The following is a 57,671-nucleotide window of genomic DNA, read 5'->3' on the forward strand; positions in this document are numbered from 1 at the left end:
TTAATTTTAAATTGGCGTAATATTTTATTTTCAGAGTTCATCAGTTACATAAAATCCATAAATTAATGTATTTATATTAACCATAACCATCAATTAATCTACTTTATAAAAGAGACGTTCATCGCATTAACCTCAGAAAATGTATACAAAAAAAAACCTACTCTTGTTTTGTTCGAGAGTACCATCACGTTTTTATTTTCTGCTCAAGCATACACTTCTCAACTACTCCTTATATCAACGGCATCAGAAGGATTCTTTATGTCGCAGGTTTCTCTTAATGGCGATTGGACACTAACCTCGCCTACGCACTCTCAACTCTCTATTCCAATGTCTATTCCTGGAGATAATTATCACGCTTTATTGAGTGCAAATCTCATTGCTGACCCTTATCAAGAAACCAATGAAGAACAGGTTCAATGGGTAAGAGAATGCGACTGGCATTTATCTCGTACTTTCTCTCTTTCATCATCAGAACTCAATGCTTCTTCACTACTCTTAAACCTAAGCCGTCTCGATACACTCGCTGATGTGTTTCTTAATGGCGAATTAGTATTACGCAGTACAAATATGTTCCAACAGCATCGTATTGATATCAAACCTTTTACGGTACTTGGTGAGAACCATATTGAAGTGCATTTTGCGCGTGTAAATGAAGAAGGCAAACAACGAGCAGGCACACTGCCAATGCCTATTCCATGGGCGGTGGGGAACAACCAAATTCCTCATATGAATCTTATCCGTAAAACGCAATGTCACTCAGGTTGGGATTGGGGAATTTGTTTATTGGTCTCTGGTATTTACGATCCTGTTTATATTGAAGTGATTGACCAAATTACGCTACTGTTCGTTCATACTGAGCAAATTTGGCACCAAGGCGCTGTTGATGTCAGTACTGTAATCCATCACGATCCGATAAGTGATCATGAACTCACAGTGACATTCGGTGATCAAATACAAATGACCACCACTTGTGGCTCTGGGATCACTGTCGTTAATTTCCACATTGAAGACCCAGATCTTTGGTGGCCAGCAGGGTATGGTGAGCAACCGTTATATCCTTTGCATGTTGATCTTAATAATCAATCAATCTCTAAAAAGATAGGGCTTCGCCAACTTACCTTAAACAATAAAGACGATGCCATTGGGTCTGCAATGGAGTTTGTGATTAATGGCTTCCCTATTAATTCAAAAGGGGCTAATTGGGTCCCTATGGATGCCATGCCAAGCTTAGAATCAGAAGCTCGTTACCGTGAATTGTTAAGCAGTGCAAAAGACGCGAATATGAATATGATCCGCGTTTGGGGCGGTGGTCAATACGAATCAGATACCTTCTATGATATTTGTGATGAACTCGGTCTGATGGTATGGCAAGACATGATGTTTGCATGTTCACTTTACCCTTCAACGGATGCGTTCTTAAAAGAAGTAGAACCTGAGATCCGCCAACAAATAAACCGACTGAAAGACCATGCATCAATTGTGCTTTGGTGCGGTGACAATGAAGTGATTGGCGCTATTGGTTGGTATGATGAATCAAAGAATAACAAAACAACCTACACCGTTAATTATGACCGTCTAAACCGTAATATCGCCCGATGGATTGCAGAAGAAGATCCTAGCCGACGTTTTTGGACTAGCTCTCCTTGTAATGGTGATATGGATTTTGGTGACGCATGGCACAATGATAACCGCGGTGATATGCACTTCTGGGATGTGTGGCATTCAGGTAAGTCATTCAGTGCTTACTTAGATATCAAACCACGTTTTTGCTCTGAATTTGGCTTTCAGTCATGGCCTTCTTTTGCTGAAGTGAAGCGCTTTGTTCCTGAACAGGATTGGAACGTCACCTCCCCAACATTTGAAGCGCACCAAAAAAATGGACGTGGGAACAGTATCATCACCGAAATGTTTACTCGTTACTTCCGCTTCCCATCCAACTTTGAGCAAATGTTATATTTAAGCCAAGTGCAGCAATCTGTTGCGATTAAAACTGGCTGTGAATATTGGCGAGCGATAAGCCCTATTTGTCGAGGTATGTTGTATTGGCAGTTAAATGACAACTGGCCAGTAAGCTCTTGGTCTAGCATTGAATACAGTGGTCGCTGGAAACAACTTCACTACCATGCTAAACGTTTCTTCGCCCCAACTTATGTACCCTTTGAGGAAACAGCCACTGAGCTGCTTATTCGAGCCGTCAATGATTGCCGAGTTGAACGTCATATTGATGGTATGGTCTATTGGATGGATTTTAATGGTGACGTGTTAGGGCAATGGCCTGTCAATTATTCAATTGAACCTGATGGTAACGATGTCATTTGGTCTTTAAGAAAAGAAAAATTTGAAGCAAGTACAAACAACAGTTTCTTCTTTGTGAATATCACGGTAAATGGCGAACAAATACAAAACACGTGGTTTTCGACACAAAAAATGAAACAACTGACTATCAAAAAAGCCACAATAGCAGTAAACCAAGAGGGAGATAAACTTACCCTCAGCTCTGATGTTCCGGCTTTCTTTGTTCATTTGGAGCATGATGGTAACGGGCATTTCAGTGATTCCAGTATGACGTTATTACCGGAAAAACCTATTACCATCGATTATTTAGGCGATGATATTGATACGTTAATTAACTCTTTACGTGTTTACGATTTATCTAATAGCTATTAGGGTTTCTTTCTACATGGAGGTACATTTCCGTACCTCCAATTTTAATCGAAAATAACGCCTAATCCTTCCTATCAACAACTTGTTAATGCAAACATATCTCTTGAAGTGTATCGGTGGCAACCCTCGGCATCACTATTGCTAAGTGCTAAATCAAGCATACTTTGAGCGACAATTTCTCCATGAATCGGCTTATAATTTAATAAAAAGCCTTTCATTAATGGATTAAATAACCTCATTACTCCTTGCAAGAGCTTTTCGTCCGAGCGTGTTTTCGCTCTGGTTCCTGACAACGGACCTGGCTGCATAAACGTAACGTTTTTAAAACCAATCGCGGCTATTTTTCCTTCCATTTCCCCTTTACATTTTAAATAATGCGACAGCGCAGAGGTTGATGCCCCAACACAAGAAACGACATAAATACACTCAACGCCAATATCATGCATAGATTGGGCAACATCCACCACTAATGAGACATCAATGGCTTTAAGTGCTTCTTTACTGCCTGCTTTTTTTATCGTGGTTCCTAACGTAATAAAACCAATGCGAGGGACACTCTCTTTAATAGCGTCTTTATCAATAATTAATTCAGGACTTACTATTTGGACAAGCTTAGAACTTGCCTCTTCTAACGACCGACGAGTTAAGCTATAGACGTGTTGAATATCATCATTTTTTAAAGCGTGGTTTAATAAATGATGACCAATCAGGCCTGTAGAGCCTGCAATAATTATAGATATTTGATCAGACATAATAGACTTCTTATTTTTTATTACTGATACTTCAGCTTAATAGCTAACGCATGAACTGTCTTGTTTTTTCATTAAAAAAGCCAGTGATACTCTCACTGGCTTTTCGTTTTATAAGACTGTTTTAAACTGAACTAGATAGCCCAACCGCCGACATAAAATACAATCAAAGCAATCGTGATTAAAACAATACCGACATTCAGTTGTTTAAATTCACCAGCAAAAATACGTCCTACAACTAGCGTGGTAAAGCCAATCATAATACCCGTTACGATGTTTGCAGATAAGATAATAAATACCGCACAAACAAGGCCTGATAACGCATCTACTGAGTCATCAAAATCCAATTTAGACACGTTGCTTAGCATTAATAGACCAACGTACATTAATGCAGGAGCCGTCGCATAAACTGGCACTAAGTAACTTACTGGAGATAAGAAAATCATGACGAGAAATAGAACACCAACAACGGTTGCTGTTAAGCCCGTTTTACCACCAGCAGCTGTACCTGCTGCTGATTCGATGTAAACCGCTGCCGGAGCACCACCCACTAAACCCGCAACTATTGAACTTGCTGAATCCGCGGTTAATGCTTTGCCGCCGTTAATGATTTTTCCATCTTCATCTAATAAATTAGCTTGGCCTGCTAAAGCACGAATTGTACCTGTTGCATCAAATACCGCCGTCATGACGAGTGCAATAACAACAGGAAGAATCGCAGGTGTTAATGCGCCCATGATATCCATAGAGCCAATCAATGAACCACCATCGGCCGTTTCTAGGCTAGGCAAAGCAAAGAAGCCATTGTAAGTCACGCTTGGATCGAAGAGTAAACCAATGATTGAAATAGCGACAATCACCAATAGAATACCGCCCGGAACACGTTTTTTCTCTAAACCAAAAATAGCAGCAAGACCAAGTACCGACATCATTACTGAGAACGACGTGATATCACCTAACATAATAGGTAAACCTGCATGCGCGTTTTTAACAATAAGACCAGTACCATCTGCGGCAATCAATAAAAGAAACAGACCAATACCAATCCCTGTACCATGAGCAATACCTGCTGGTAAGTTATTTAAAATCCACTGACGAATGCCGGTGACGGTAATTAGCGTAAACAATACTCCCATAATGAAAACGGCACCAAGAGCCACCGGAATACTAACACCTTGCCCTAATACCAAGCTAAAAGCAGTAAAGGCAGTTAACGATATAGCACAACCAATCGCCATTGGTAAATTAACCCACAACCCCATCAGTAATGAACCAAAAGCAGCAACTAAACACGTTGCAACAAAAACGGCCCCCGTATCAAACCCTGCGGCACCTAACATGCTTGGAACAACAATAACTGAATAAACCATCGCTAAAAACGTCGTAAGACCTGCGATCATTTCAGTTTTAACGGTGCTTCCGCGTTCTGAAATTTTAAAGAAGCCATCAAGCTTTTTATCCATGTTAGATTGTGGTGCCGAATTCTGTACATTGCCCTGAGACATGGAACATTCCTTAAATAAGTCACATAAAAGTGTGGTTAATTTTCTGCGCGCATTTTTGCACACATTGAGAGAAATATAAATAAGCAATCGTTACCGTCACTGTGTTAACTAAGTGATATTGCGCTTATTGGAGATGTATTATCACAATATTGAATTAAAAACCCAACATATACGCCAAGCTGGTGCAATACTTGCTTATATTTAAATGGTGAACGTTTATATTAATGAGAATAATCAAACATGACATCTAAAGCACATACGAGCAATAAGGAGATTCTGTTTCCTAAAGAATACAACTTGTTATCTATTACTACGCCTTCAGGCCATATTTCCTATGCCAGTAAAGAATTTTGTGAGGTCGCTGGTTTTACATTAAATGAGCTCGTTAATAAACCTCATAACATTGTTCGTCATCCCGATATGCCTTCTGACGCATTTAAAGATATGTGGGCTCATCTTAAAGAAAAAAAATCATGGATGGGGTTAGTTAAAAACCGCGGTAAAGATGGCAACTATTATTGGGTTGACGCTTTTGCTTCACCTATTTTAAAAAATGGTGCGATTCAAGAGTATCAATCGGTTCGATTATGCCCTTCTCGCGAGCACGTTAAAAATGCAGAAAAAGTGTATACCACATTAAAATCAGGTAATACACCATTAAAAATGAAACTGCCAAGAACGCGTTTATGGCAACGTTATGCGTTAACTCTTATTCCTAACTTTGCAATTTCTGCGGCAATAACTCAAGCATCACCATTACTGGGACTTGCTTCTTTCGCGGGGATCTCTCTCATAAGTGCCTATTCGTTAACACGTCGATTAGAAGCCCTAACAACTAAAGCCAGAGAAGTGTTCGATAACCCATTGATGGGATTAGTCTATACCAACCACATTGATGATATTTCAGAGATCGAACTGGCGTTAAAAATGCGTCAATCAGAAATCAATGCTGTTATTGGTCGTATTCAAGATTCCAATAAGGAAATTGAAGCATTAGCACAATCGTCAACAAGTAACTGCCAAGACACCGTAAACAACATTACGATTCAAAGTAAAGAAACGACTCAAGTTGCGAATGCAATTCAAGAAATGACGGCCTCTGTCAATGATATTTCAAGCAGTGTTCAAGCAACAGCGAGTGCAACAGAGCATGCACACCAAATCGCTTCTGAAGGCATGTTAGCTGTGACTGACACGGTAAAATCAATTGAAATGCTAGTTTCACAGTTAGCAAATGCTTCCGATGTAATTGGTACGCTACAAGAACACGGTAATACCATTGGTTCTGTATTAACGGTCATTCAATCTATTGCTGAACAAACAAACTTATTAGCATTAAATGCCGCGATTGAAGCCGCTCGTGCCGGTGAGCAAGGACGAGGTTTTGCTGTTGTGGCAGATGAAGTGAGAACATTAGCTCAAAGAAGCCAAGACTCAACCAAAGAAATTCAAGAAATTATTTTGCATATTCAATCAAGTACGCAAGAAGCAGTACAAACGATGGATCAAGGTAAGGATCTTTCTGAAGTGTGTGTCGATAATGCAAAAATATCAGGAAATAAGCTGCAAGAATCATTAGATAAAGTGAATGGTATTTCAGAACAAAACACAAATATATCAGTTGCAATAGAGCAGATGGTGAAAGTGGCAAATGAAATGAACACCAACATTCAATTAATCAATAATGTAAGTTTAGAAACAACAAATATTGCGAATGGCACAATGGAAGAGTGCCAAACACTCTCAGCGACTATTCACTCTCAAGGGTCTTTAGTGTCTCAATTCAGAACATTAAGTTAATCAACTCAATTATTAAGCCCAATCTAATAGATGATTGGGCTTTTTATATCAACCCCGCTACACCTCTTCAATTTATGTCATAATCCCACAGTATGGGCTTCGCCTTAAAGTCTTATTTAAAAGGAAATAAAATGACTGCTACTACTTACCTTAATGATTTAAACCAACGTTATCTCTCAATTCATCGCACCAAAGAAAACTTCTTTTGGGATACCTATATGGGGTTAAGTGATGATCATCAAGGCTCTACCGAAGCAGAAACCACATGGACAAAATTTTTAAGTAATGCAGAACAAATATCTGCCATCAGAGAGCAGCTTGCTCACGCAGAAAGCATTGCTGATGAACAAGAAAAAAAACAAACCATTATTGGCTTACAAGGCTGGTTAGCCACATTTGAATCTCATGCGATTGAATCAGAGCAAGCTCAACAGTTAAAAACAGAGCTGATCAAATTTGAAGCGGGTTTGTTTGAGAAAAAACAGAACCACACCATGACGTATGTAAACGAAGAAGGTGAAACGATTGAAGGCTCTCTTCCTGTATTAGCTTCTATTGTTCGCACCAGTGCTAATGCCGCAACACGTCAATCAGCACACCACGCGTTTCTTGGCTTAGAGCAATGGCTACTGCAAAATGGCTTTATTGAATTAATAAAATTGCGTAATAAATTTGCACGATCTCAAGGGTTTAACACTTTCTTTGATTACTCGGTAACAAAAAAAGAAAAAATGACGGCAGACCAACTGTTTACTATTTTAGATGACTTTGAAAAACGCACACGCGATTGTCATCAAAGCAGTTTAGACCAATTGGCGGCAGACAAAGGCAGTGAGTCACTGCTCGCGCACAACTTTGTGTTCTCGTTTGCTGGCGATGTGATGCGTGATTTAGACCCTTACGTACCGTTCTCAAAATCACTACGTCGCTGGGTTGAATCGTTTGGTCGTTTGAATATTGAATTCTCAGGCGCAGAATTAACATTGGATTTACTCGATCGTAAAGGCAAATACCCGAATGGTTTTTGTCACGGCCCGATTCCATCGTTTTACGATCAAAACCAATGGATTGCAGCCAAAGTAAACTTCACTAGCAACGCAAAACCAGACCAAATCGGCAGTGGTTACGATGGTATGAATACCTTATTCCATGAAGGGGGGCACGCCGCGCATTTCTCTAACGTAAAAATGAACGCTCCATGTTTCTCACAAGAATTTGCGCCGACCTCAATGGCCTACGCTGAAACACAATCAATGTTTTGTGATAGCTTATTATCCGATGCTGATTGGTTAAAACAATACGCGTTAGATACCGATGGAAATCCGGTGCCTGATGAGATCATCAAAGCGATGATCGACAGCAAACAACCGTTTAAAGCGTATCAAGAACGTAGTATTTTAGTAGTACCGTATTTTGAACGTGCGTTATATCAGCTAAGCGATGCTGAATTAACCCCTGAAAACATCACCGAGTTAGCTCGTGCTTCTGAGAAAAAGATCCTTGGCTTAGAATGCAGCCCTCGCCCATTAATGGCGATCCCACATTTAGTGTCTGATGAAGCTTCGTGTGCTTATCATGGTTATTTATTGGCACACATGGCGGTGTATCAAACTCGTGCCTATTTCACTGAAAAGTTTGGTTTCTTAGCGGATAACCCTAAAATCGGACCTTTGCTAGCCAAGCACTATTGGAATGCAGGCAACAGCGTAAATCACAATGATTCTATTGTTGCCCTTACTGGTGAAGGCTTTAATGCTAAATACTTAGCGGATGAATGTAATCTATCAGTAGAAGATGCTTGGAAAGCAGAACAACAAAAAATCACAGCCATGAGTACACGAACTCAAGCTGACATTTTTCCATTACACGCCAATATAACGGTGATTGATGGGTTTAACACTCTGGCAAGTAACGCTGAATCAAACGCAAAAATGTGTGACGAATTTGAAGCGTACATCATGGAAACGTACGGTCGTTAAAATAAATGAAATCCGTTTATCACAAAAATATGATAAACGGATTTTTATAATTACTCGCGAGTGCTTTATAGATCTAATATATCTATTGGCATGTAAAAGCCCCCATAAAAGTAGTATTCAATTTACATCCATCATAACCAGTTCATTGTGAACCATTTTTATATTGACAGTTTATAAAAAAAGCGTACTTTGCATGAAACATAATTATTTGAACTGCATCGCAAATAAATAGAGCTTACACTGGTTGTACTTACATAAAATGCACAATTAAGCAACCAAATACCTACTTTGTTAGCGCTTATTTCACTTCCCTTAAAAACTTTTATCCGTACACTCTAAAGTTCTTATGTGGTTAACCTTTTGTAACGAAAAAAATGTCTCGAAATCATACATCTGGATTCACATTAGTTGAGCTAATTACCGTTATTATTTTGATCTCAATTATTTCTCTCAGTGCAAGCAGTTATTTCTCAGGAATTAGCAGCGTTTCTGCACGCACATTACAAACTGAGCTGCTTCACTCTTTACGCTTAACTCAGATCAGAGCAATGAATCGTAATGGCCTTTGTAATCGCTGGTTAATCGATAAACATAGAGCAGAACAAGTCAGCCTTGCTCAAAAGGCGAGCGATTGTTCATCAATATTTCCTAATATGCAAACAAGTGATCGCTATTTGGAAAACCAAGACAGCAGCTATGTCGCTATTTTATCTAATCAAAACGCGTCTTTTTCTTTAATTGCTAACTCCACATTGATTCACCTTACTACTCCTTCTCCATTCGATTTTGATACGCTGGGTCGTGTCGCTCAATGTAAAACAACCGGATGTGAAATTACCATTTTGGGTGAATCTCAAGCAAAAGTATGCATTGAAAAAGAGGGATATATTCATGCCTGTTAAATCTAATTCTGGTTTCAGTTTAATTTCCATTGTGATGTCGATCATCCTGATCAGCTTTGCTTTATTAATGGTCACGACAACCATGATCCCAACATCTCAATATAGTGCTGAGCTCATCTACTCGACAAAAGCCGCAGAATTAGGCTCAGCGGTCATGGATGAAGTGATTGGACGACAGTTTGATCAAAATAGCGGCCCTAATGGTGGCGTTCCTGAATGTAACAGCCCCGCAGGAGAACTTTGTACTATCCCTGAAAATCTAGGGCCGGATACCGATCTTGCTAACGGCATCGATGAAACAAATCGTACCGAATATAATGACGTTGATGACTTTAATGGGTTATCTGGTTCTGTAAAAGACGTATTAGGTGGTGATCTAGCTGGCATCTACCCTAATTTCTCAATTTCAATTACTGTTTTTTACGACAAAAAAGCAGTGACTCAAAGTAATGGTAAATCAGTGACTGAAATGATGGGAGTCGAAAGCAACGTCAACACTAATGCAAAACGCATCGTTGTGACAATCGTAGACCCAAGTGGGCAAAATTACGTTTTCTCGGCAGTACGAGGGAATTTCTAGTGTCGTATTCATCAAAGCAGCAAGGGTTTACCTTAATTGAAATGATTATATCTATTGTATTATTGGCGATAGTGGGCATTTCTATTAGTGCTATTATTCAACACAGCATGACTCTCTACACAGATACAACAACACGTGAAGAGTTACTGCTTCAAGGTCGCTTTGTAACAAACCGTATGCACAAAGAGATCAATGATGCAGTACCAAACAGTGTGCAAGTCAACTCAGCAACACATTGCATTGAGTGGCTACCGATCACCAATACTGCACTTTATGAAGATCTCCCTCTTGCACCTGAGCAAGCCAATACCATGAGAGTACTACCAGAGCATAGTTTTATTCAATCTGAGCGGGTTGTTATTATGCCAATTAACGCGCAAGATTTACTAAATGATATTCCTACAAGTGGCTTATCTCGCGTTGCGGAAGTAAAAGGAAATATTAATTTTACTCCTGGAGATTCAGCGACCATGATTAATCTGAAATTTACTCAGCAGATAAGCTTTACTGCCAATTCTCCTGCCCATCGCTTATTCGCTTATCAAACTCCTGTCGCGTACTGCTTGGAAGGGTCTCAATTGTATCGCTACTCAAACTACCCTTTATCTCGCAGTGAGCTTTCTCCTGTTGAATTAAGTATTGGGACTAAAGATTTAATGACCGACAACCTCAAGAGTGTGAAATTTGATGTTGATCAAGCCTCATTAGTTCGTAATGGCTTGGTGAAACTGCAATTTGTCTTTACCGATAATAATGAAGATGTGAGGTTGGATCATGATGTCCTTATCACCAATACGCCATAAACAACAAGGGTCATCGCTGATCCTCACTATTTTTATTATCGTTGTGATTGGGTTTCTGGCCCTTATGATGACCAAAAACCAACAAAAAGTAAGTACTCACATCGTGACATCTGTTATGGGGACTCGAACTAATATGGCGGCACAATCTGCAGTACAAATGGACATTAGTGAATTCTATATGAACCAATCAGGCAGTTGTTATAGTCCACCGACCTATACTTCAGACTATATTTTTGGTGGCGAAGGATTATCGCAATGCCGAGCTACCGTTGAATGCAAAACCGTGGGTAAAATGGACTCTGGAATTATGGTTCGTCAACTTATCAGCACCGCACAATGCCAATTTGGTGCCACAACATTACAACGTATTATTAAAGTAGGTATTCGTAATGAAAACTAATTTATCTCCTATTTCTCTTGTTTTTTTTCTTCTGTCTATCTCAGCTCAAGCTTTTGCGGCTTTTCCTACCATTAATGTTAATGCTATCTTCCCTGCGGTTGCACAAGGGCATTCACAACGAGTAGGACAATGCTCATATACTCAATTAGCTATATACAATAATGCAAAAATCAAAGGCACCCAAGGCGCCAGTTTGAATTATTGCTCCGTCGTTAGCGAATATGAATTACCAGAAGACAGTTGTGATAACGGCAATGGCAGTTATCACCAATGTACAATCACAACAAAAAACACACAGGCTTTATCATTACCAACGTTTGAGTTAGGTCAATCAAAAAAAGACTATGAATGTAGCTCTGGTAGCCTAACACTAAATCCGAGAAAATATAGAAACATCACGGTTAGAGGGACTTGTAAAGCGAACATTCCTGAGCATAGTGGTACCACTTTTATACATCACCTTACGTTAAATGATACAACAATAACGTTAAACCCTGGCGATTATTGGATAGAAACATTAAGCATGTTTGGCTCTGCAAAAATTAATGCCATCGGCAATGTTCGCCTATTCATCAACAATGATGTTAGCTTGAGCAATGATATATCCATCAATAAAGGGGCAGATAACACCCTATTTTTCATTGGCTATCAAAATATTACATTAAACGATAACGCATCTATAAACGGTTATGTATACGCTAATAATAATCTCGTATTAAACAAGCAATCTCATATTAACGGCAGCGTTTCTAGCCGAGATTTATTCATGGAAGCCACCAGTTACATCAATCAATTAGCATTGACTCCACCGACACCTCCACCTACACCTCTTAATCCGGTTTTATCTTTACGCTTAGATGAAACGTCATGGAATGGCACAAGAGGTGAAGTAAAAGACAGTTCAGGTAATGGCTTTGATGGTACCGCTAAAAATAACCTTAACCCAAACAAAGATAATCCAGCCCTACCTATTAATAGGGTAAAAATGGGAACTTGTGGCTACGGTAATTTTAATAAATCACAGCAACAATATATTGAGATCCCAAATAACAACCAATTATCTAATGAAAATGCAATCACAGTCAGTGCATGGGTCAATCCTGATTCATACCCTTCTTATGGCGAGCTTAATACCATTGTATCTAAAAATGGTAACTATGAATTTCACTTAAACTCACAAGGTCAAGTGCTGTGGTATTGGGAACTAAAAGGCAGCCAGTACCCAATGACACTAACAACCACTCAAAAAATACCGAAGGGGACATGGTCGCACATTACGATTCGCTATGATGCTCGTAATCGCAAAAAAGCCACAATATTTATTAATGGTATTGAAGTTCAATCTTATATAGATTCAAACTCGTCAACAAAGAAACTAAATACAAACAACCTGCCTTTACAAATAGGTAATGATTATAACTTATCACTCACTTTTAATGGCTTAATTGATGAGGTAAATGTATTTAAACAAGCCCTATCAGACAGTCAAATTAAGCAATTATATGAACAACGTCACCCTTGTCCTGATGTTGTCCAACCAACCTGTTATGAAGATGATTTTGATACTACAAATTTAAACAACAGTTGGGTAACAAGTAAAAGTAATGGTAACTTTACACCTAAAATTGTTCATGGTCGCTTGCAATTAACTCAAGCACAAAAAACACAATCAACCGCCTCATCTTATCAATATTTATTCCCAGCTCTTGGTAACAAGGTTGAAGTAGAATTTGATTATATGGCGTATGGGGGTAATGGTGCAGATGGTCTCGCGGTTGTATTTTCTGATGCAAAAATAACGCCTCAAGCTGGGGCGTTTGGTGGACCTTTAGGTTATGGCTTTAAATTAAAAAATAGCCATGAAAATCAGAAGCCTGGTTTTAAAGGAGGATGGCTTGGCATTGGTTTGGATGAATTTGGTAATTATTCTAAACAAGGAGGAAGTCAAAATATACCGAGTGGTGACTTAACCCCACAATCAGTTGTTCTTCGCGGCTCTGGTCAACAATACAGTGGTTATAACTATATTTATGGCAAGAAAGTTCAAAATATTGATAATAATGATGGTTACTACTACACCCATCGTTACCGTATTACGATTGATTCAATAAATCAAAATAAAGTAAATGTCATGGTTGAGCGAAGTGTGGTTCGCAGGGGAGATGCGCCTCATTTTAGCCGAATTATTGGTCCTATTGATGTTCTGAGTCATCAATATAATCAAGATGATATTCCTGAAAACTTCATTATGTCCTTAACAGGATCAACGGGTGCTTCATATAACATCCATGAAATTGATAATTTCAAAATGTGTGCTTTGTATTCAAACCCCGTTGGTGAGCAAATTGACCACTTTGAATTTGATCATTCTGAACAAGGATCGACTTGTGATGCTTCTAATATAACATTGCGAGCGTGTGCGAATGCCTCTTGTTCGACTCTATTTACCGATGAAATTAACCTAACTCTAGACTCTAGTAATTTAGGGGCCGATGGTTATTGGTCAAACGGCAATCATATTACCATGAAAAATGGCATTGCAAATTTATCGATAGCAAAACCCACACAAGGTAATGTTATGTTGGATGTTAATAGCTCATCCCCATCAACTAAACCATTCAGTAAAACGTTGTGTAGTATTAATGGTGGTTTATTAAGTGATAGTTATTGCACACTTAACTTTAAATCTGAAGGGTTAACGGTTGTTGTGCCTGATAAACAGGCAAATAAACCTGTTGCTGCAACCATAAAAGGATGCGGAAACACTTTTACTGGCACAAAAAACATTCAGCTATGGTCTGATTATATTATGCCTAAACAAGGTAATTTAATTGGTTCTCCTACACTTTATGGTTTGGTCAGTAATTCATGGAAAGATGTTGGAAAACAAGAAAAAACAGCTACCACATTTGCACTTAATTTTGTAAATAACGAGGCTGAAATCACCTTAAATTATGCTGATGCTGGCCAGTTACAACTGAATGCTAAGTACATAAATGGATATAATCAAAGCATTAAAGGTAGCGACCAATTCGTCAATTTCCCTGTAGGTTTAACAGCATCCGTTACTGACAAAAATAACTCGAAATCCAATACTCTTTGTCTATCAAAAGACACCCGATGTTCTGTTTTTGCTCAGGCGGGTGAACCTTTTAATTTAAAGGTTCAGGCTCGCGCTTGGGAAAAAGATAATGACACGAATTTAATGGATAACCCAATAACACCCAATTATGCTCAAGATAACTTGATTATCGAGCACCAATTAATCGCCCCATCTCAAACTATTGGTGGTAATTTAGGGTATCTACTGAACAACACTTACAACCATATATCCAACACAAATAGCACAAATATCGTTAATCAAAGTATTAGTGAAGTTGGGGTGTTTTCTATATTAGTTACCCCTCCTTTTGATTATCTAGGCAGTCAAGCTTATCAAATACGCTCAGCAAACACTGACTCTATTGGTCGTTTTATTCCTGCTTATTTTGAATTGTCTGCTGAACAGCCAACGATGACCGATTCCTGTCGTTCATATACGTATATGGGACAATCTGTCGAGTTTGATACACTACCAACATTAGAACTGACACCTCTCTCTTACACTGGTGGACAACTGCAAAACTACAATATTGGCCAATGGTGGCGCTATAACAACACATGGGATTTTAGAACTTACACCGCAACACCTTCTGGTATAGCTGTGATTGATAGTGACTCAACTTCTATTCTTGGCAGACATGCTGGTTTTGCCACTGCGGGTAATGTGGTTAAATTACCGCTACAGAATAAAGTGCAATTGCAAGATGCCAAGCTACGCTATAGCAAACCGTATGATCCTATATTACCAACATCAGACACAATTACGCTTAGACTAACCGTCGATGACATTCTAGACCAAGATGGGGTTTGTTATAAAACAAATGCAATGGGAAACTGTCTTAATTACGATTTTCCTGCCACTCCTGAGCATCGTCAAGAATGGGGAAGAATTACAATGGAAGACGTGTATGGTTCTGAATTAAACCCATTGACTTCTCGTATCCAAACTGAATCTTATCTTGAAGGTAGGTTCATTAGAAATAATGACAATTGTACCTTGCTATCTACGGCAGATTTTAGCTTTGATGTGGGGAAAAACTCCGCAGCCTTACCAATAGGCAATAGGATGACTTCCGCCCATTTAAACAATACAAATATTACAGACGGCTTAACAAGTATGACGTTCTCCGCTCCTGGTAATGGTAATCAAGGACAAGTAGTGTCAACGCTTTCTTTATTAAATTTGCCATGGTTACAACAATATGCTGATGCTGATCAATCTTTTCAAGATTCGATAAAAGCCCTCATTCATTTTGGGATTTATCGTGGAAGTGATCGTATTATATGGAGCCATGAACAAACAGACTAAGTTCATACAGATAGCCATAATTAATAAGGAAGCACCATGAAAGACGATTACAGCTACCCAATTGGAACAAAAGGTCAGCCTTGGGGTGAAACCGAAAAAGCCGCGTGGCTTGCAACAATGACAGTAAAACGTTCATACCAAGATGAAGTAGCAACCAAAATTCATGCGCTTTCTGAGCGTTTTGATGTATCTCAATATGGCGCACTTTCTTATGACGAAGCACGCTTTCCCTTGTTCTGCATTAAAACTCGCCAATGGGATAATGCGAAACCAACACTTCTTATTAGTGGTGGCGTACATGGTTACGAAACCTCTGGCGTTCATGGTGCATTGCAATTTCTTGATACCAAAGCCGAGCATTACAACCAGTGGTTTAACATTGTAGTAGCACCTTGTGTTAGTCCTTGGGGTTATGAAGTCATTAACCGTTGGAACCCAACAGCAACTGATCCAAATCGCTCTTTTTATGCTGACAGCTCAACGGAAGAATCAGCAGCTTTAATGGCATTAGTTGCTTCATTAGAAACACCTGTATTTGCTCATATCGATCTACATGAAACTACAGACAGTGATGAAACTGAATTTCGTCCAGCCTTAGCGGCTCGTGATGGGTTAGCGTATATCGAAGGCTCGATCCCTGATGGTTTCTACACCGTAGGTGATACCGACAAACCCTCAGCTGAATTTCAAAAAGCCATCATCGATTCCGTTCGCACTGTAACGCACATTGCACCACCTGATGAGAACAACCAAATTATTGGTTCAGATGTAGTTCAAGACGGTGTGATCAATTATCCAACGAAAAAACTAGGCTTGTGTGCAGGTCTAACAGATGCAGATTTTGTATCCACAACAGAAGTGTATCCCAATAGTGAGAACGTAACCGCTCAAGAGTGTAATGATGCTCAAGTAGCCGCTATTGTTGGTGGGATTGAGTACCTATTAAATAAAAACTACTAAACCCTTCATTCTATTTATGAAATAGATGATTCAGTTCAAAAAGATCATCCTTTGAATCATTCATCTATTCCATACTGTCTATTGATTACTTACGCAGCAAAAAAAGTATAATATAAATATTTATTAACACATTTCAAAATATCCCGCTAAACAACACCCTTACTTACACTATTTACACAATGCATCTTTGAAAAACTCGTACTTTGTTACATTCTTTTGATGGTAACATATAAAGAGTAATTATCTAAAAGAGAACCCTTATGTGGAACAAACTAAATAAGTCCATGATGTTTTGCCAAATGATGTTTGGCTTATCATTCTATGGCGTAATGGTCATTTTAACGCGCTTTTTCCTTGAAGAATTAAACTATAGCGAAGCTGACACCATGATGGTTGTCGGTGCTTTCTCATCAATTGGTCCTCTATTTGCTATTGCTGGTGGTTTTATTGCTGATAAATTTCTTGGCGCTTACCGTTCATTAACCATCAGTTATCTTGGTTTTTCTATGGGTTATGTTTTACTTGTCCTTGGTTCTTACACTGCTAATGTTCCAATGGCATTATGTGGTATTGCCCTAGCAAGTTATGGCCGTGGGCTTATGTCTCCTTCTTATCCTAGTCTTTATAAGCGCACCTTTGATACTCAAGAGCACTTCGAAAACTGCTACCCAGTAAACTACTCAGTGAATAATGTTGGAGCACTACTAGGTCAGTATTTATTCCCAATGTTCGTTCTTGTGTTAGGCTTCCACGGAAGCTTCATGTTATCTGCAATTCTTGCCTTTTTTGCTTTAGCAACCTTAGTTATCTTCCGCAAATCTCTATTAACAGTCGGTGCCGATATTGATAAGCAACCAGTGAGTACAAAAAATTGGGTTGCGTTTATCATTACTTCTGCAGCTATGATTGCACTGGTATTCTTTATGTTCTCAAACATGGATATAGGTCAAAACATCGTTTATGCGATTGGTCTTACTGCAATTGGTTACTTCATTTTTTTAATGTTGAAATCAGAAAAATCAGACGCATTAAAAATGGGCACGATTCTAATCGTAACCGCATTAACTACCGCTTTCTTTGTCTATTACGGTCAAATGATGACATCAATGACGATGGTAACCATAAATACCATGCGTGGTGATCTGTTTGACCTTATCCCGATAGCTCCAGAGGCCTCAATGGCGATGAATCCACTCTGGTGTATCATTGCTGGTCCTGTGATTGCGATGACATTCTCAGCCCTTGAGAAGCGCGGAATTCACTTTTCAACAGCAACAAAGATTGGTTTTGCTTTCATCTTAACGGCTATTGCATTTGGTATTTTAACCATGGCGGTAATGGGCGTAGGTGAAGATGCAATTATTCGACCTGAAGTTTTCCTACTTATCCATTTCTTCCAAGCGTTTGCTGAAGTTATTGTTGGTAGCTTAGTAGTTGCATTTATTTTATCTGTTGCACCAAAACACATTGAAGGTTTCTCGGTAAGCCTTTTCTCTGTGGCGATGGCATTAAGTGGGATTATTGGTGCGGTATTCTCAACCTCTATCGCTCAAGAAAAAGGCCAAGTGATCACTCAAGAGTTTGTTCAGACTGTATATGGCGATTATTTCCAGCTACTCACTATTCTTGCCGTCGTCATGGTTGGTGTTGCTTTTGTTGCTTCATTTATCATTCGTAAAATGCTTGAAAGCAGTAAACAAGCTGAAATTGCTTTATCTGAATCAAATGCATAACGTTTAATCTAAAAGATAAAGCCCAACGCTCGTAATGAGGGTTGGGCTTTTTTATGTCTTATTGTTACCAGAAAAAGAAGAACAACTCCATTTCTTCAACATGCTTTCTAATTCTTTTGCTTTATAGGGTTTATGTAAAATATCATCCATTCCTACATTTATGCAGCTTTCTATCTCGGTCGATGTGGTTCCAGCAGTAAGAGCAACAATAGGTTTAGTGTACCCTTGTTCTCGCAATCGTTTTGTCGCTTCAAATCCATCCATTATCGGCATCCGACAATCCATCAAAATAACATCCACACTTTCTTTTGCCAAAAACGTTAACGCTTCTTGACCATCATTTGCAAAACTTGGCTGTATATCTAGCTTCGCAAGCATCATGCTCAGGATAACTTGGTTCATTTTGATATCTTCTACCGCCAAAACGACAAGCCCTTTAATCGAATGCTGACAATTTAGACACTCTTTCGGCTGCATTTTCTTTTCAGCTTCGACCATTAAAGGGATGACAACACTAAATACGGTACCTTTATTTAATTCACTTTCTAGCGTAAGTTCCCCTTCCATTTTTTCAACAAGTGACTTACAAATAGAAAGACCTAAGCCAGTACCTTCAAACTGCCTTTGGCTTGAATTATCAACTTGTGTGAATGGGTCGAACAACGTCGCTTGCTTTTCGATAGGAATACCGCAACCACTGTCTGATATAGAAAAACAAAACGCATTATCTTTCCAAAAAATAGTAAATCGGATCTCTCCTTCTTTGGTAAATTTAATTGCGTTACCAATCAAATTAACCAACATTTGCTGAATACGGTCAATATCTCCTAATAACTTATCAGGTAACGTGCCTTGAACCTCAACAGTAAACATCAGCCGCTTCTCTTCTATCTGATGAGCAAACATCTGCTTAATTGTTTGAATTAACATCATGGGCTCAAATTGAGTAATCGTTAATTGAAACATCCCGGCATTCATTTTACTGAAATCAAGCAGATCATTAATTATCACCCGTAACATTTCACCGGATTGATGAATAGTGGTTAATAATGTTTGTTGATAACAGGTAATCTCACTGTCTTCCATTAACTCAGCAGATCCTAACAATCCATTAAGTGGCGTTCGTAACTCATGGTTTATCATAGCAACAAAATCACGGGTCGATTGCTCTGAGCTCTCTGCTCTTTGTTTTTCTTTTATCGTTTTTTCAAGTAAGTGTTGGCGAACAAATGCAGCGCCTAACATCTCAGAAAATAAACAAAATTGCTTTTCAATGGTTTGATGCCATGTAGGACTAGGCGCGGCATTAAAAACAAAATGTAAAGCGCCACACCGCTCATCATTTTGATGTAGGTACACAATGATACGAGATTTATCTTCACTCCAATTAAACTCAGTATTCGAATGAAAAAACTCATCACAATCACAATATTGACCTGCCGTTAAGATCGACTGGATATGACCATTTAATGTCGGAGACACCGTTAAGCGTAACGCCGAAATAACGTCAATACTGGCTAAATCATCCAGTAAACGTTGCAGTAACACATTTGAAGGCGCTTCTTGCAAAAAAGCCTGATTGTAATCTAATAGAATCGCGTCCAAATAACTTTTAAATTGAAGTAAAACAACGTCTTTTTCAGCTTGTTCTTGAACAACGAATAACGTCTCTTCAACCAATTGTTTGGCCATGTAAAGTTCATGGCTTTTTTGTTCAAGTAAAGACTCAGCCGCTTTACGAGCTAATTTTTCTCGTTGGATTTTCCGATTTAATAGCTCAATCATTTTTTCGCTATCCATAACTATCTCTTAAACATCACTGTTTTTTTAAGGTAAAACGAACTTGAGAACCATCATCTTGAATAGGTACCATTTGAATCTCTATGTTCTCATTGAAGAATTCAGCACAGCCTTGAATTAAACCAAAACAGACATGAGAAAAGCATCGTGCTGAAAAATAATCCATCACCATCTCAGACTCAGTACTTGAAATAAACGTAAATTGGGGAGGGTTAGCGTCTGCATATAGCTTTTTCACTTCAATATGAATGTAATCTTCCACTTGTCTAATAAAGTCAAACGTCGAGGAGGATTTGCCTTTCAAACCAGGCATGCTATCAAACAAAGTTAAAAAGACTGATTTACCATACACTTCTTGTAGCTCTTCAATACTAATGCCAGTCAGCTTGCTTAATGAAATAATCAGCTTAACTAAATCTTTATGATCGTAAGTGCCAACTGAAGTATAAGCGCCTTCATCATTATTCTGATCGAGCATTTCTTGGCATACTTCCAAACCAAATGTGTCTTCAACTAGCTCTAAAAACTCTGAAAAAATAATCCCTTTCATATTACGCCCTTTTATCATTTAGCTCTTTTTATCCCTTTAGCTAATAGCTTAGGCAAAAATAGCGAGAGAAGGTAATCTATAAGTTCATATTTACTCTATTTTTATCATTTACTAGACATGATACCTGTTATTTATAACGGAAAATAAACCCTATGGCATTTTTAAACCGTAAAGTTGAACATATTTTTATTGGTGAAATTATTGACTAATAAAAAACCTCACTTTTCCTATATAGAGATCTATGCATAATAATCATAGACCTCGTGATAAATTATCATTTGATTCATACTCTTCCTTTCTCTAGTATCCGCGATCTTAATTTTAACCCTAAGAGCGCTGCATGTTTTCACAATCCATTTTCGCTCAATTGGTCAGAATGAGTGTGTTATTAGTTTTATCCTTAGTTGCGGTGCATAACTCGCCAGCATTGTTGAATTTATTAGCTCAACAAGCGGTTAATAGCGGTTGTCACCAACAAACAGGTCAAGACGATAGTAACCACCATTCTCATCATCATCACTAAGAGCACATTATGAGTATTTTTCGTTTTCCACCACTAGTATGGTTTGGGATCGGGATTTTAATTATCAGTCTAGGGATCAGACAATCATTCGGCATTTTTATGATGCCAATTTCAGAACACTTTCAAACGGGGCGTGAATTTTTCAGCTTTGCCATTGCACTACAAAACCTTTTATTTGGGATTTTTCAACCTTTTGTGGGCATGGCATCAGACAAATGGGGATCTAAACGCATTATCATGTTGGGTGCTATCGCTTATGCATTGGGACTTGTTCTCACATCAATAGCAACAGAATCAAGCATGTTGTATTTATCTCTTGGTGCCTTAGTTGGCTTTGGTTTAAGTGCCACAAGCTATGTGATCATTTTGGGTGCAGTAGCCAAAGTTGTCCCTGCTGAGCACGCTGCTAAAGCCTTTGGTTTAACAACGGCTGCCGGCTCTTTTGGTATGTTTGCTGTCATTCCAGGCGCTCAAGCCTTAATGCATAACTTTAATTGGCAATTCGCACTGCAAATCTTTGCAATGCTATGCTCACTTATTATCACCTTTGCCCTTTTCATGAAAACAGCGAAACAGTCTTCTCTGCAATCAGTTGCAGAAGAGAATCAAACACTAAGCGAAGCATTAAAAGAAGCCTTCTCAAATAAAAGTTATTGGTTAATCCATGCAGGATTCTTTGTGTGTGGCTTCCATGTTATGTTTATTGCAACTCATTTACCAAGTTATCTAGCAGATAAAGACCTTCCCGCGTCAAGTGCAGCAATGGCTCTGGCTTATGTGGGTGTTTTTAATATCTTTGGTTCCTATTTCTGGGGTGTAATGGGGGATAAATACAGCAAGCGACACGTAATGTCTGCTTTGTATTTTGTTCGTACGATCGTAATTGGTGCGTTCGTAACCTTGCCTGTAACAGAGCATACTGCGGCTATCTTTGGTGGTGCGATTGGTTTTTGCTGGCTGGGTACTGTGCCACTAACTTCTGGTTTAGTTCGCCAAATCTTCGGGGCTCGTTACTTATCAACCCTGTATGGCTTAGTGTTCTTTACTCACCAAGTGGGCAGCTTTTTAGGAGCTTGGGTTGGCGGCCGTATTTATGATTATTATGGCTCATACGAACCAATTTGGTGGTCTACCGTGGTTCTGGCTTTCTGTGCCGCATTAATTCACTTACCAATTAACGATAAGCCTATTGAGAGAGTCGCATTACAGGCCGTATAAACAGTAAAAGGCTCATCTTGTTATGAGCCTTTTTTTTTCAAAAGAAAATCTAAAAATAGTGAAGCGACTCGCAATTTACCCCTTAAGGGTTATCTTAAATTTAAGAACCAGAACAAAATAGATTGAATTTCTATTTACTTAATTGTTTTTAATGAATTTATTTTCATTTAATGCTGGTTATATTTCATGTCGATAATTACCCGTTTTTCATTTTTACATGCCTTATGTCTCTTGATATCTTTTCCTGTTATCGCAAATGTAGATAATCAATTCAACGAACTTGATGCTCTATTAAATATGTCACTGGATTCATTAGCAGAAACTAAAGTTGTTACGGCAACTAAAACATCCCTTAGCTTATCTGATGTTCCCGCAGCTGTTCACGTAATCACGTCTAGAGAAATTGAACGCTCTAGTGCCCGATCTATTGCAGATGTTTTGATTCTTGCTCCTGGCCTTCATGTTACAAAATATTCAGATTACGACTGGACTGTCTCTGCTCGCAGTAAAAACCAAGGGGAAAATAATACACTGCTAGTGATCATTGATGGACGAAGTGCCGTTAATCCCATGTACTCAGGTGTGAACTGGGATACCTTGCCTGTAAGCTTAGATAATATTGACCGTATCGAAGTTGTTCTTGGTCCTGTTGGCACAATATGGGGAGGCAACGCTGTCAATGGTGTAATAAATATTATAACTAAAGATGCAGAAAGTGCACCTAAAGCTCAAGTTAGTGCCACCGCGGGTAATTACAACTATAAAGAATTTAAAGCTCATCATAGTGGTCAATTCAATGAATATACCCATTTGTCTGGCTATATTGAATCACTACAACATTCTCCATTTTCCGATGAAGATCCTCATTTTGATGAGCTTCGCCATTTAAAAGTATTAACCGAACGCTTTGGCATGCGTGCTGATTATCAAAATCAACAAAATACAGTCTCGGTACAGTTTGGTGGCATCCGCTCTCGTGAAGACTACCAATGGTTAGAATACACTCCTGCTTTTTTAAATCCAACATCACATCAAGATGATTATGATGCGTTTTTCACAGAAATGAACTCAAAAGAGCTGTTCGCTGGCGTTCAATATTTACATGACAAACCTAACGGTGACCAATGGGAAAACCAAGCGTGGATCACCCATAGTGAATCAGACAGTACCAATGAACCTGCAAGTTTTACACGATTTGATCTCGATAGCCGCTACACGTTTAACACTCAATATTGGGGGATTTTAACGGTAGGGCTTAATGCTCGTGTTATCGATGAAGAATACGCAACTTTTACAGAAGAAGAACAGTATTTATCTCCTTATGTACGCACGATTGATGATCATAAATTCTTAAATCAAAGTTATGGTGTCTATACAAACTGGAGTATTGATATTACTGACTCAACAGAAATCACTCTGGGTAATCGGATCCAATACGCAAATATTACTGAAGAGTGGTACTCTCAGCCGCAAGTCAGAGCATTACAAAAATTATCCGATAATCAACGTTTGTGGATGGGTTGGGGTCGAGCAGTAATCACTCCTTCTCGTTTAGAGTTAGATACACAATTTCAAGAGAATAGTTATTGTAGCAGTTGTGCTTATACCGTTAATCCAGACGGTAGCTTAAATTACTATGACTATATGATGTCTTACCATTACTTAGGAAGCCGAGATCTAAAAATGGAATCGATTGATACCTATGAAATTGGCTACCGTTATTGGCAACACAATCAATTCCAACTTAGCGTGAGCCTGTTCTATAGCCAGCACGACAATGTAAGGGCTTACAAAGGCCTGAATGGGTACAGATACTTCACACCTGATGGCTCAGAAGGCTCTAACGGCACCATCATTGATGACATGTATACCCAACTCATCGACCCTCTTTCTCAAGAAACGATGGGAGGAGAGATCAGCGTCCAATGGCAACCAATCAACGTACTGCAAATCAATGCTAACTACAGCTACAAAACCATTAAAGGCGATTGTTCTGGCTCTATTTGTAGCTCTAATGAACTGCCAGTATTAGATCTTGAGAACACACCAAATCACTATGCAACATTGCACATGATGTGGGATATTCATCCGACGGTTTGGGTTTCATCGGTCGTTAATTATGTATCAAAATCAGAACCTGATGAAGCTCTAGTTGCGGCTTACAGTGCTTATGGTAATGACCATCTTGTATGGCCTGAAGTGATCACCTTAGATATGTCAATTCATTGGCAACATAAACCAACCTGGCCAAGCATCAAACTCAGCGCTGAAAATCTAGGTAATAACCAAGTGAAAGAATATTCGGAGCAACATCGTCCATTTGCTAATGGCACTCAATATTATGCTGAACTCAGCTGGAACTTTATATAGCTTATGCTTGAGACTCATATCGTCCCCTCTGCGAAATCAACACTGTCAGTTTATGGTTTATACCGTAAGCTGATTTCGTACTTATTATTCTTGATTCTCATGCTTTGTATCAGCCGACCTCTGAATGCCAATAATATTCAAGATCATAACTTAAAAGCCGTTTATCTTTTTCGTTTTACACTCTTAACCAATTGGGGTGAATTTAAACCTCAAGATAATCAATATGTTTTCTGCTCCCAAGCGCCTTCAGAGATCACTGATACGCTACGCACGCTTATCAAAAAACAACCAAACTACGGCACTGTGGTTTCTTTTCGCTCAATAAAAAAACTAACGTCACCCTCGTGCCATCTTATTTATACCACCACTCAACAGCCAAAATTACTCGCTCAGCTTAAAGCACGATATCCACATGCACTACTAATTGGTGAAGGCGCTGCATTTATTCATGCAGGTGGAAGCATTGCATTTATTAAAGAGAATAATCGAATTAAACCTCTCATCAGTTTGAACAATTTAGCACCAACGGGACTTTCTCTTCGTTCGCAGCTACTTTCCGTTTCAGACCTTGCTGATAATAAAGAGGTCTCATGATTGCTCACTGGTTTAATGCATTGCCATTACGTAAAAAAGTGATCTACCCTATTTGGGCACTAATGACACTCTGCACCATTATTTTAGGTGCTAGTGCTGCTCATTTTGTTGGGATCACTCACAGCGCTAACTTATACACACGTACTTCTATTTTAGCTCAGGGTATTGCGAGTAATTTATCAGGCGCTCTTATCTTTAATGACAAGATGACAGGTCTAGATCAAATGAATGCACTCTCTTTTGACTCAGAAGTAATTGCCGCTTATGTTGAAAACATTAATAATGAGCTGTTTGCAAAGCTTGATAACTTACCCGATAACTGTCAGTGGGTTGAGCTATCAATTAACTGTCAAGATTCCATCTTTTTTACTATTACGCACCCAGTCATGCTGGACAGCGAAGTATTAGGAAACTTAACGGTATGGACATCAAAAGATAATATATTCAAACAACGTGACCAGATCATTATTATTTTCTTAATGACGACTGTCGTGCTATCAATCTTAGCACTCTTTTTTGCCCATCGCTTGCATCTACTTATTGCCACACCTTTGCTGTCTATTTTCAATTCGATGCAAAGCGTAATCAAAAAAGGGGTCACTAACCAACGCTTAGCAGTAATCCATCCTGATGAATTAGGTATGGTGACGCGTTGCTTTAATGAAATGTTAGATAATTTAAGCCATCGAGATAGCCTATTAACTCAGGCATTTCAGAATTTAGAAGATAAAAACCACTACATAAACCAAGTTCTTGATTCTCTTGAGCAAGGGTTATTAGTTGTCTCTCAGAATAAAGAAATCACCTATTACAACCCGGCAGCTAAGCAACTATTACCGAAGTTAAATACTGCTAAATATGATATGGACTTAGGTATAAAGGCGCAAATTATCCATGAAATATTGGACGGGTTTGAGCAAAATAGTCGAATTATGGCATTACAAAACCATATAGAACAGTGCCAACGATTAGAGCCAATGGTGTTTCGTCATCAAGCCACAGGACAGCTGTATCAAATATCAACCTATCCTATTGCGGGAGATAAAAACTCACTAATCCACATTGAAGACATCAGTAAACGGTACCTTGCCGAGCAACGTCAACGCATGGCGGAAATGATTTTTGACCAAAATACAAGCTCTGTGATCGTATTAAGCAGAGCGCTAACTATCGAAACCAAAAATAATGCATTCATTCGTACTTTTGGTGATATAGACGTGATAACACAGCTGTATTTACGTCAACCAATCAACTTCACATTCGCAGTATTTAAACAATTATTAACCCATGGATTTCTTAAAATTGAAAGTGAGATATCCAGCACTTTAACATCCCAAACACCGAACGAGAACTCTTCTTGGCTACCTTGCTTGATAACCATAAAAATGATTAAAAACAGTGACAATAAAGTTGACTCTTTTATCGTATCTATTAGCGATCAAACACAATCTATTGAATTAAAAAGACTAAACTTTGAAACTAACCATGATGCATTAACCGGATTAGCTAATAGACAAAATGCGCACCAGACCTTGAGCAACGCTCATGCACAAAAAGAATCTATTCATGTTCTTTTTCTCGATCTCGATGGATTTAAAGCAGTGAATGACACCTATGGGCATCAATGTGGAGATGAGCTTCTTAAAGTTATCGCGCAGAGGCTATCTAATTGCGTATATCAACATGATCTCGTTGCACGCCTATCTGGAGATGAGTTCTTATTAGGGATATCTCTATCTAAAAAAGAGCCCACCCAATCCAGTCATATTCATGAAGTGTTGCAGCGTATTTTAGCGGCAATAAATCAACCTATCGTAATTAATGGACACACTCCAAGCGTCTCTGCCAGTATTGGTGTTTATTATTGGGAACAAGGAAGTGATATAACATTAGAAAGCGCGCTACAACAAGCAGATACAGCCATGTACCGCGCTAAAGTTTCAGGTAAGAATCAATATTATTTGATATAAGAACAACAGTGATTAGCTCATAGCTGAGCTAATCACTGTCTCTTTTAAGCATTGACACATCAAACTCACAGCTACTATTACCTTGCTCTTTTTTGGCTTCATACATGGCAATATCTGCAAATTTGATTAACTCTTCTCCTCTCACACTATCATCAGGATAAATAGAAACACCAATAGAAGGAGAAATGACCATAGATTGATTATTAATCATAACAGGGAACTTAAATTGCTCTAATAGCTTAGACGTCAGTTTTTTTACGCCTGAATATTGTAAAATATCTTGTCCTATAACTAAGAATTCATCGCCACCCAATCGAAATACGTTATCTTTAGAGCGAATGGTTTCGGCTAAAAGTTGTGCTGTTTTAATTAACACTTGATCGCCTATATCATGACCTAACGAATCATTTATCTCTTTAAATTTATTCAAATCTAAGAAATATACCGCGACTTTTGTGTTTGTTTTCTCTGCATGATGAAGTGCGCACTGCAATTCAGTATTCACCATGCTGCGGTTTTGTAATCCTGTCAATTCGTCATGATGGGCTTTATAGGCTAACACTTCCGTTTTCTCATGCACCACTTCATTCATCTTATAAAATGCAGAAAGTAGATCCCCCATCTCGTTTTTTTCAACGACATCAGTAATATCTAATTTCTCACCTTGTTGCATTTTTTTAGTGCTTGCAAGTAAAAGATTTAGTGGGTCAAACAAGTTACGCTTCATAAAAAAGATGGTCGCAATTGCTAAAAAAACCAAAACAACAATCTGCATTTTAATCAGAGTGACCAATTGGCTTCGGTTTTCTTTGAAATCACCTTTTCGTTTTTCTAATAATAGAAGCTCAATATTAATGAACTCATTAAGATCGGCTCTTAAACCATCCATATACGTTTTACCGCGATCTTCTTTTACTACTTTAAGCGCTTGAGATAAATTATCATATTCAACAAGTTCAACGGTTAGCGCTAACTCATCAAACTTTAACTTCATTGCTTCAGCAATATTCTCTAAAGCAGCTTGCTGATCTCCATTATCTTTAGTTAACGATCTTAACTTTTGAAAAATCTGCTGTGCATTCGACATACCCGTATAGTAAGGATCTAAATAAGTAACCTCTTGAGTTAATAAGTAGCCTCGCTGACCAGTTTCTGCATCTTTCATACTACTAAGTAATCGTTCGGAATTAGTGATCACATCATGAGTGTGAATTACCCACGCTAATTTTTTATCCCCATAGGATTCTAATTTAAATGTTAACACTGAGCTCAAAATTGAAATTGAAAACAACACTAATAAAAATAAAACCAATTTAACCCTAACACCCATACTACACCGCTACATCCAATTAACGAAAATACATAACATCCTTTTTTTATGTTAGCTTTTATTCACTTAACTACCACTTTTTATTCCAATTCAGGGCTCTACATCAAAATTTTTCGGTTATATTTCTCTACAAGCTTGATTTATAAACTCAATAAAGGTTTTCAATCTTTTTGGTTGATAACGGTCTCTATGATAAAGCGCTGAGAAATCAACACTAGGAATAGTCCATTTCTCAAACACTGGTTCTAATTGCTTAGCCATCATTTCTTGTTCACAGTAAATCTGTGGCACTCGAATAATACCATTACCTGCGATAGCGCCTGCAACTAATACTCGCCCATTTTTACACTGTAAATTTCCTTTTACCGTAATATCAACCTGCTCATTATCTGCAATTGACTGAAAATGCCATTTTCTCACTGAACCAGTAAGACAATGATGCTGATGCAGCTCTTTTGGGTGCAGCGGCCTTCCATACTTAGTTAAGTAAGCAGGGCTTGCTAATGTTTCCATTTTAATATCAAGCAACTTCTTTGCGACAAACCCTGAATCTTCCAGTGCGCCCATTCGAAATGCAATATCAAACTCTTCTTCAATTAAATCGACACGGTTACTGCTAAAATCCAAACTAATAGAAACATCGGGATACTGCTGCATGAAATCATTAACAATATCAGCAAGGAATACTTCCCCTAAATAGCCACCAACACAGTTAACTTTTATTTCCCCTTGTACTTTTTCTACATAATCAACAGCAGATAATAACGCTTGGTCTATCGTATTAAGTGCTTGCTCACACTGGTAATAGAAATGCTTCCCAGCCTCTGTTAAGCGCAGAGTGCGTGTTGTGCGTATCAGTAACGTCACGCCCATCTGTTTTTCTAAACTGCTAATTTGACGCGATACGTGGGAACGAGAAACATCAAGGGTTTCCGCCGCTTTGGTGAAGTTACCTAAGCGAGCAATAAGTACAAAAGAGCGGATATCGGTAAGATTGATTTGGTTGATCATAAAAACACCACAGTAAATAAACGCCTTTATTGTTGCAGTATAGCAACAGAGTTTCAAGTAAATGACTATATATCAACAATACAAGTGACAGTAATATACCTCCATCGCAACGAAGCAGGGTTCTGAGTTCGCTTGCTTATTGAATTTATTGAGGAAATAGAAAATGAAAAAATTAGTTGTTATTACAGGTGCAAGTTCTGGTATTGGTGAAGCAATCGCACGTCGTTTAAGCGATGAAGGTCATCCCCTGCTTCTTCTTGCTCGTCGTATTGAGCGTTTAGAAGCACTTAATCTACCAAATTCACTTTCTGTAAAAGTGGACGTAACAGACAAAGCTTCTTTTGATGCTGCAATTGCTCAAGGTGAAGCGAAATTTGGTCCTGTTGATGCGCTAATAAACAATGCCGGTGCGATGCTTCTTGGTCAAATCGACACGCAAGACGCACAAGAGTGGAAGACAATGTTTGATGTAAACGTTATTGGTCTTCTAAATGGCATGCAAGCTGTTCTAGCACCAATGATGAAACGCAATACAGGCACTATCATTAATATCAGCTCTATTGCAGGTAAGAAGACGTTCCCAAACCATGCCGCTTACTGTGGTACTAAGTTTGCGGTTCACGCTATCTCTGAAAACGTTCGTGAAGAAGTGGCATTATCAAACGTTCGTGTAACTACGATTGCACCAGGAGCTGTTGAGACTGAGCTTCTGTCTCATACAACATCTCAAGACATTAAAGACGGCTACGGTGAGTGGAAAGAAAGCATGGGCGGCGTACTAGCTGCTGATGATATTGCTCGTGCGGTATCTTTTGCTTACCAACAACCTCAAAACGTTTGTATCCGTGAGATTGCTTTGGCTCCAACTAAGCAGCAGCCATAGTAAGTACCAACTTACTTGATGCAATAATCATTAAATGATAAGCACAAAAAAGCCAAACTTGGATTACCCAGTTTGGCTTTTTTATTTTATATCTAACTAAAAATCATCTTCAATTAATGACCGTTCACTTAGCTATGATTTTCTTAGCGGCGATTATCTTAACGACGATAGTTTCCACCACGGTTTTGAGAACGCGCTTGGTGAGCTGACGCTGATTTCGCTTGAGAAAGCAAAATTGATTCAATCGTCAATTCCATTGGTTCACGAGGTTCAAGACCATGAGCAAACGTACGTGAACGAGGAGGCATTTCATATTCAAGATCAGACGCTTTAGGCATACGTTTGAAACGGTATAAATAGAAGTTTTCCACCTTCTCTTTTGCCCATTGTGTTTTCTTTAAATATTTAACACTGCTCGTCATTGACGGGTTAGTGTTAAAACAGTTTAGACGCATTGCAGTATCTAAAATTTCCCATCCGTAATGATCAACCAACTCTTGCAGTAAGATTTCTAACTTAAGACCGTGTAATGGGTTGTTCTGTTGCAGCTCAATTCTTTCTTCTTCAGTCATAACGAATTCCTAAGTTTAACTAACGCGTGAATGATTGTCTTAAAGACAATGATATTACCAGTAAATAGGCGGCGGATTATACAGGGTTATTACCTAAAATATAGCATTTACCGCAAATTTAAAAAGAGATAAAAACAAACAAAAAAACCAATCACTGCAAATAAAACGAGGCAGTGATTGGTCAGATAGGTTATCTGAAATAGCAGAGATTAAATCGTTAGTTCTGCAGGCTTAATTTTAAATAAAATTGCGTACATTACTGGCACTACAATCAACGTCAGAATGGTAGCAAAACCAAGACCTGCCATAATGGTAATTGCCATTGAACTAAAGAAAGCATCAAACAATAATGGAATAAGTCCTAATATTGTGGTCAACGCCGCCATACTCACTGGACGCACACGACTGATCGCACTGTCCACTATCGCTATGTATGGATCTTTACCTGATGCTAACTCAATGTTGATTTGATCAAGCAAGACAATCCCATTTTTCAGAATCATGCCACTTAAACTCAGTAATCCCAAGAACGCGGTAAAGCTAAACGGCATGTTAGTACTCAATAAACCAAACGAGACACCAATGATGGATAGCGGAACCGTAAACCAAATCACTAGCGGCTTTTTAAAGGAATTAAACAGCAACATTGTGATGATAAACATGAACAAGTAACCCATTGGCAATGAACCAAATAGAGACTCTTGTGCATCTTTCGATGATTCATATTCACCACCCCACGTAATTTCATACCCTTCAGGTAACGGCATTTTCAACACTTGTGGTTGAACACGCGCTAACAAAATTGCGGGTGTATCGTTACTCAATAAATCATGATCCGCCATTACGGTAATCGTTCGTTTTCTGTCTCTGCGCTGAATTAACGGCTCACTCCAATCTAGCTTCACACCATCAATCACTTGATCTACTGGAATGTAACTTTGTAGTGACGGACTCCAGATTTTTACGTTTTGCAGAGATTCAAAATCCACACGTTCTACTTCTGGCAAACGCGCCACAATTGGTAAAGTATGCGTACCATCGCGCAACATACCTAATGTATTACCACCAAATGCCATTTGTAGCGTATTTGATAAGTCTTCTTTTGAGATCCCTAAACGACGCGCTTTAGATTCATTAAACTCGGGCGTTAACTCTTTCGTGCGTTCGCGCCAGTCATGTCGAATGTTTCTTGCACCCGGATCAGTCGCTAGAATGTCTTCAACATCGGTCGCTAAATCACGCAAGATTTGAGGATCTGACCCTGAAATACGCACCTCAATTTTAGATGCTGGAGAAGGACCAAATTCCATCATTTTGAACTGAAATGTCGGCTTATCAAAGCGTTTATCTAATGAGTTAGTTAGGATCTCTAATAAGTTAAACATGGCTTCACGATCGGTCGTTCTTATCTGAAATTGTGCATACGCTTCATAGCTTTTTTCTGGTTGATACGTCAGAGCAAAACGCTGCATACCTTGACCAATAGACACCGACACAAACTCAATATTATCTTGCTTATTAATGTAGCTCTCAACCGCTTCTGACTGCTTAATCGTTTCTCTAATATCCGTGCCTTCTGGCATCCACATATCCACATAGAACATTGGTGTGTTTGATGAAGGGAAGAATTGCTGCTTCACATTACCAAACGAGATCACCGCCACCACAAGTAAACCAACCAGTGATGCTACCGTTAACCAACGAAAACGTAAGGCGAATTTAAGTGATGAGCCAAACGCAACAAATAAGAATCCTTTATATGCGTCCTCTTCTTCACCTGTATTTTTATCTTCTTCTTTCAGTAATAAATTAGCTAAGAATGGCGTGATCGTAATTGCCGTTACCCAACTTAAAAATAATGAATAACACAGCACCCAATACAAGTCGCCCATGAATTCACCAGTGGCGTCTTCAGATAGACCAATCGGAGCAAATGCGGCAATCGCAATCACTGTTGCGCCCAACAAAGGCCATTGTGTTTGTTTTACAATATCGGCTGCTGCTTGAACTTTAGTTCGCCCTTTTTTCAGACCAACTAAAATCCCTTCAACCACGACAATGGCATTATCTACCAACATACCTAGCGCAATAATTAATGCACCCAATGAAATACGATGAAGGTCAATGTTGTTGTAACTCATTAAAATAAAGGTACCAAACACGGTTAGCAATAGCACCACACCAATAATGAGGCCGCTTCGCACTCCCATCGCAAACAGTAGAACCAAAATAACAATCGCTACTGCTTCAGCCAAACTGATAATAAAATCATGAACCGAAGTATCGACTTCTTGTGCTTGATTATAAAAATAACTTAACTCAAGACCTGCTGGTTTTATTGACTCTAGATATTCTAATTTAGCATCAACACGTTGGCCGACTTCTACCACGTTCACCCCAGATGCGAACGAAAGCCCCAGATTTAAGGCATTTTTACCGTTAAATCGAATGATATTACTTGGCTTTTCTTGAAGTCCACGAGTGATTGTTGCTACGTCTTTTAGACGAATAAGATTACCGGTATCACGACCATGAATAATCAAATCACCTAGCGATTCAACGGTAGTTAACGTACCACTTGGTCGAATGGTTAAGCTCTCGCCATTGACCAATACTTCGCCGGCTTGTACTACATTATTTTGTTGGTTTAATAGGCCAGCCACGCTGTTCATGTCTAGATTCAGTGCGGCTAAGCGATCGAGTGATATTTCAACAAACAGCATTTCTTGTTGATCACCCGCGATAGAGATTTTACCGACCCCATCAATCAGCTCTAATTCGCGCGTTAATGTGTCGGCATAACGTTTTAACTCTACATAGTTATAATCGTCACCCGTCAACATCATCATTACGCCAAACACGTCACCAAAATCATCAATGATCTGTAAAGATTGAACCCCTTGAGGCAACGTTGGTTTCAAATCATTAATTTTACGACGCATTTCATCCCAGATCTGTGGCAACTCATCTGGACCGTAATCCATCTTCATACTCACCATGATCTGCGACATCCCATTAGAAGAGGTTGACGTAATTTTATCGATATAAGGTAACTTACGGATCGCCTTCTCTAATGGATACGTTAGCTCTTCTTCTACTTCTTTTGAGGTTGCTCCCGGATAAGTAGAAATGACCATCGCATCTTTAATCGTAAAGGCAGGATCTTCTAAGCGGCCTAAATCTAAAAATGAGGTGATACCACCAACGGTTAAAATAACAATGAATAGCCAGCTAATGACCTTGTTTTTTATTGAATATTCAGCAATGTTCATTATTGTTGATTCTCCACTAACGTTACTTTTTTATTTTCACGTAATTTTCGTAAGCTTGAATTGGCAAGAACATCACCTTGAATAACACCAGAAGCCACAATAGCCCCTTCTCCATCAATCTTTCGGATAGTCACTGGGACTTTAGTTGCTTGCCCATCTCGAATGATCCACACATAAAACAGGCCTGCTTTTTGACCTGCTTGCAATACGCTCACTGGCACATGGTAACCATCAATTGAAGCGATCCCTGCCTCGACCATATCCACATTCACCGTGGCACTAGTACCGGGTAAAATATCAGTACTCGGTTGAGGCATAGTTAAGTACATTTCATAGGTTTGAGTCTGAGCATTTGGCTCGCTGGTGTGCTCTAAGTACTCCATAGAATAAGAGCCAGATAAACCTACAAATGTGGTTACAGGATGGTAAGAATCTCGATTTATTTCAGGATTTATCATCGCTAACACGTTATCTGAAAGATCAATACGCACGTACACTTTATCGTTTTGATACAGACTTAGAATAGGCTCACCTGCCGCTGCTCGTTCAAACTGCTCTTTATATACATCAAGTACTTTGCCGTTAAATGGCGCAACAAGATGGGTATACGTTAATTGATTTTTTGCTGAACGATACGTTGCTTTTGCCAGCTCTTTATTCGCAAATAACTCATCAAGCTCAGATATTGAGATCATAGCTCGACGGTTCAATTCTTTGCCACGTTGGTACTGTTTTGACGCCAACGTATACTGTGCCTTAGCATCATTAACGGCTTGCTTTACCTTACTGTCTTCTAGTTTTGCAATGACTTGGCCCTGTTTAACCACATCTCCTGCTTTCACTAGCACATCTTGGATCTCACCGGTTACTCGAAACGCAATAGGGGTTTGCTCAGCAGGAACCACTTGGCCTTTAAAAGATCGAAATTGTTGAGTCACAGGAGCATCAACCGTAAAGCCAGAGATATAAAGTGGCTCACTGGTTTCTGTTACCGCTTCTTCTTGGCAGCCCGTGAGCATAAAGAGTATCAGAACCAATAATGAATATAATGAACGGTCCATTAAATACCTTCCTCACGTTGCCATGCTTTTACTGTTTGACCTTCAACAAGGCTATCAACGCCGGCAATCACAACATAGTCGTTCGCATTTAAGCCTGATATCACCAACCCTTGCTCGTTTAACGGTAACGTTGCTTTAGAAACGATATTTGTTTCATTATTCATTAACCACACTTGCCCTTCATTGCTGTTTTTATTTACCCATGCACTTTGGGGAAGTTGCAAATAATCAGATCTTTTCTGTTTGGGGATATGAACTTGTCCCGTCATGCCCGTTAATAAATTGCGTCCTTCTGGCAAAGCCATCGTTACAATCGCTTCATAACTGTTCGTGTCTAAATTAGGCTGCGTTGAGATCTCTTTAAATCTACCTTGAATTTGATTGTTAGGCTCATTATCCATGATTACCCACATATCACTGCTGATTAATGCCGGAATAGAAACTGAATCTACATAGCTAATAGGTAAGGTTACCGACACATCCAATGTTGAGTTATCAATCAGATTTAAAATCTCTTGTTTCTCACCCACAATTTGATGTGGTTTTACGTAGGTATACGAAATAATGCCAGAGAACGGCGCATGAATTTCGGTATAACTTAAATCCGTTTTTGCTTGCTCGTAATTTGCCAATGCCGTTTGATATTGTGTCTCACGCTGATCGTAATCATTGGTACTAATGAGCTTCTTACTGTACAAACTTTTCGCGCGACTCCATTGTGTCTTCGCTAATAAAAACTGTGCTTTCGCTGCATCCAATGCCAGTTGTAAATCATTTGGATCTAGTGATGCCAATAACTCACCTTTAGTTACGGCTTGTCCCATTTTCACTTTGATATCAGAGACTGCACCACCTACTTGGAATGACAATTGTGCTCGATACGTAGCATCAATACGCGCAAGAAACGCATCAGAATCAGCAACTGCGAGATCTTTTACCGATAATAGTTTTACAGGCTTAACTGTCATATCTGTGGTTTCAGATATCGCTTTATTGCATCCCGTCAACATACCCGACAAGCTTAATACAACAACAGCTCCTAGGAATGTGCGCTTTATATTTAGTTTTCGCACAAGTATCTCCACTCATTTTATTTACTACACAGTTGTGCAGTATAGTTTTAATTTGAAGTAGATCAATATATTTTACACTTGTGCAGTAAAGTATTTGAAAAGTGTATTTTTAAGTACGCGTTAGGCACTGAACTTGGTATGCTTAGGCCATCAATACGCATTCGGCTGTTCAGAAATCAAAGCGATTAGCAACACTTAATACGTATATATTGGTAATTAAGAGCACAAACTAAGGGTGAATAATGACAGAGAAAAAGCAGGGAAAAAGAAGTACCGAAGCTGCTGAACAAACAAAATGTCAAATCTTAATGGTTGCGGCAACGATGTTTGGCGAGCTAGGTTACGAGCGTGTATCACTGCGTAATATCAGTGAAAAAGCGGGCGTTTCCCATAGTCTTATCCGTCATCACTTTGGTAGTAAAGATATGATTTGGAAGGAAATAAGTGATGCTTGCGATGCTCATATGCAAAGCTATCTTCACGCAATTATTGCCTCATTACCAGAAGATAAAACACCTAGCTATCGCATCTATCTATTCATTATTAAGCTGTCTGCATTTACTTTGATGAATCCACAGCCAATTAAGATGATTGCCGATGCAATCCGCCAAAATGACAATGCATTACTTGAGTATTTCTTAAAAACAAAATGTGAATTTGAAGCGATATTTAAAGATCTCTTTGAAGAGTACAACGAAGCTAATCCAGATGGGAAACTCGATATTTGGGAAACTAAATGGCAAACAATGATTTTTGCTCATGGCGCATCAAGCTTAACACCAATAATGTCTGAAACCTGGCCACAATTTGCAGATAACCATGAAAAACTGTTATTACAGCACTGGAATTTATTTAACCAAATTATGGCGGCTAAGTTTTCAGTAACGAAAGAAGAGATGCTTTGTCCAACTCACCTCAGTGAACTATTAATTGATGTTGAATGCCCGTTAGAGCAAGAAAACCTCATTGTTATCAATGAATAAATTATATGAATATTCCTAACATTACATTTAATCACGATATGAGTAATCAAGCTGAATTCGAAATAATAGAATTGTCTTCCTTATATGAAAGAACGACACTTTCTCATTCACCAGAAGATCCACACCGCGTCTCGTTTTTTATGATTATTCACATTGAACGAGGTGAAGGTACTCACATGGTGGATTTTGAAGAATATCCTTTCCGTGCTGGTTCAATGATATTTGTGCAACGTGAGCAAGTTCATGCATTTGATTTGTCGTCAAAACCAAAAGGCAAAGTGTTGCTATTTACCCAAATCTTTCTTGATAACGTCCATACCAATATGCGTTTGCCAAATTACACTCCAACACACCTTAATAATCAGCACACGCCACTGCTGACGCTTGATCTTCAAAATAATCAACGCAGTCACACCTTAATTAATGAAATGATTGCCGAGATCAAACTAAACAATTCTGATCCTCTGATCATCATGTATCTATTTTCTGCTTTAGCTCTACTACTCCATCGTTTACGCCCAAAAATGCGCCACGATAAATTATCGACAGAACAAAGTATAAAACTGGCGAAATTCTTTACTTTGATGCAAGAACACTTTCAACAAATCAGAGATGCCAATTGGTACGCAAGCCAAATCAACACCACCTATAAAACCTTAAACCAAGTGTGTAAACTCGCCACCGCCTTAACCGCAAAACAGATGATAGATGCCTTTACTCTGATTGAAATGAAACGACGTTTAATAGTAACTAACGCCCCTTCTCAACAAATCGCCTATGATTTTGGCTTTGAAGACGCCAGTAACTTTGTAAAATACTTTAAAAAGCAAACCACCCTTACCCCTAGTCAATTTCAAAAGAAATACACCACACCTAAGTTGTAAGTTTATCGGGTTCGATATTCACCATTTTTAAGCCCATATCCACTCTACACAGCCCATTAGAATGTCTCTATTATTGTTCTCAAACCAACAGAGGACAACAAAATGAAGAACATGACAACTAAAATCAAACGCACTGTATTAGCAACAAGCATTTTAAGTCTAGCCGCATGTGCAAACACAGACATGCCAGAGCAACTCACGAATAAAGACAAAGCGGTGGCGGTTATTGCAAGCATTGAAACGGGTAATCCAGAGGCTATTAATTACATTAATTCAAACAAATACATTCAGCATAACCTTGCGGTTAGAGATGGTTTAGCAGGCTTTGGGGAAGTATTACAGCAATTACCAAAAGGGAGCGCCAAAGCCAATGTCGTGCGTGCTCTGCAAGATGGGGATTACGTAATAACTCAAACTGAATACAATTTCTTTGGCCAAAAAGTGGGCTTTGATGTGTTTCGCTTTGAAGAGGGGAAAATCGTCGAACATTGGGATAACTTACAAGAGTTAATGCCTAAAAACGCCAGTGGTCGCACGCAATTAGATGGCACTACTACCATAACGGATTTGGATAACACAGAAGAAAACAAAGCGATTGTGGCTGATTTCGTAAACACTATTTTAATGAATGGCGACATGGCGAAAATTAACCAATTTATTGATAATGAAGACGACGCTTACTTACAGCACAACCCTAATATTGCTGATGGTCTGAGTGGCTTAGGCAAAGCGTTAGGTGAATTGGCAAAAGCGAATATGCCAATGTCATACACGACTAATCATAAGATATTGGGAGAAGGTAATTTCGTACTTTCTATCAGTGAAGGGACATTCATGAACAAGCACGTGGCTTTTTATGACTTATTCCGCCTAGATAACGGCAAGATCGTAGAACATTGGGATACCGTTGAAACGATCCCTGAAAAATCAGAATGGAAAAACACTAACGGAAAATTTGGATTTTAACCAGAATAAAAAGTAATCATAAGCCGCTAGAATATATCTAGCGGCTTATGATTTAATTCAATTTATATCAATTATTTCGCTTTCACTGTTGGTAAAATACGGTAACCATCCACTCGAACTTTATCGCTTGGTTGGTAATGGCGAATACCTAAGTTAAATACACCCGAATCGTTCGCGGTTTCAATGTTATTTGGCGCATCAGCACCACAACCAAAGCTGACTGTGTAAGTCCCATCTTTATTTACTGTCGCGGTGTTAGAGCTTACGTTCGCTACATCGTTAAACATAAAGCCTGACTTGTCATAAACCGTGATAGACCAAAACGCTTTGTTTTTAGGATCTTCAAACGTTGATTGATAACACGTATCCGCAGGGTAATTGCCTGATACTTCATAGATATTATCTATCATTTGAGCTCCACCCCAACCAATAGCAGCACCAATTTCATATTTTTCTTGAGTAAACAATGTCGTCGATTCATCATTAAACCCAGTAAACATGCCTGTTAATGCTGCGCTGCCATCACGTTCATTTATCATTGGCATTTTAGCTTTCAACTCATCTTCTACTTTTTTAAATGATGTTTGATTTACACTTTCAGAAATAAACAACTCTGCGCTATTTGCATTAATTTTCATTTGGTCTTGATACATCGCCGCTTCTTGCTCTGTAAAAGTAGCATCAAGACGGATCACTAAATAAAGATGCTTACCCGTATGAGTCGATAAGTTAAATGTCCCACCACCGTTGTACATTGGTTGAATATGGTGGTCTTCTGTAATGGGTTGCACAGAGATGTATTTGCCTTCTGGTAGCTCAGGCATTGTCACTGTAGCCCCTTTTGATACATCAACAACAGCCATTGAATAATAGGTATCACGGTTCATGCGAACCACAGGCTGTGCATCTGTTGGGGTAAGCTGGCGTTTATGTAAAAACTCATTAACCCCTACAAGATCTTGATTCTTCAAAATTTGGTGAGCCGTTTCATCGGTTGGGTACGTCTGCGCTGTCACCATTTTTCCATCAGCAGTAAAAAATCCATCTAGACTTGTCGTAGGCTGAGAAGCCGAAACGCAAGTTGCCGTAACCATTGCACCTAGTAAAACACTTTTCGTAATCAGAGAAAGTTTCATTTAATAACTCCTCAGCTGTTATTCAATTCTGTTGAATTGATTAAATAATAGACTGTGAATCACATTTATAGAAATCATAAGATCACATAACTGATATGCTGTGGTGTAATATCTCTATTAAACATTAATACCGTGAGGGCTAAGAATGAAAACACTTGAACAAACGCTTTCTCGAATTGATCTCAACTTACTCGTCTCACTTAGTGTATTAATTAAAGAAAAAAATGTATCGAGAGCGGCAGAGAAACTATTTCTTTCTCAGCCTGCAATGAGTCGAATTTTAGGCCGTCTTAGAGAGCTATTTGATGATCCTCTGTTTTATCGTGAATCAAATGGCTTACAACCTACCGCTAAAACATTAGAGTTAGAGGAGCAGCTTGATGCTATTTTATTTTCTATTGATAATTTAGTAAACAACTCCACTTTTTCTGCTGAGTCGTGTGAAAAAGCCTTTCGCATATCAACACCACCTCTTATGAGTAAACTGCTTACTGCCCCATTAGCCAAAGCAATTTATGAGGCAGCACCAAAAGTAACTCTTGAAGAGTACCCCTCTGCCATTGACCCCATTTTGTTACTAAAAGAGAGTCACGTTGATTTCTCTATACATATCAAAGAGACGATCGTTAGCGATGAATATCACTCAGAGAAGATCGGTTATACCTACCCTGTTATTTATGGCACTTCAGATCATCCTTTATTGCAAAAAGAAAACATCACTATAGATGATTGCCTTGAATACTCATTTGTGGATTTATCATTCGATATTCGATCGGAAGGTGAGTACCTTAATCCCATAGATGTAGAACTAAGAAAACAAGGGAAATACAGAAATATTGCACTTAAATCAGGGCAGTTATCAACCCTAATAGAATCGATTAAAGGCACCGATCGCCTTATTATTGGTGGGCATTAATTAGAAAAAGATTCAATTTTAGATTCAAGTTTTAAAGTAATTAAAGCGTTTGATAGCAAACCATATACTGTTGATATTTACTTAATTGAACACAGAAGAACACTTACTAGTTCACCTCATCGCTGGTTAAAATTGATGATCAGTGAGTCAATAAAGAAAGGATTTCAAGATAAATAAGAAAAGAAAATTAAGCAGTAGATTAGGGAGATTTAGCGGTCAAGTAGAGGAGTTCGTTAGCTCACTAACTGATACTTGTACCGCTGTCAGTGTATTTATATCTCGCTCAGCTACACATTAGGAGCAATAACTAAAACAGCGATAATAGTGGCAATTAATGTACGAGGAATAAGAACATCTTTATCAATTTTCATCAAATAACTCCGGTTTACCTGTAGTTAGAATCAATCCAATTTTTCATTAAAGATTAATGAATTAGACTGTAATCAGGTAATACTATGATGCTTGATAACGAGAAACTATTGGTCACTGACTATTCGATACATAGTTTTTATCTATGCATTTATTGATGCAGTTCCCTTAGTCTAGCTTTAATCTGCTCACGTACATATTGATGCGTTTTATTACTTATATTACGGCGATGATAAATAAGCTTAATTTCATACGGTTGAAGTGGAAAAGGTGACTCTAATACTTTTAAACCGAGCTCTTGGGCTAAACCAAACATACTTTCAGCCACAATGCAGATCGCATCCGTGTGTCTAACACTTAACAATAAATTAGATGGCCCACTTACTTCACGAACAATGTTACGCTCAAAAATCTCATCAGGACGGGTTTCAAATGCCCCCATGTTCTCATTTTTCAATTTAAGCATGACATGCTCAGCTTGGTTAAATTGCTCCAAACTTAATGAATTCCCCATAATACTTGGGTGATCGCATCGACAAGCAAAAGCGATATCCAACTTACCTAAACTCTCACTCACAAAGGTGTAGTCAGTTACAGTAATATCATCAATCAAGATATCGACTTCACCCGAGCGAATTTTATCAAGCATTTGATATTCAACCGCGGGGCTCTCTGTCAGCAACGCATCATCCATATCAGGCAGAGATTGCAATACGATCTCTGGCGCACTAATTATCAAACGACGTGGAGATTCCAAGGCTACCACCAATTGCTCCATTATCGGACGCACTTGATAAGCCAGTGAATGAGCCGCATCTGTTGGCTCTAGAGATCGCCCTACTTTTAAAAATAACGGCTGCCCGTAGCTCTCTTCAAATTTTTTAATCGCACTGCTCATTGAAGGCTGGGTAATATTCAAATGATCCGCGGCTTTTGTCACGCTACCAAAGTCATACACCGCTAAAAAATGTTTGATAAAATTTAAATTCATTTCGCTTCCTACTCTATATCCCTAAAGAAATACCTAACTGAGGTTAATTAAATCGACGTCGAAACTCAGTCGGCGTCATCATTTTTAACTCTTTAAATTGACGATTAAAGTTAGATATATTTTTAAATCCCGTCTTTTCTGCCACTAAAGCGATAGGAAAGTTAGTACTCGCTAACAGTTCACACGCTTTACCAATACGATATTGCTTTAGATGATCAGAAAAACTCATTCCATAATGCTTCTCAAACATTCGATAAGCCGAGCTCTCACTCATATGAAGTCGCTTACATAAATCAGAGATCTTAATTGCATCACAATAATACGTTTCTATATAACGAGTTGCTCGCTCAATTCGATGGTTTAATTCAGAATCATCCGTAAGCGGCTTAATTCGATAGGGCGTGGTTGATAGCTTTTTTGCTTTCGTATCATCAGAAAGACTGACTAATATCTCAATCACTTTTATCGCCTGCAAATGACGATCTAGCGTATTAGCGTGTTTTAATAATTCTGACATCTTATGTGCGGTTTCTGAGCTAAACGATAAGCCATAAGCAGAATTATCTAATAACCGCTTTAAGTTTCTCGCTTCAGGGATCAGTGCCATTAAACGCTCAACCCAATGATGAGCAAACCAAATAATTAAGGTGTGATGCTTTGACTTCTCTAATTTTACGCTTCGTCCTGCCACCATATGAGGCAAACCCGGCCCATAAAGAAGCAGAGAATTATGGTGGATATCGCCAATCGCATCTCCTGCAAAATAACTGCCTTGAAATGCCTCATCAGGATCTAGATACAACACCAATTCATATTCAGAATGATAATGCCAAGAACACGCAAATTCATTGTCTTCTACGCGACAATGAAATTCTCTTACTATCCAATCAAAACTAGGTACATTTTGCACGTGTTCTTTAAATGGTTTCATTCTTGACCTTAACGGTTAATACCACTCTAAATATGTCACTCTCAGGCTAATCGTGTACGCGCCACCTGTCAAAGAAAGATAACAAAATGACTGAATAGTATTAGAGGTAGCTCGAATAACATCACTCACCTTCCCTATCATTGAGTAGACTACGCCTAAATAAAACGGTTCAACCACATTCTCTTTCGTACACTGGAGCTTCACTATGCCGCAAAACAAGAAGACATTTTTGTTTATTTTTATCGCCTTTATTACTGGGCTTTGTAGTGCGTTTTTTTATCCACTATCAAGCTTATTTATTGTAGAGGAGTTGGGCGCATCACCAATGATGTTAAGCCTGTATATGACACTCGCTGTCAGCAGTTCAGTGATCGTATCTCAGTTTATTGCCAAACGCTCAGACACGCATTGGAACCGTAAAACCATTTTAATTGTCTCTTTAGCAAGTTACTTAATTTTAGTCGCCAGCTTTACCGTTATTCGTGATTATTGGTTAGCGATTACCATGGCCGTGGTCTTTGGTAGCGTCAGTGGCGCTTCTTTTGGTCAACTGTTTGCTCTAGGTCGAGAATATGGTGACAGACACGTTGCCAACAGCACCAGTTTTTTAGCCAAGATGCGTGCAGGCCTTGCCATTGCGTGGGTATTTGGTCCACCTGCGGCGTTCATGCTTAAAGCACAATTTGGCTTTAGTGCAGCGTTTGCGGTCTCTGCCATTACGGTCTCTATCGCAATACTCATCATCGCTAAGTTGATCCCTTATAACGTGGTGACAAAAGAAGAACGAACAGCGGCAACGGTTGAGAATAGACCGTTAGGTCGTATGGTGGTTCTCTATTGCTTCATTATTGTGTGTGCGTTTTCTGCCAACAATTTATACATCACCAGTATGCCTTTGTATCTTTCACAAGAGCTGCAAGTTGATGTCAGTTGGTTAGGCTTAATGTTTGGTATGGCGGCAGCTTGCGAGATCCCAGTGATGCTTGGAGCAGGTAAAATGGCTGACAAACTAGGCACAACCAGAGTAATGACGCTTGGCGTGATATCTGGTGCCATGTTCTTTCTTGTTATGCTATCAGCCACCAGTTTTACAGGAATGCTAATTGCTCAAATACTTAATGGATTCTTCATTGGTGTGTGTGCAACGTTAGGAATGGTCGCACTGCAAGACATGATGAAAGACCGATTAGGCACGGCCTCTACCCTGTTCTCAAACATGTTAAACATCAGTGTGTTGGTATCAAGCGTGATGGTGGGTGTTGTGGGTGAGTTATACAACTACTACAGCGCACTGTATTTATGCTTTGTTGGTGCTGTTATAGCTGCTGTATTGTTGATTGTGTTTGAGATGCTAGAGAAGAAGCAGAAAGTGATGATTGAAGGCCAATGTGCGGTGGCTGGAGAGGTTTAGGGTTAGATTTAACACTATTTAGGCACAGGGGTAATAGCTAACCTGTTATTGCCCCAAACCTTGTTAGTATAAGTACTCATCCAAATCCTGTTCATGGTTGTTTGGCATAATTGACGTTATTCGAAAGTGTTGTAGGTTTCGTTTACGGGGTGCCCGACATTTCTGTTCTTCAATGGTAGGTTGAATGGTTACATTTTACTTTTCTCACCGTTATGCAACGCTGAGAGATCTATCTGATAGAGACAGGTGCTGAAGGCACTTTACCCTTGTTAGCAACAGGCTTGGGAGGCCTTATAAACAGATAATATTTATGGTTCAAAATGCCTCCAAGCTCCGAACGACCAGAGGTCATATAACAGCAAACTAAAGAGAAATTTAACGGCGCTCGACGCAATGAAAAACACCTTACATTCCATGCTTTCATAGGTTTTATTGAAAATAATTTTAGTTATGCGTTTACTAGTATAAGAAAATTATAAAAAAGCGTATCAACCTCACTAGAACCATCAGGATTGCGACAATGACTCTCTATAGGGGAGATGAAAAAGAACAAAATTCATACAGATAGTTACGCATAGTCGTGTTTACCATCAAAAAACCTCAACATTATCACCAGTAAATCTATTAATGCGCAACCTTTTAAGTCTTTATATATCATAAACTAAGCAAGTTTATATTAGACTTTCTTTAAAAGGTAACGCATATGCGTAACTAATAATGATATAATAGTTACGCATTAATAGGTTTACCTACTTTAAAGCTGATACTTAAAGTAGGTAAACCTATTGCCATGCAACCTTTAATCTACTGATTTTTTTAGAAAAAATTTAATTAGTTGAAAAAATAATAACTTAGTAACGCATATGCGTTACTATAGTTTAACTGTATATACCAAGGGTTGTGAGATGAAGAATCTAAAATTAAGTTGCGACAACTACTTAGAAGAGTACTTCCAAGTAGGTCTCTTTGAGCTATCTAAAGAGATTCCACCAGTTCCTATGCAGTTCAAAAACAAGCTAAAAGTAACACTTGGAAAATTGGGAGGGTTAAGCTTCTATGTCGTATATACTTATGACGACATCATATTTGCTCAAAGTAATCGTTATATGTTTGACAAACTGTTAAGCAGGCTTAACGAGTACCCAGTACTGTTTGTTGTAGATGAGTTGAAGCGCTCAACAATTCTCCAATTAACTGAGAAAAGAATTGCTCATATCATTCCTTTTGAACGCTCTTACATACCAGAGCTAATGCTTCACCAAGACAAGCCACCAAAAGATAACATCAAGCTATTCCCTTCTGAGAGGCTGGGAATCTTACCTACGAACATAGTAGCTAGATTTCTTGATGGCGTTATACCGCGCACATTTACCACTTCAGACATTCAGGTGGGTGTATCAAAAGCATCCATATCTAGAAGTATCAAGGAACTTCAAGATGTAGGACTCATTAAAGCAGAAAAAATCGGTCGCTCTTATCAGATGAAGTTCTTACATAGTAGGAAAAAAATCTGGGAAGCAAGAGAGTACCTTCTAGCCAAGCTAGCTTCTGACGTATACCAAGTACCAAAAAGCGTCATTGAAGGACCAACTGTACTTGCCGGAGAGTCCGCCCTATCTAGATACACATTACTAAGCTCTCCCCAAGTCCCTTGCTACGCTGTTGTAATGGATAATGATGCTCGTAAAGACTTTGCGATAACTTCAAACACAATCAACAAAGTTTCCAAGTACTTTATAAGAGAGCGAAGAGCAGGTTGGGAAGAGTTTCAGGAAGAGGTAGAACTACAAGTATTCCCTTACGTCCCAATGACGAAAGCAGTTCGAGATTGTGACGTAATCTCACCCATAGTGCTTTCTCTAAGTGGCTATAAAGACAGAGAACCACGAATTAGAACTAGTTTTGAGGAGATCGATGAAATGATCTTCGAGAGTTTAGTTCAGCTAGATCAACAAGATTATGAATAAGGAGCATTAAAAATAATGGACGCTAAATTAAAGCACTTTAGCGAGACCCTAAGTGCACACCAAGATAAGTACATTCTGATTGGTGGTAACGCTTGTGGACTCGTATTTGAAAGTAAAGGTCAAGAGTTTCGTCAAACACAGGATCTAGATATTGTTCTTGTTATTGAAGAGTTCACTGAAGATTTTGCTAAAGATCTATGGGCTTACTTGAAAGCAGGAAACTACCAAGGTAAAAAATTCCACCAAAGCGGTACATCTGGAAATGTATATCGATTCGTAATTCCAGACGACTCTGAAACATTGAACACCTACCCTAAACAAATAGAACTCTTCTCTCGAAAGCCTGATGATGTCGATTTGTTTGAGAAAGAGCACCGCACACCAATCGAAACTGCTGAAGGAGTCTCTAACTTTTCAGCGATTCTTGTAGATGATGACTACTACTCATATTTGAGAGAATCGGTTATATCCATTGATACCGTTAATACTGTTCATCATATGTGTCTCATGATACTCAAAGCGAAAGCTTGGATCGGAAACAAAGAGTTGTTCGCCCAAGAAAAAATCAAAGAAGGTGATGTTCATAAACATCCTTTCGATATCTGTCGCTTACTCGCTCTATATGACGATGAGGAAGATGGCACACAAAAAGTACAAGGACGTATCTACGATGACTTAATGACTGTTGTGGAAATGTTCAAATCTCCGGATGTACAAAAATCACTCGAAGCCAACCGTGGTGGACAAGAATTACCAACAGCCTATTCTGATGCCGCAGATATGTTATCTCAAATATTCGCAGTGAAAGAATAGATCTCCCATTCAATAGCGGCTGTAATTTGATAGCCGCTATTCCCTACTTATTCCAGTGTCGCTTCACTGTCGTAATACCTATCCTGATCTGCACCATCAACATTGGATATTAGGCTAAGCGAATTTATCATACACAAAGTAATTCATTGATTGCTAAAATCCGACTTTTCAACAATCGGTTTTGTCTAGAATCGCCCGTACCGATCACGGCAAACTTACCTTTGCCTCGAAATGATTTTACGCCCGCTTAAACTTATGCCTCCAAGTTATAATGTGGCCTACTTTTTCTATTACTTACCTATGATCTATTAGTTGGTGGTTATTCATAGACTTACTTATGTTGTGATTGGGGTAGGAAACATGCCCGCGTCGAACATAATGTTATTGATTAATTGCTTGATCATACGTATATCATTATGTAGAGAGTATCATATATAATGAGATTGTTTGTCTTACTAGTCTGACTCTTAAATTAAGAACATCATGACACAGCTTGAATCATTCCTACTTCTAGAAGAAAACTATCAGCCCTGTCGAAATTTAGCTTAGAATAGTTACTGATGTTCATGAAATTGGTAAAACGATTCCTCATGTTGTAGATCAACTTGAGTTAAGTATTGTTCGGTAACAAAAATACTTCGAATAACTAAAATTAAGAATTGTATGTATGAATATAGATGATTTGGATCTTTCCCAGTTAGGTCTTTTAAATGCAGCTCAACAAATGATGAGCCCGACTTTTGGTCAGCTTAGAGCAGAGCATAATATCGGTGAGTTAATCGATGGTTATGATTTTGAAGATTCGCTTATCAAGTTAGCTGGGCTACTATACGAGCAAGAACTGCATAGTAACTTAATGACTACCGAAGCAATGATTCATCAATTGTTTCTCTCTCATAGTGGGCAGAAAACTTTGGAAGGAAGCGAGCTAAATCGATTATTTAATGGTATTCATTCTACGTATATTGGTTCATGGGAAGATCCTGCTGAAGATACAATGGTCGGGATAGCTAACTCGCTCAAAGGGTCATATATGTTCCTCAATGGACTTTGGGAGAGTTCCTGTTTCTATACTCAAATCTTTACCGACCTAATAGATGAGATGCCAAATTCAGAGCCTTTTTTGAGTATGAAAAACTCGGTAAGAGCGATTCTAACTTTGTCTAATGAGTCTATTAAAACAACAGATTTAAAGCGTTACCAAAAAGGTTGTGACAGCCCCAAATCAGAATGGGATTTTAATTCTTACATATCGACAAAACAACATAATATGGTCTGCTTTTCGTTAGATCTCTTAAGTCGATTGGGAGTCTCTGAGGATGACCTCAAACCATTTATAATTGACGATTCAGATATCATTGCACTCGCTAATGAAACTTTTGGCAACTCCTCACTAGAACGTAAGCCCATTTATAAGACAAAAGACAGTAAATATGTATTAGCTTTACCAACTGCTGTAAGTGTTGCAATTCGTCTGTTTGTAATAGAACAAGCCGATAAGTTTAGCTTTCTGAGGCATTTAGAGCATTCATTGCAATACAAGTACGTTACTTTTTTTTCTGAACACTCACGATTACTTGGAAAAATAAGTAATACGCCATTTTCACCGATAAAAACCTCAAGTGGAAGAATTGTTGGTGCAGAAGCACTAATTGGTATTGATCCCTATAGATATATCCACTTCATACTGTTTTTTGATGACTTTAATGCCTATCAGAACGGTGTTGTTAATAGTGCATCAGTTCCTGATATCGACTTAGAAAGAACTATTGCTGTAAGGATAGAAAAAGCACACAACTATTCTTCCAAAATGGATGGATTCGAGAGCGGCCTTACTATCCTTGTTGGCTGTGGTTGGGGCCGTTCAGTTATGTTATCAATTGAACGTCTTTCGGAACTTAATAATTGGGATTTAGAATTTGTATCAGCACCAGATTTGGATACTTTCAATCGAATTACTAGTATAAATCCACTTACTTTTTGGCGACTTATTGAAGCCAAAAATAGAGCTCTTGAAGCAGGGGTCCATACACAAAATGTAAACGGCTTACTTAACTTATATGGATGGGCCAAAGGTAACGATTTTGATATTATCCCTCATTCGACCTTAGATGAAGACATTGGTACTTCATCGTTGTTTATGATGATTACGCAAAATGCTTTGTTAGATGTTAGGTGGGAAGTACAAAATGAAGAAGATATACATAGAGTTTTAAACCCATATGGTGAAGTAGTTTCTATAAGAAGGTTGACTGCGGGCAGTTATTTCAGAGAAGATCGCTTCAAGCCAATTTATGCGTCAGTAGATAACCTTGAAAACGGTCAGCTACTAGCCCTAATTGAAGGTAAATTGTGTTCTTGGTGGTGTACTCCTATACATGCTGAAAATCATAATAAGGACCTTTTATATCGATTGTGGCATGGCATCTGTAATTGGATATGCAGGGCTGACTTAGCTCTATCTGAGTTGGGCTACTCTTCATCATACGCTAAGGTTTGTTTTAGGGTTGAATTTGAAGATGTAGATGTTCCGACAGAGATTTCTCAAGTGCTTTTTCCTGAGGAACTAAACACTTTAATAGAGTCTTCTGTATCTATAGAAAATGGCTTATTGAACATAACCTGTAAGTTTTTAAAAAACTATTTTCTTGCATTTCATCGAGCTGATAACACAGCCGAAAGAAGAATCATAAAGTCATTGCTTACTGCATTTACAAGAAAGTCTATTGAAAGTGATGATAATGAGAAGTTAGTTGAGACGATTCTGAACCGTATTTTTGTAGATAATTACGGTAAAGAGGTTCACATGCTCACAGCTCAGTCCTTCCTTGACCACGTAAAAATGAGCTTACCTAAACCCCTAGCTTTAGACCGTTTCGATGATGCAACCATTAAAATAGGTCTCGCATGGATAACAAATAGTCATACTGAACCATGCAATATCTATGGCAAATCTGAATGTACTCAATACTTGCAAAACTTAACTTTAAATCTTTGGAAGGAAATTCAATCCAATTTAGCATCTTTTAACAAGAAAGCACTCATTCTTTTCTTACTTGAAAACCATGCCGCTGTAGAGGCAGATATCGAGCATTGGCAACGGACTTTTAAAGCTATGTTAGGGCTTCATAGTGATAAAGATGATGTATATTCAGTAGCACTGGAGCGGATTTCATCAAATAATGCTGCACTTACAGGGTCTAGGATTATTATTGAAATGGCTATCTGTGAATCTTTAGAGCATGGAGGAAAAGTTCCGAACAAGCTGGATGTCGCTAAGCTCATAACTTACGCGACGGCTATTTTCCAGTATGGCAACTTGTCCGATGCCATAATGTATGAGCTAGTAAAACCTCATTTAAGACTTTCCACATATGGTGATGTTCAGTTTGATCACACTTCATATGATACTGTGATAAACCCTTATAGTAAGTTGGTTCAGACTGTGATGATAGATCATGCATCTGAGAAGTATGATGATCATTTCTCAGAACCAAAAGTTCATGAAAAAGTGGAGGGACTATTAGGACAAGAATTTGAATATGCTTGGTATCAAGAATTTGGAATATCTATCGATGAAGCTAGAAAAATTCTAGATATATTTGAAAACATTGGGCTAGATAGAAATGAAGCAGTCTATGAACTAACATGTTCAGAATTATTTTACCAAGCAAGCGCGCATGGTATCTCCGACATAGCATTAAAAGCTTTTATGGACCGATTCACTCTACCTAGAAGGCCGGGTTGGATGGATTTAACTTCAGGTTTTCGTGTTGGTGACATTTCTCCATGGAGATTTCGACGCAAGTTATCTCTAACGTCAAGACCATTAATAATACTTGAAGATAAAGTGATTGTTTCACCAAGCTTGATACGTAGAGGTGTTTTGTATTGCCTAGCTAATTCATATGATGCCTCGTTGGATGGTTCATTCTTCAATACACAAGTGATGAAGAAATGGATTGGAGAGCAACGAAATAAATCAGGACATAGCTTCAATCAAGAAGCGGCTGATAAATTCAGCAATTTGGGCTGGAAAGTGGAAGCTGATGTGAAAATTAGCAAGATTCTTAATGAGAGAACTGATAAAGATTTCGGGGATGTTGATGTATTAGCATGGAACCCATCTAAAAAAGTTGTCTATCTTGTTGAATGTAAAGATTTAGAATTTGCCAAAACTCAAGGTGAAATAGCAAAACAAATATACGAATTTCGAGGTGTGAACAGATCAAATGGTAAACCTGATCGCTTAAGGAAACACATAGATCGCTTTCACATTTTGGACGAAAAGATTGATAAGTTAAAAGACTATTTGAAGCTCGAATCTATTGATGAATTGAGAGTCGTGTTGCTGTTTAAGCAAACCGTACCTATTTCGTATTGCAACTCTGATAGTGAAGCACCTATTACAGTTAGCTTCTTTGAAGAACTAGTCGTTTAATTCGATATGTAAGAAAGTATATTACGCTGAGAAAGAACTAAAGGATAATAAATGAGTGATCCCAACACCAATGATGTAAATGAAATTGTATCTCAAAAAAACAACGGTGGGCCTTTAGTATATCTAGTCCCCCCGTATATTTTTGTTTGTACTTTAGGGACTATCTGGCTACTTATCGACGGTTGGGTATCTGATTTTTCTAGTATTTCAAACTTATGGGATATCGACAAAGGTCATTCTTTGCCAAACATTGCTATTTCGTTACTTTTTACACAAGTTGGAGCTGTATTAGGAGGAACACTTCTAGCTATTGTGTCTTTTCACAGATACCAAGCAATAGAAAAAGTTTTTGATAGAGATCACCTTTGGGGCTTCATGTTTTCGCCTTTACTAGCTCTGATCATTGGAACTCTGGCATTTGCGATTATTCAAAGTGGCCTAGTGGTGTTATCTGGGGGACTTGATACTAAAGATCATAATACCGCTACTTTAGGCTATTTATCTATTGGTGGTATTGCGGGATATAACTGGGATGTATTTATTAAGAAGCTAAAAGACTTGTCTAAAAATATAATTACAACGGAAAACCCAACTTAGTTGAAAGAAAACTATGTAGAACAAGGATAAAACCAAGGTCGTTTGAACGCACAGAGCAAGGCATATAAATCTATTTTATTTGGTCAATAGTTTGGTTTTCAAAATATAGTGCAAAAATTCTTCGCCTTTCCTTTTTCTATTCTAGGGAGACATATGCTAAAAATATTCAACTACGATGGTACAGAAGAGATGGAAATTAGCGAAAACATCTCAGCTAATCATCTCAAAAAGAAATTAGTTGATGAGTGGAGTCCTTACTTCGATTGCTTCAAATGCGGTAGAAAATCGTATTGTAAGTATTCAGAAAATCGTGAGAATACAGACTATTTATATAACGAAGTTCAATGCGGTGTTGTTAGAAGCTTCATAGAAGAGTACATAGACATTTCTGCTATAGAGTTTGAAACACTTTCTGATGCTTCGAAGAACGAGTTTCTTTCGGGGTTATATTACCTGTCAAAATTTGTATTTGATTCCGAGAATTACGTTGGTGCCTTTCAGCAGCATGGTTTTATTAAAGAAATGTATACAGAGCAAGTAGCTAAGCGTTTATTAGGTTTGGCAACAGATATGCAGATTACGTTACAAAAATCTTGTGAATACCTGAAGCAAGTCGATTTTACCTGCACTCAAAGACTTATGTTACTGGTTGAAGGAGCATCAGAAAAAGAGTTTATAGAGCAGTATTCTAAACTAGAACTTGGTTTTATTGGTAACGTTTATGTCGAAAGTTATGATGGCAAAGACAATCGTGATAAAAAGAAGATTTTCCAAATGATCAATTACTTCAAAAGCAAAGGCTTTAAAGTTCTCATGCAGATCGATAAAGATGGAAAAGATATCCGTTTAACGCAACATGTTAAAAGCAGGTTATTCGATCATGAAGATTATTTTGCTTTTAGCGAAGACCTTGAAAATACCTATCCAAACGAGCTAATAGCAGAGTGCTTGGAAGAGTTTGACAGCGACTCCAACTTAATTTTAAAAAGACTTTCAATTCCTAGAGAATCAGGGGTGACGCTATATAATCATTTGAAGGAAGCAGCTGTATGGTTACCTCCTAAGCCACTGTTTGCTAAAAAGATGGCGAATTTAGTATCTGATCATGATTTAGTTAATCGTAGTGATTGTAATAATATGGAATTGGTACAGTTTTTAAAGTTTATTGCTGCACACTCTTTAAAAATATAACAGACATAGGCCTTCAAGATACACTTCTTAACCTGACAGAAAAGTTTTGAATCAAGAGGGCTAACTCATATCTGTCCAAAAACGATTTAACGTATACTATTTTTGTTGAAACGCCCCTCCCTCTCTCCACAAAACTAAAAATGCCAGTCAACTTAACTGACTGGCATTACATTACCCATAATAGAGCGGTTTTATCATTACATGTTATTTGCTTGGCATTGGTAGAATTTCAAACATGCCATCAAACTTATCTAGTGAGCCAGACAGTTGCCCTAGCAGCGATGCATCGCCTTTCACACCCGCTTGACCAGATTTGAATAATGCCTCTAGTGTTGTCTCACCAAGAACGACTTTTGTGAAATCTGCTTTGTTGATAATTAATTCAAAATCAACCTTTGGTAGCTTATCGACTTCAATGTTAGCCATATTCGCATTAGACACTTCACCGTAGTAACGCTCTCCAAGATCTGGGTGGTAAACACCAAAGTTGAAGTCAAGACCTGCCGCTTCTGCTTTTGGTGCGTTCAAACTCACAGCTATAAAGTCTAAGAACATGCCTGTTGGAGTGTTCGCAATTACATCAGATGAAGCCAGCTTGATTGACTCTTGGATCTCACCAGTACGCAGTTCAACCGCACCTTGCAAGTAGCTGTTACGCCACGCCATCGTTTCAGACTGGTAACCTTGCTGTTCAAAGCTGTCTGCGAGTGCGAAACGGTAGTCAATGTTGTTCGGATTACATTGCACTAGGTCGTTAAACAGTTGAGACGATTCTTGATATTCGCCAGCATTAAAGTGAGTCATACCCGCTTTATATAATACGTCTGCACCTGCTGCATTCACATACACACAAGATTGATCTTTAGTTTGCAATGGGTTCGTGTTCACAGGGTTCATATCATGGTAGCCAAGGTACAGGTTTACCACTGCACGCGCATTGTGGCTGTATGAACCGTGGTAACCGTTCGTGTGCCAAGTATCGATTTGAGATTGAGGAACGATCTCTTCAATTTGACGGCCCACATCGTGAATGGTCACACCGTGATTTGCTAAGCGCATCGACTGGTTATGAATGAAACCATAGTTGTCACGCTGTAGCGTTATATACTCAGAAATTTCGTTTACGTCAGTGCCTGCATCATTCCATACTGGTGCTGAGTGTGCCGCGTGAATATTGTCTACTAACCCATTGTCAACAAAACGCATTTTTAATTCAGTTAAGTATTTAGTCCACACCAATGAATCACGAACTTTTGCACCACGGAAGGTATAAATGTTGTGCATACCGTCGTAAGTAAGCTCAGCGGTATTCAATGAGCGATACTCTGGTACATACAGCACAATCTCAGCAGGCGCTTCAGCCCCCGGCATGTTGATTGCGTGGAAATCGAGCCCATCAATATTAATGACGTTTTCACGCTCTTGGATCTCAATCGTCGGTGTAACTAAAGTCACTTCACCACGTGATGTGCCAAGGCCAAGTGCGTTATCTACAATGCCTTTGGTGTTGGTATCAAGGGTTGTACCGTATTGGTAGTTTGCACGGCGACCCATTGCAGTGCCTGCGATGACGTTCTCATCAGCCAGTTCTTTGATAAAGTCTTTTGGTGCGTAGATTTCAGCATCTTTCGCAAAATCACCTGATTCATAGACACCACGTGAACCGCCAAAATGGTCGGCGTGCATGTGTGAGTAGATCATGCCCGTAATTTTGTGCTCACCATTAATCGCAGGTAAATGCTGTTTTGCGAACTCCCAAGAAGCAGCTGCGGCTTGACGAGACAGAAGTGGATCGTGAATCACATAACCGTTATCTGTGCGGTAGATCGTCATGTTTGATAAGTCAGCACCGCGAATTTGATATACCCCATCCGTCACTTCATATAGACCGCCTGCAGCGTAATTTAGCATTCCTTGACGCCAAATTGATGGGTTTGCTGAGGGTGGTAAGTCTTCAACCGACATATCAGCCATGTATTCAAAACGGTTCTTAAGCTCGCCTGCTTCGTGAGTACCAAACTCAGCAATAAGACCACGAGTAGTACGTTTAAACGCAGATGTGTCTTCCCAAGGAAGGAGCTTTGCCGCTGCGGTATTTGCATTTTCGGTGAACGTAGATGCCGCTTTTCCCTCGTAAGTATCAATAGATGCATAATCATTAGCTGCCGCGCCAAATGAAACCATAACAGAGAGTGAAAGAACTGAAAGAGTAAAACGAGTTTTCATAAGTAGCCCCTTTGGGAATTCGTATTGGTATGGTGCTAATTTAGCGTATTGACACATAGCAATACATGCATGAAACTGTATTTAACACATCACAAAATGTTATGTTTGAGGAAAGGATGGTTTCAAATATAGATCTAAACTTATTAAAAGTGTTTGTGGTGGTTTATCGCCACCAGTCGATTACCTTAGCCGCGGAAGAGATGGGATTAACTCAACCGGGAGTAAGCGGTTTACTTAAGCGTTTGCAACAGCAAGTGGGAAGTCAGCTGTTTATTCGATCCGGTCGAGGGATTATTCCAACGCAGCATGCACAAGAATTAATTCGTCATGTTGAGCCCGCATTAGCTCAAATCAATAACGCATTGGAAGGGTTAGAGGGTTTTTCGACCCAGTACCCACGCAAGTTCGTTATATACACCTCAGAGCCTGTAATGTTAATGCTGTTACCTAAATTAGAAGCTGACAATAGCTTGGGTAATGTCACTATTGAGTTGCAGCCAACGCACTCTAATGAAGAAGCCCTGATCCAGGCGCTCAATCAACATCAAGCCGATCTTGCTATTGAAGTATCTAACTATTCAACACACTCGTTTTTTACCGAACCACTGTTTGAAGATAAGATCCGACTGATAGCACGAAAAGGACACCCTAGAATAGAAGACAGTGTTACTCGTGAGCAGTTTTATGCCGAGAAACACATTACTTGGAAATTACGCCGTGAAGATACCTACATGGCAGATTATTTTACCGAGGAACGACTAAGCGAGCGACAAGTAGCCGCAGAATGTACGTCTCTTGTGTCGCTAATGTCTATGGTTGCTACTAGTAATTGCATTGCGGTGGTGACCGAAAGTATCGCAACAACATTTGCCGATAAGCTGGATATACAGGTACTAGATTGTCCATTTACGTCCAAGCCTGTTCACTATCGCTTACTCACCCATAATCGAGAGCGACAAAGCCCGGCAAATATGTGGTTACGAGAAAAAATAAAGTCCTATTTTTAAGTCACGATATGGAAAAACTCTTTGGCCATGGTTGTCGTTGAATGTAATGACGCTAGAACCCCTGTTATCAATTGCTTTTTCATCTTATTCCCTACTGAGTTTGTTATGAGTAACCATTAATGTGATGAT

General features: G+C 38.8%; 41 protein-coding genes. 27 read left to right on the top strand and 14 right to left on the bottom strand.

Annotated features, from left to right (window positions below; genetic code table 11):
* The first annotated feature begins 258 nt into the window (after positions 1-258).
* The gene (locus tag Q1K78_RS08020) at positions 259-2,667 is read left to right on the top strand and encodes a glycoside hydrolase family 2 protein (RefSeq protein WP_300176533.1); all 2,409 of its coding nucleotides are present in this window, start codon (positions 259-261) and stop codon (positions 2,665-2,667) included.
* Between the two features lie 71 nt (positions 2,668-2,738).
* Here Q1K78_RS08020 and Q1K78_RS08025 read toward each other — a convergent pair whose 3' ends face one another.
* Complete coding sequence (locus Q1K78_RS08025) at positions 2,739-3,416, bottom strand: nucleoside-diphosphate sugar epimerase (RefSeq protein WP_300176536.1); 678 nt, start codon at positions 3,414-3,416, stop codon at positions 2,739-2,741.
* Positions 3,417-3,547: 131 nt separating this feature from the next.
* Positions 3,548-4,918 (bottom strand): NCS2 family permease, encoded by a 1,371-nt coding sequence (locus Q1K78_RS08030; RefSeq protein WP_300176539.1) that lies wholly within the window; start codon positions 4,916-4,918, stop codon positions 3,548-3,550.
* A 240-nt stretch (positions 4,919-5,158) separates the two neighbouring features.
* Here Q1K78_RS08030 and Q1K78_RS08035 point away from each other — a divergent pair, with 240 nt between their 5' ends.
* The 9 genes from Q1K78_RS08035 to Q1K78_RS08075 all read left to right on the top strand — a co-directional run bounded on the left by Q1K78_RS08035 (position 5,159) and on the right by Q1K78_RS08075 (position 18,486).
* Positions 5,159-6,718 carry a PAS domain-containing methyl-accepting chemotaxis protein gene (locus tag Q1K78_RS08035; protein ID WP_300176542.1) on the top strand — a complete coding sequence of 520 codons (1,560 nt, stop codon included), beginning with the start codon at positions 5,159-5,161 and terminating at the stop codon, positions 6,716-6,718.
* Between the two features lie 131 nt (positions 6,719-6,849).
* Positions 6,850-8,697 (top strand): M3 family metallopeptidase, encoded by a 1,848-nt coding sequence (locus tag Q1K78_RS08040; RefSeq protein ID WP_300176545.1) that lies wholly within the window; start codon positions 6,850-6,852, stop codon positions 8,695-8,697.
* A 374-nt stretch (positions 8,698-9,071) separates the two neighbouring features.
* A complete protein-coding gene (locus Q1K78_RS08045) occupies positions 9,072-9,599 on the top strand; it encodes a prepilin-type N-terminal cleavage/methylation domain-containing protein (protein WP_300176548.1) in 528 nt (175 codons plus the stop codon).
* A complete protein-coding gene (locus Q1K78_RS08050; protein ID WP_300176551.1) occupies positions 9,589-10,179 on the top strand; it encodes a type II secretion system protein in 591 nt (196 codons plus the stop codon). The genes Q1K78_RS08045 and Q1K78_RS08050 overlap by 11 nt, the downstream gene beginning before the upstream one ends.
* On the top strand, positions 10,179-10,982 hold the full coding sequence (locus Q1K78_RS08055) for a type II secretion system protein (protein WP_300176554.1): 804 nt from the start codon (positions 10,179-10,181) through the stop codon (positions 10,980-10,982). Before Q1K78_RS08050 ends, Q1K78_RS08055 begins: the two co-directional genes overlap by 1 nt.
* Positions 10,954-11,382, top strand: coding sequence for an MSHA biogenesis protein MshP (locus tag Q1K78_RS08060; RefSeq protein WP_300176557.1), 429 nt, complete (start codon positions 10,954-10,956; stop codon positions 11,380-11,382). Before Q1K78_RS08055 ends, Q1K78_RS08060 begins: the two co-directional genes overlap by 29 nt.
* On the top strand, positions 11,372-15,793 hold the full coding sequence (locus tag Q1K78_RS08065; protein ID WP_300176560.1) for a DUF6701 domain-containing protein: 4,422 nt from the start codon (positions 11,372-11,374) through the stop codon (positions 15,791-15,793). The genes Q1K78_RS08060 and Q1K78_RS08065 overlap by 11 nt, the downstream gene beginning before the upstream one ends.
* 36 nt (positions 15,794-15,829) lie before the next feature.
* On the top strand, positions 15,830-16,753 hold the full coding sequence (locus Q1K78_RS08070; RefSeq protein ID WP_300176563.1) for a M14 family metallocarboxypeptidase: 924 nt from the start codon (positions 15,830-15,832) through the stop codon (positions 16,751-16,753).
* Between the two features lie 260 nt (positions 16,754-17,013).
* Entirely contained in the window at positions 17,014-18,486 is a 1,473-nt protein-coding gene (locus tag Q1K78_RS08075; protein WP_300176566.1) for a peptide MFS transporter, read from the top strand.
* Between the two features lie 51 nt (positions 18,487-18,537).
* On the opposite strand, the gene Q1K78_RS08080 is transcribed toward Q1K78_RS08075, so the two are convergent.
* Positions 18,538-20,286, bottom strand: a complete 1,749-nt coding sequence (locus tag Q1K78_RS08080) for an ATP-binding protein (RefSeq protein ID WP_300176569.1) — start codon at positions 20,284-20,286, stop codon at positions 18,538-18,540.
* 16 nt (positions 20,287-20,302) lie between these two features.
* Positions 20,303-20,836, bottom strand: a complete 534-nt coding sequence (locus tag Q1K78_RS08085) for a heme NO-binding domain-containing protein (protein ID WP_300176573.1) — start codon at positions 20,834-20,836, stop codon at positions 20,303-20,305.
* A gap of 340 nt (positions 20,837-21,176) precedes the next feature.
* Here Q1K78_RS08085 and Q1K78_RS08090 point away from each other — a divergent pair, with 340 nt between their 5' ends.
* The 5 genes from Q1K78_RS08090 to Q1K78_RS08110 all read left to right on the top strand — a co-directional run bounded on the left by Q1K78_RS08090 (position 21,177) and on the right by Q1K78_RS08110 (position 27,511).
* Positions 21,177-21,359, top strand: coding sequence for a hypothetical protein (locus Q1K78_RS08090; RefSeq protein ID WP_300176576.1), 183 nt, complete (start codon positions 21,177-21,179; stop codon positions 21,357-21,359).
* Positions 21,360-21,368: 9 nt separating this feature from the next.
* On the top strand, positions 21,369-22,577 hold the full coding sequence (locus Q1K78_RS08095; RefSeq protein WP_300176579.1) for an MFS transporter: 1,209 nt from the start codon (positions 21,369-21,371) through the stop codon (positions 22,575-22,577).
* A gap of 186 nt (positions 22,578-22,763) precedes the next feature.
* Positions 22,764-24,947: a TonB-dependent receptor plug domain-containing protein gene (locus Q1K78_RS08100; RefSeq protein ID WP_300176582.1), complete on the top strand. Its 2,184-nt coding sequence runs from the start codon at positions 22,764-22,766 to the stop codon at positions 24,945-24,947.
* A 3-nt stretch (positions 24,948-24,950) separates the two neighbouring features.
* The gene (locus Q1K78_RS08105) at positions 24,951-25,541 is read left to right on the top strand and encodes a YfiR family protein (protein WP_300176585.1); all 591 of its coding nucleotides are present in this window, start codon (positions 24,951-24,953) and stop codon (positions 25,539-25,541) included.
* On the top strand, positions 25,538-27,511 hold the full coding sequence (locus tag Q1K78_RS08110) for a diguanylate cyclase (RefSeq protein ID WP_300176588.1): 1,974 nt from the start codon (positions 25,538-25,540) through the stop codon (positions 27,509-27,511). Before Q1K78_RS08105 ends, Q1K78_RS08110 begins: the two co-directional genes overlap by 4 nt.
* A 28-nt stretch (positions 27,512-27,539) precedes the next feature.
* Here the strand turns inward: Q1K78_RS08110 and Q1K78_RS08115 are convergent, their stop codons facing one another.
* Both Q1K78_RS08115 and Q1K78_RS08120 read right to left on the bottom strand, forming a co-directional pair.
* The gene (locus tag Q1K78_RS08115; RefSeq protein ID WP_300176591.1) at positions 27,540-28,775 is read right to left on the bottom strand and encodes a diguanylate cyclase; all 1,236 of its coding nucleotides are present in this window, start codon (positions 28,773-28,775) and stop codon (positions 27,540-27,542) included.
* Positions 28,776-28,958: 183 nt separating this feature from the next.
* Positions 28,959-29,852 (bottom strand): LysR family transcriptional regulator, encoded by an 894-nt coding sequence (locus Q1K78_RS08120; protein WP_300176594.1) that lies wholly within the window; start codon positions 29,850-29,852, stop codon positions 28,959-28,961.
* Between the two features lie 163 nt (positions 29,853-30,015).
* Here Q1K78_RS08120 and Q1K78_RS08125 point away from each other — a divergent pair, with 163 nt between their 5' ends.
* Positions 30,016-30,735 (top strand): SDR family oxidoreductase, encoded by a 720-nt coding sequence (locus Q1K78_RS08125; protein WP_300176598.1) that lies wholly within the window; start codon positions 30,016-30,018, stop codon positions 30,733-30,735.
* Between the two features lie 158 nt (positions 30,736-30,893).
* On the opposite strand, the gene Q1K78_RS08130 is transcribed toward Q1K78_RS08125, so the two are convergent.
* The 4 genes from Q1K78_RS08130 to Q1K78_RS08145 all read right to left on the bottom strand — a co-directional run bounded on the left by Q1K78_RS08130 (position 30,894) and on the right by Q1K78_RS08145 (position 36,713).
* Positions 30,894-31,307 carry a VF530 family DNA-binding protein gene (locus Q1K78_RS08130; protein ID WP_300176601.1) on the bottom strand — a complete coding sequence of 138 codons (414 nt, stop codon included), beginning with the start codon at positions 31,305-31,307 and terminating at the stop codon, positions 30,894-30,896.
* A 209-nt stretch (positions 31,308-31,516) separates the two neighbouring features.
* On the bottom strand, positions 31,517-34,579 hold the full coding sequence (locus Q1K78_RS08135; protein ID WP_300176604.1) for an efflux RND transporter permease subunit: 3,063 nt from the start codon (positions 34,577-34,579) through the stop codon (positions 31,517-31,519).
* Positions 34,579-35,640, bottom strand: coding sequence for an efflux RND transporter periplasmic adaptor subunit (locus tag Q1K78_RS08140; protein WP_300176607.1), 1,062 nt, complete (start codon positions 35,638-35,640; stop codon positions 34,579-34,581). The genes Q1K78_RS08135 and Q1K78_RS08140 overlap by 1 nt, the downstream gene beginning before the upstream one ends.
* Positions 35,640-36,713 (bottom strand): efflux RND transporter periplasmic adaptor subunit, encoded by a 1,074-nt coding sequence (locus Q1K78_RS08145; RefSeq protein WP_300176610.1) that lies wholly within the window; start codon positions 36,711-36,713, stop codon positions 35,640-35,642. Before Q1K78_RS08145 ends, Q1K78_RS08140 begins: the two co-directional genes overlap by 1 nt.
* A 242-nt stretch (positions 36,714-36,955) precedes the next feature.
* Here Q1K78_RS08145 and Q1K78_RS08150 point away from each other — a divergent pair, with 242 nt between their 5' ends.
* From Q1K78_RS08150 to Q1K78_RS08160, 3 genes are all read left to right on the top strand, one after another.
* Positions 36,956-37,696, top strand: coding sequence for a TetR/AcrR family transcriptional regulator (locus Q1K78_RS08150; protein WP_300176613.1), 741 nt, complete (start codon positions 36,956-36,958; stop codon positions 37,694-37,696).
* 5 nt (positions 37,697-37,701) lie between these two features.
* Entirely contained in the window at positions 37,702-38,580 is an 879-nt protein-coding gene (locus Q1K78_RS08155; RefSeq protein ID WP_300176616.1) for a helix-turn-helix transcriptional regulator, read from the top strand.
* A gap of 111 nt (positions 38,581-38,691) precedes the next feature.
* Complete coding sequence (locus Q1K78_RS08160; RefSeq protein WP_300176713.1) at positions 38,692-39,546, top strand: hypothetical protein; 855 nt, start codon at positions 38,692-38,694, stop codon at positions 39,544-39,546.
* 71 nt (positions 39,547-39,617) lie between these two features.
* Here Q1K78_RS08160 and Q1K78_RS08165 read toward each other — a convergent pair whose 3' ends face one another.
* Positions 39,618-40,640: a DUF1254 domain-containing protein gene (locus tag Q1K78_RS08165; RefSeq protein WP_300176716.1), complete on the bottom strand. Its 1,023-nt coding sequence runs from the start codon at positions 40,638-40,640 to the stop codon at positions 39,618-39,620.
* A gap of 187 nt (positions 40,641-40,827) precedes the next feature.
* Between Q1K78_RS08165 and Q1K78_RS08170 the strand changes: the two genes are divergently transcribed.
* Positions 40,828-41,598, top strand: coding sequence for a LysR family transcriptional regulator (locus tag Q1K78_RS08170; protein WP_300176619.1), 771 nt, complete (start codon positions 40,828-40,830; stop codon positions 41,596-41,598).
* Positions 41,599-42,118: 520 nt separating this feature from the next.
* Here the strand turns inward: Q1K78_RS08170 and Q1K78_RS08175 are convergent.
* Complete coding sequence (locus Q1K78_RS08175; RefSeq protein ID WP_300176622.1) at positions 42,119-42,958, bottom strand: LysR family transcriptional regulator; 840 nt, start codon at positions 42,956-42,958, stop codon at positions 42,119-42,121.
* 43 nt (positions 42,959-43,001) lie between these two features.
* Positions 43,002-43,889 (bottom strand): AraC family transcriptional regulator, encoded by an 888-nt coding sequence (locus Q1K78_RS08180; protein WP_300176624.1) that lies wholly within the window; start codon positions 43,887-43,889, stop codon positions 43,002-43,004.
* Between the two features lie 205 nt (positions 43,890-44,094).
* Between Q1K78_RS08180 and Q1K78_RS08185 the strand changes: the two genes are divergently transcribed.
* The 6 genes from Q1K78_RS08185 to Q1K78_RS08210 all read left to right on the top strand — a co-directional run bounded on the left by Q1K78_RS08185 (position 44,095) and on the right by Q1K78_RS08210 (position 54,309).
* Entirely contained in the window at positions 44,095-45,300 is a 1,206-nt protein-coding gene (locus Q1K78_RS08185; RefSeq protein WP_300176627.1) for a sugar efflux transporter, read from the top strand.
* Between the two features lie 905 nt (positions 45,301-46,205).
* Complete coding sequence (locus tag Q1K78_RS08190) at positions 46,206-47,267, top strand: hypothetical protein (RefSeq protein ID WP_300176630.1); 1,062 nt, start codon at positions 46,206-46,208, stop codon at positions 47,265-47,267.
* Positions 47,268-47,282: 15 nt separating this feature from the next.
* The gene (locus tag Q1K78_RS08195) at positions 47,283-48,080 is read left to right on the top strand and encodes a hypothetical protein (RefSeq protein ID WP_300176633.1); all 798 of its coding nucleotides are present in this window, start codon (positions 47,283-47,285) and stop codon (positions 48,078-48,080) included.
* Between the two features lie 667 nt (positions 48,081-48,747).
* A complete protein-coding gene (locus tag Q1K78_RS08200; RefSeq protein WP_300176636.1) occupies positions 48,748-52,521 on the top strand; it encodes a hypothetical protein in 3,774 nt (1,257 codons plus the stop codon).
* A gap of 51 nt (positions 52,522-52,572) precedes the next feature.
* On the top strand, positions 52,573-53,118 hold the full coding sequence (locus Q1K78_RS08205; RefSeq protein WP_300176639.1) for a hypothetical protein: 546 nt from the start codon (positions 52,573-52,575) through the stop codon (positions 53,116-53,118).
* Positions 53,119-53,271: 153 nt separating this feature from the next.
* Complete coding sequence (locus tag Q1K78_RS08210) at positions 53,272-54,309, top strand: hypothetical protein (protein WP_300176642.1); 1,038 nt, start codon at positions 53,272-53,274, stop codon at positions 54,307-54,309.
* 204 nt (positions 54,310-54,513) lie between these two features.
* Here Q1K78_RS08210 and Q1K78_RS08215 read toward each other — a convergent pair whose 3' ends face one another.
* Complete coding sequence (locus Q1K78_RS08215) at positions 54,514-56,535, bottom strand: alkyl sulfatase dimerization domain-containing protein (RefSeq protein ID WP_300176644.1); 2,022 nt, start codon at positions 56,533-56,535, stop codon at positions 54,514-54,516.
* A gap of 116 nt (positions 56,536-56,651) precedes the next feature.
* Between Q1K78_RS08215 and Q1K78_RS08220 the strand changes: the two genes are divergently transcribed.
* Positions 56,652-57,542, top strand: coding sequence for a LysR family transcriptional regulator (locus Q1K78_RS08220; RefSeq protein WP_300176647.1), 891 nt, complete (start codon positions 56,652-56,654; stop codon positions 57,540-57,542).
* Positions 57,543-57,671 lie beyond the last annotated feature (129 nt).

It is taken from the genome of uncultured Aliivibrio sp. (genome assembly GCF_946479765.1).
Lineage (GTDB): Bacteria > Pseudomonadota > Gammaproteobacteria > Enterobacterales > Vibrionaceae > Aliivibrio.

What these genes read in the sequence shown, in the direction of transcription:
- Q1K78_RS08035 (WP_300176542.1), top strand. Translation starts at nt 5,159, where the DNA reads ATGACATCTAAAGCACATACGAGCAATAAGGAGATTCTGTTTCCTAAA.
- Q1K78_RS08180 (WP_300176624.1), bottom strand. Translation starts at nt 43,889, where the DNA reads ATGAAACCATTTAAAGAACACGTGCAAAATGTACCTAGTTTTGATTGG.
- Q1K78_RS08140 (WP_300176607.1), bottom strand. Translation starts at nt 35,640, where the DNA reads ATGGACCGTTCATTATATTCATTATTGGTTCTGATACTCTTTATGCTC.
- Q1K78_RS08155 (WP_300176616.1), top strand. Translation starts at nt 37,702, where the DNA reads ATGAATATTCCTAACATTACATTTAATCACGATATGAGTAATCAAGCT.
- Q1K78_RS08185 (WP_300176627.1), top strand. Translation starts at nt 44,095, where the DNA reads ATGCCGCAAAACAAGAAGACATTTTTGTTTATTTTTATCGCCTTTATT.
- Q1K78_RS08040 (WP_300176545.1), top strand. Translation starts at nt 6,850, where the DNA reads ATGACTGCTACTACTTACCTTAATGATTTAAACCAACGTTATCTCTCA.
- Q1K78_RS08125 (WP_300176598.1), top strand. Translation starts at nt 30,016, where the DNA reads ATGAAAAAATTAGTTGTTATTACAGGTGCAAGTTCTGGTATTGGTGAA.
- Q1K78_RS08190 (WP_300176630.1), top strand. Translation starts at nt 46,206, where the DNA reads ATGAAGAATCTAAAATTAAGTTGCGACAACTACTTAGAAGAGTACTTC.
- Q1K78_RS08050 (WP_300176551.1), top strand. Translation starts at nt 9,589, where the DNA reads ATGCCTGTTAAATCTAATTCTGGTTTCAGTTTAATTTCCATTGTGATG.
- Q1K78_RS08120 (WP_300176594.1), bottom strand. Translation starts at nt 29,852, where the DNA reads ATGATCAACCAAATCAATCTTACCGATATCCGCTCTTTTGTACTTATT.
- Q1K78_RS08205 (WP_300176639.1), top strand. Translation starts at nt 52,573, where the DNA reads ATGAGTGATCCCAACACCAATGATGTAAATGAAATTGTATCTCAAAAA.
- Q1K78_RS08065 (WP_300176560.1), top strand. Translation starts at nt 11,372, where the DNA reads ATGAAAACTAATTTATCTCCTATTTCTCTTGTTTTTTTTCTTCTGTCT.
- Q1K78_RS08020 (WP_300176533.1), top strand. Translation starts at nt 259, where the DNA reads ATGTCGCAGGTTTCTCTTAATGGCGATTGGACACTAACCTCGCCTACG.
- Q1K78_RS08025 (WP_300176536.1), bottom strand. Translation starts at nt 3,416, where the DNA reads ATGTCTGATCAAATATCTATAATTATTGCAGGCTCTACAGGCCTGATT.
- Q1K78_RS08130 (WP_300176601.1), bottom strand. Translation starts at nt 31,307, where the DNA reads ATGACTGAAGAAGAAAGAATTGAGCTGCAACAGAACAACCCATTACAC.
- Q1K78_RS08200 (WP_300176636.1), top strand. Translation starts at nt 48,748, where the DNA reads ATGAATATAGATGATTTGGATCTTTCCCAGTTAGGTCTTTTAAATGCA.
- Q1K78_RS08195 (WP_300176633.1), top strand. Translation starts at nt 47,283, where the DNA reads ATGGACGCTAAATTAAAGCACTTTAGCGAGACCCTAAGTGCACACCAA.
- Q1K78_RS08030 (WP_300176539.1), bottom strand. Translation starts at nt 4,918, where the DNA reads ATGTCTCAGGGCAATGTACAGAATTCGGCACCACAATCTAACATGGAT.
- Q1K78_RS08210 (WP_300176642.1), top strand. Translation starts at nt 53,272, where the DNA reads ATGCTAAAAATATTCAACTACGATGGTACAGAAGAGATGGAAATTAGC.
- Q1K78_RS08220 (WP_300176647.1), top strand. Translation starts at nt 56,652, where the DNA reads ATGGTTTCAAATATAGATCTAAACTTATTAAAAGTGTTTGTGGTGGTT.
- Q1K78_RS08135 (WP_300176604.1), bottom strand. Translation starts at nt 34,579, where the DNA reads ATGAACATTGCTGAATATTCAATAAAAAACAAGGTCATTAGCTGGCTA.
- Q1K78_RS08150 (WP_300176613.1), top strand. Translation starts at nt 36,956, where the DNA reads ATGACAGAGAAAAAGCAGGGAAAAAGAAGTACCGAAGCTGCTGAACAA.
- Q1K78_RS08100 (WP_300176582.1), top strand. Translation starts at nt 22,764, where the DNA reads ATGTCGATAATTACCCGTTTTTCATTTTTACATGCCTTATGTCTCTTG.
- Q1K78_RS08170 (WP_300176619.1), top strand. Translation starts at nt 40,828, where the DNA reads ATGAAAACACTTGAACAAACGCTTTCTCGAATTGATCTCAACTTACTC.
- Q1K78_RS08075 (WP_300176566.1), top strand. Translation starts at nt 17,014, where the DNA reads ATGTGGAACAAACTAAATAAGTCCATGATGTTTTGCCAAATGATGTTT.
- Q1K78_RS08095 (WP_300176579.1), top strand. Translation starts at nt 21,369, where the DNA reads ATGAGTATTTTTCGTTTTCCACCACTAGTATGGTTTGGGATCGGGATT.
- Q1K78_RS08160 (WP_300176713.1), top strand. Translation starts at nt 38,692, where the DNA reads ATGACAACTAAAATCAAACGCACTGTATTAGCAACAAGCATTTTAAGT.
- Q1K78_RS08090 (WP_300176576.1), top strand. Translation starts at nt 21,177, where the DNA reads ATGTTTTCACAATCCATTTTCGCTCAATTGGTCAGAATGAGTGTGTTA.
- Q1K78_RS08110 (WP_300176588.1), top strand. Translation starts at nt 25,538, where the DNA reads ATGATTGCTCACTGGTTTAATGCATTGCCATTACGTAAAAAAGTGATC.
- Q1K78_RS08175 (WP_300176622.1), bottom strand. Translation starts at nt 42,958, where the DNA reads ATGAATTTAAATTTTATCAAACATTTTTTAGCGGTGTATGACTTTGGT.
- Q1K78_RS08165 (WP_300176716.1), bottom strand. Translation starts at nt 40,640, where the DNA reads ATGGTTACGGCAACTTGCGTTTCGGCTTCTCAGCCTACGACAAGTCTA.
- Q1K78_RS08070 (WP_300176563.1), top strand. Translation starts at nt 15,830, where the DNA reads ATGAAAGACGATTACAGCTACCCAATTGGAACAAAAGGTCAGCCTTGG.
- Q1K78_RS08045 (WP_300176548.1), top strand. Translation starts at nt 9,072, where the DNA reads ATGTCTCGAAATCATACATCTGGATTCACATTAGTTGAGCTAATTACC.
- Q1K78_RS08080 (WP_300176569.1), bottom strand. Translation starts at nt 20,286, where the DNA reads ATGGATAGCGAAAAAATGATTGAGCTATTAAATCGGAAAATCCAACGA.
- Q1K78_RS08085 (WP_300176573.1), bottom strand. Translation starts at nt 20,836, where the DNA reads ATGAAAGGGATTATTTTTTCAGAGTTTTTAGAGCTAGTTGAAGACACA.
- Q1K78_RS08105 (WP_300176585.1), top strand. Translation starts at nt 24,951, where the DNA reads ATGCTTGAGACTCATATCGTCCCCTCTGCGAAATCAACACTGTCAGTT.
- Q1K78_RS08060 (WP_300176557.1), top strand. Translation starts at nt 10,954, where the DNA reads ATGATGTCCTTATCACCAATACGCCATAAACAACAAGGGTCATCGCTG.
- Q1K78_RS08215 (WP_300176644.1), bottom strand. Translation starts at nt 56,535, where the DNA reads ATGAAAACTCGTTTTACTCTTTCAGTTCTTTCACTCTCTGTTATGGTT.